Consider the following 51,336-nt stretch of genomic DNA (forward strand, 5'->3'; position numbering starts at 1 on the left):
GCGGATGGCCTTGATGGTGCGACCGTGACGTCCAATCACCTTGGCGACATCGCCCTCGGCGACGGTCACCTCAATGGTGGAGGAACTTGCACCGTCGATGACCTCGAGACTCACACCGTCAGCATCATCGACGATGTTGACGACCAGATACTCGACCAGATCGGCGATGCGATCGGAGACGAGCTCCTCGCCCTCATCGAACTCGACGGTCTCGTCATCGAAGGTCTCGGAGATCAGATCCTCGGACACCGTTACTCCTCGGTGGCCTCAGCGGCGGCAGCAGCCTCTTCCTCGGCCTTACGAGCAGCCTCCTCGGCCTCCTTGGCAAGCTGCTTCTTGGACTTCTTGGGGGCTGCAGCGGCCTTCTCACCCTCGTTGGCGGCCTTCACCAGAGCGGCGACGGCGTCGGTGAGCTGAGCGCCCTTGGACTGCCAGTCGGCGATCTTCTCAAGGTCGAGGGAGATGGTCTTGGGGGTGGTCATGGGGTTGTAACGGCCAACCTCCTCGATGGGGCGACCATCGCGACGGGTGCGGGAATCGGCGACGACGACGCGGTAGTACGGACGCTTCTTGGAACCATGACGAGCGAGGCGGATCTTGACAGCCATGCAAACTCCTTCTTCTGCGCAGCTTCTCGCTGCATTCCTTACCAGGACAAATACTTTCGCCCAACGACTTGACGGGAAGCATTTGAGACCGGCTTCGTGCAGATAAGTCGCAAGCAATCCAGTATCTTATCTAAGATTTGCGGGAATGCAAGGGTGGAATCTTGCTTTCACGCAGCGTACATCCCGTGTTTTGGCTATACTCATCGTATGAGCAATATCGAACATACATACGGTTCTTTTGAAAACGACGTGTCCTTTGGAAACGCGCCCCTTTGGCATGGCAACGACGAAGCCCTCGATTCTGCGGCGTTTTCTGATGTGCTCTTTGGCACGTGGAGTGGCCCCGCCATCGGGCTTTTGGACCTCGATGCGTTCTTCGCGAGCGTGGAGCAGCTCGATCATCCCGAATGGCGCGGCAAGCCGGTTATCGTGGGTGGCAGCCCCGAGAAACGCGGCGTGGTCTCCACCTGCTCGTATGAGGCACGTACGTACGGCGTCCATTCCGCCATGTCCTCGGCGCAGGCAACGCGCCTCTGCCCCGATGCCATTTGGACGCCAGGGCATTTCGCGCGTTATCGCGAGATGAGTACGCAGGTCATGGCGATTTTGGCAGACGAGACTCCCTACGTGGAACAAGTGTCCATCGACGAGGCATTTTTCGACATCTCGCCTGGACGTTTTACCCGCGAAAGCCCAATAGCCATCGCCCGTCGGATTTCTGACCGTGTGGCGGAGCTGGGAATCACCTGCTCAATTGGCCTGGGCCGTAATAAGACAGTGGCAAAAATCGCCAGCGAGCGCGAAAAGCCACGCGGTCTCACCGTGGTGCTTCCCGGCACCGAGGAAGGCTTCTTGGCACCACTGCCCGTCCGAGCCATGAGCGGCATCGGCAAGGCTGCGGAAAGTGCCCTTCATAAAGTGAGCATCCGTACACTCGGGCAGCTCGCTGGAGCCTCGAATACGCTTCTCTCCCCCATCTTCGGCGTCAATGCCGAGCTGGTGCGTCTACGCGCTGCTGGACGGGAAGTGAGCGAAGTCTCCGCTATCGATGCGCCCGAGGACGTGAAGTCGGTGAGCAACGAGCGGACGTTCTCTCGGGACCTCACGGATGTAACAGACGTGAAGGCGGCGATCCACCTGCTCTCCGAATCCGTAGGGCGAAGGTTGCGCCGTAAGAACCTCGCGGGCCGAACCGTCACACTCAAGCTCAAGTACTCCTTCGGCGAGGGGCGGACGATTCAGCGCAAGCTCACCCATGCGACCGACGACGAGAACGTGTTCGGAGCCGTTGCCTGCGAACTGCTTGAGAGTATCTGGAGCGTGGGCACGCACGTGCGCCTAGCCGGTGTAGGCGTGAGTGACTTCGGCATCGACGGTGCCGGTATCCAGACCGATTTGTTTTGCGAGGTTGACGAGCGGGGCGCCATGGCGAGCGACAAGCGCGATCTGGCTGTGACGCTCGACGCTGTGCGTGAGAAATTCGGTACCGATGCTGTCAGCTTCGGCCGCGCCACCCGCTTCAACGGCGACCTCGTCGACCCTGCCAAGTTCCTCAACCAAAACAAACCGACCGACTAGCCGGCATGGTGCAAGTGGGGTACGTCCCCAATTGCACCGCACGGCCGGAGGGCTCTACAGCTCGACGACGGGAGCATCGCCCCAGAGCTTTTCCAAGCGATAGTACTCGCGTGCCTCAGGCGTAAAGGAATGCACGATAACCGAGCCGTAGTCCATGAGGATCCAATTGCGCTCCTCGCGCCCCTCAATGGAGAACGGATGCTCGCCGCAAGCTTTGGCAACTTGCTCCTCGACCTCATCGACGATCGCATCGACCATACGCGTATTACTGCCGGTGGCAATCACGAAGTAATCGCACACGTCGGACAGCTCGGTAAGATCGATGATGCAGATGTCCTCGGCACCCTTGAAGGAGGCGGCGTCAGCCGCAGCGCGAGCGACCTCGATCGCGGGCACGCCAGAAGAGGAAAGCGAGGCGGAGGAGCGATCAACGGAGGCAGGACCCTCCCCATCCTCAACGGGCTTGGCGTTCAAGCCGGCGGCATACTCAAGAAGCTGGGCATCGGTCATATCAGACATTGAATACCTTTCATGTTTAAAGCGTGCCAAGGGATACGTCCCCACATGACACACGGGCGCTATCTCGAACGTTTCACTGCGTACGCATTATAGATGTCAATTGCGGTTGGGTACAGATAGCGACCTGTGGAGATAACATACACAAGCCCCTGGGCGAACGTTTGGAAGAACAGTTCTTCCAGTGGCGCTGACCCCACCATAGCGCGCAGACGCTCGGCATAATCGCCACGTCTACCCGGTTCGATCGCATCGGCAATGAACACGACCATATCGAGCGGGGTCATGTCGATCGCCCCTACCGTATGACGGGCGACCGCCTGGCACACCTCGGGAGCGATGCCTTCAAAGATATGCGGCAGCTCGTGGGCGGCGACGGGCCCATGCAACAGGCCGACCGCGCGCGTGGGAGATCCGGTCACCTTGACGCCGTATTGGGCGGCCCGGGCAAGCAGCTCATGATCATCCAGCACCTTGTCCCAATCATGCGTAAGCCCGGCAAATGCGGCATGGTATTCGTCCACTTCGTAGGCACGAGCGAGGTCCACGGCCGTACGGGCAACGCCGAGCGAATGCTGATAACGCCGAGGCTTTTCCTTCATTCGAACCTCGAGTATGTTGCGAACGCGCTCGAGCTCGGCGGTCTGATCATGCACCATGGCCATTGCCGCTCCCCTCCTGTACGTACAGATCGTTCTTGCGAATATACCCCATCACGGACTCACTCGTCAGATAGCGGACGCTCTTTCCCGAGGCCACGAGCTCGCGAATGTTCGAGGAGCTGATGGCGAGCGCGGGAATCTCGATGTAACGAACGTCGAAATCGATGCCCGAGGCGGCGATGCGCGACTTAGCGGTCTCGATGTCGTACCCCGGGCGGGTCGCAGCGATCAAAGTCGCGAGTGAGGCGAGACGGTCGGCATCGTGCCATGCCAGAATGTCGATGATGGCGTCGGCTCCGGTAATAAAATACAGCTCGACGTTATCTGGATAGTGCCGGCGAAGCTCACTCAAGGTGTCGACGGTGTACGTGACGCCCGGACGGTCGATCTCGAAGCGGCTCGCGTAGAACGCGGCGTTGGCCGCCGTCGCCAGGACCGTCATGGCGTAACGGTCCTCGGGGTCACTCACACGCTTGTCCTGCTTGAACGCCGGCGAACCAGCAGGCATAAACAGGACAAGGTCCAAGTCAAGCGCCTCGCGAGCCTGCTCGGCGGTCACCAGGTGCCCGTAGTGTATGGGGTCGAACGTGCCGCCCATGATGCCGAGGCGATAGATTCGTTTGGAATCTGAGCCAAGCGAGGGCAGCAAGCGGCTGGGAGTCTCCATCCTACTCAGCATCCTCGGTATCGCCGCCGAGAGGCGCATCATCAAGATCCACAACCTCGACAAGGCCTTCGAGGTCGTTGAACTCATCCTCGGCATCGTCATCCTCAATGCCCTCGAAGTCAAAGGCGTAACCCAGGATGCGTACCTCGTCGCCGTTCTTGCATCCCGCCTTGATAAGCGCATCGTCCACACCCATACGCGCCATACGGTGCTGGAGATAGATGATGGCCTCCTCGTTCTCCCAATCGGTCTGCACAACCATGCGCTCAACGTTGGTGCCGGTGACGCGCCAGGCACCCAGCTCCTCCTGCTCAACGTGGAACCGCTTGTCGCGGGCCTTACGAGCACGCTCCCACTTCTCATCATCAAACGCAGGAGCAGCTGCCTGCTCCTCGGCGAGGGCGCGACGCAGCTCACTCACGCGCTCACCGCAAGCGAGCATGAGCGTTTGAAGGCCAGCGCCGGTGAGGGCGGAGACCGCGAAGAACTCGTGCCCGTCGGCGAGCGCTGCCTGCTTGAGGGCCTGGACGCGATCTTGCATACCGCTCGCATCGCACTTATTGGCCACGACGATCTGCGGGCGATCCGCAAGCTCAGAGGCGTACCGGCGCAGCTCATCGTTGATAATGCGATAGTCCTCGAGCGGGTCGCGTCCCTCGTAGCTGCCCGTGATGTCGACCACATGCAAGATGAGCGCCGTACGTTCAACATGACGAAGGAACTGGTGACCCAGACCCTTGCCCTCGGCAGCGCCCTCGATGAGACCGGGGACGTCGGCAACCACGTAGGAATACTCGCCCGCGCGGACCATGCCGAGGTTCGGCACGAGCGTGGTGAACGGATAGTCGGCGATCTTAGGGCGGGCGGCGCTCATGCGGGCGATGAGGGAGGACTTACCAACACTCGGGAAACCCACGAGTGCGGCATCGGCCATGAGCTTCATCTCAAGTTCGATCCAGTGCTCGATGGCAGGCTCGCCCTTCTGGGCGAACGCGGGGGCACGGCGCGTGGAGGTGACGAAATGCGGGTTACCCAAGCCACCCGTGCCACCCGGGGCCACGATGACGCGCTCTCTATCATGCGTGAGGTCGGCTATCTCATAGCTCGCTTCCATCGTGCTGGGATCGAGCTCACGGATAACCGTACCCATGGGGACCTTCAGCACGAGGTCGCGACCATCGGCACCGTCCTTTTTGGAGCCCTTGCCGTGCGTGCCCGCCTCGGCGCGGAAGTGGTGCTTGAACCGATAATCGATAAGCGAGGAAAGCTGGGCATCGGCCTGGATGACGACGTCTCCGCCGTGACCGCCGTCGCCGCCGTCCGGGCCGCCCTTGGGCACAAACGCCTCGCGGCGGAACGACATGCAGCCCGCGCCGCCGTCGCCGCCCTTGACGTTGATGCGGCAAATGTCGGTGAACTGGGACATGATGCCCCTTCCTTGTAAGATCAATCGAATATAGCCACGCGCGTGCCAATGGGGACATACCCCTTTGGCACGCAGCGCATCAATGCATTCCATAGTAAAAGACTGCGCCACAAAGGCGTGCGTCCCCAATGGCAGAACTCGCGGGTACACATAAAAACAAGGCTCCCGCACCAAGCGAGAGCCTTGCTCAAGATGCAAATGCAAAAAGGGTGAATTACGCCTCGACGGCAGGGTACACGTTCACGCGATGCTTAAGACCCTTGGTGAACTTAACCTTGCCCTCGACAAGCGCGAAGAGGGTGTCGTCCTTACCACGGCCGACGTTCTCGCCGGGGTGGATGTGGGTGCCGTTCTGGCGGACGAGAACCTCGCCGGCCTTCACGGTCTGACCGTCAAAACGCTTGGTGCCCAGACGCTGGCCGCGGGAGTCGCGACCATTGCGGGAGGAACCGAGACCTTTTTTGTGTGCCATGTCAGGTACCTGCTCTCTAACTACTTACAAATGGTGCGTCTACTCGGCGACGGGAGCCTCGGGCTCCTCGACCTTGGTGGTCTTCTTGGCGGCACGGGAGGTGGCCTGGACCTTGGTGATCTTCAGCTTGGTGAGCTGCTGACGATGGCCCTTGAGACGGTGATAGCGCTTACGCTTGTGGAACTTGTAGACGAGCTGCTTCTCGCCCTTGAACTGCTCCAGGATCTCAGCAGTGACCTTAGCCTTGGCGAGCTTGGCAGGATCCGTGACGATCTTCTTGCCGTCGTTGAGGAAGATAACCTCGAGCTCGACCTTGGAACCGGTCTCGCCCTCGATCTTCTCGACGGTGATGACGTCATCGGTGGCGACTTTATACTGCTTGCCGCCAGTAGAAACGATTGCGTACATATTCTTGCCCTTCATGCATCAGTTGTGCAACAGTCGGATATGGTATCAGGTGGTTTGTGGCACGTCAACGGATTAATACAACGTTTTCCCTGCATATTCACAGGTTCGACAAAGCCTCCGCTGCACTACGCGCCGTAAGGCTCCCCTGTGGTGCCTCAAGCTCATGGCCTAGCGGGTGGACCTCACTCGCGTCGTCTATGCGGATACGCTGTGAGCAGCGCTCGACATTATACGACGAAATAGTCACGAGCTTCTGAATACCGGTGGAGACGATCTCCTCGTCGACGCCCGGCTCAAGCCCACGTAGCGCTTGATCGAGGGCGGCCACGATAATCTCGGGGCGAAGCGAGCCCTCGTTGTCGCAGCGTGTGTTGAGTTCGAGCCAGATGCGACCATCGGGCATAACGCGGTGGCTGCAGCCCTTGAGCAGATGGCGAACGTCCAGGGATTTGGTCTTCTTGCCTCGACGATACGGGATCTCGGCGCTTTGGTCATACCACCCAGAGAGGACCTGCGAGACCGCCTCGTCCGTCACGGAAAACCCGGGGTTGACGAAAACCTCAAGTAGGTAGTGGACTTCGTTGATCTCCGCTGTGAGCGCCGGGCGACGAAGCTCCACGTACGCCGCGCCAAGGGGACGCAGGTCGACGGGGGCAGCGCCCTGCAGGAGCTTCAGCGCGAACTCGGCGGGAACAAGCTCCGTCAGATACACGTCGAAATACTCGGCCGTGGAGGACGTGCCCACGGGCAGCGCGGAGGTGTAGGCGATGCGCATATGCGGCGAAAAGCCCTGGGTAACCGCATAGGGAAGCTTGGCGCGGCGCACGATCTGCTCGACGGTGTGGATCAACTCGAGATGCCCCAGATACTTGAGGCGCCCCAACTTGGGATAGGCCACGCGGAGGCGGAAAAGCGTGGGCTCGGATGCGTTCGTCATGCGCGCTCACCAACCAAGACGTTATCGGCTTTCAGGGTCGGGCACACACCGCAGCCCGTGCAGGACTCGCGCGTGCAGTCGGGCGTGGTGACGCCCTCGAGGGAGCGGCGATATTCGCGCAGGAGGAACCCGCGGGACACGCCGGGGCTCACATGCTCCCAGGGAAGGTGCCAATCGAGCTCGAAAGACTCTTTGGCGAGCGCCCTCAAGTCCATGCCGAGTTCGGCAGCCGCCTCCTCCCAGCGCTCGAGCTCGAACTGTTCGGTCCACGCGTCGAAGCGCTGGCCGCGCCTCCAGGCGCCTTCGATGAGGGGGGCGATATCACGCCCGCCGCGGCTCATGACCGCCTCGACGAGCGAGGTAGCGGCGTCATGGCAGTGGATGCGCACGGCACGGTTCTTGACCGAGTGGAACAACAATTGCTGGCGGCGCTTCACCTCTGCGTCGTCGAGCTGCGGGCACCACTGGAACGGGGTGTGGGCCTTGGGGATGAACACCGACACCGAGATGGAGACGGAGATGCCGCCACGCTGCTCCTTGGGGACGACCTCGCGCGCGATCTCGAGCGTGTGGTCGGCGAGCTCGGCGATGGCGACGATATCCTCGTCGGTCTCCCCCGGCAGCCCCATCATGAAGTACAGCTTGATGCGACGCCAGCCGGCCTCGAAGGCCGCGCGGGTGGCGCGCTCGAGGTCCTCCTCGGTCACGTTCTTGTTGATGATGTCGCGCATGCGCTGACTGCCCGCCTCCGGAGCGAAGGTGAGACCGCCCTTCTTCTCCCCCGCCACGGCGGCGGCCATGTCGACACCGAAGGAGTCGAGGCGCTGCGACGGCACGGAGATGGAGATGCCGGTATCGCCTAGTCGCCTGTTTAGGCGGTTCAAGATCTCGGCGCACTTGGAATGGTCGGTAGTGGAGAGGGAGTTGAGGGAGACCTCGTCGTAACCCATATGGGCGAGCCCGCCCGTCACGGCGGAGACCACCTGGTCGGCGGAGCGCTCGCGCACCGGGCGGTACGTCATGCCGGCCTGGCAGAAGCGGCACCCGCGGGCGCAGCCGCGCAGCACCTCGACGCACAGGCGGTCCTGGACGATCTGCATGTAGGGGACGACGGCCTGGGGCACGGGGTTGGTGGCGCCGAAGTCCTTGACCACGCGCTTGTAGACCACGGGCTGCACGTCCTCGCCCTCTCGCGGGACCGTGTAGCCGTGAGGCGAGCAGGGCTCGTCGTGGCGCACCTCGTAGAGGGAGGGGACGTAGACGCCGCCGATCTTCGAGAGCTCGCGGAGCATCTCGTGACGGGAGGCACCAGCGTCGCGCAGCTCGCGATGACGCTGACAGAACTCGACGATCTGCTCCTCGCCCTCGCCGATCATCATGCAGTCGAAAAACGGCGCGAGGGGCTCGGGGTTGTAAACGGACGGTCCGCCGCAGATGACGATGGGGTCGTCCTCGCCGCGGTCAGCCGCATGCAGCGGAATGCCGGCGAGGTCGAGGCCCTCGAGGTAGTTGGTGCAGGCCATCTCGTGCGGGACGTGGAAGCCCACCACGTCGAAGGATGCGATGGGCGCCGCGCCCTCAAGTGAGAGCAACGGGATGCCGGCGGCCCGCATCTCATCGGCCATGTCGACCCAAGGGATGTAACCGCGCTCGCAGGAAAGGCCCTCTGCCTCGTTGAGGTTACGGTACAGGATGGCAATGCCCTGGTTGGGCAGACCAACTTCATAGACATCCGGGTAGATGAGCGCACAGCGGTGCTCGGCCTCAGGCTTATACAGAGCACCCCATTCGTGGTTGATGTAGCGCGTGGGCTTCTCGACGCGTGCCAAAAGCGGCTCGAGCTCCGAGAAGCGGTTTTCGTAGGCAACGCGCACGGCGATGTCTCCTAACAGGTCGAAACGGATACACGGGTTCCGGTGTGTATCGGGCGTGGGTGCCATTTGGGCACGCCCGACCACATCTCCGGTCGCAGGGGCTTACGCCCGCACGGGGTCCTGGCGGGCGACGACAAGGCCCTTCATACGCCCCACGGCTCCAGATACGGCGTCGTTCAAGCGCGAATAGTCCACATCGCGCTCGTACAGGATGCAAAGCGCACGGCCGATGCCGTAGGTACCCAGGCCGCCCACCATCGCCTTGACCAAAAAGCTCGCATGCCCTGCCTGTCTGACCAGCACGCGTGTGCCGGCACGCATCGCCAAAGCCGCCATCAGGATACCGGCGGCTTCATACGCCCGCTCAAATCGCATCGGCTTACCGAAAATCGCGGCAAGTTGCAGCATCATGCCCATCTGCGCGACCGTCATGACGGGAAAATCGGCCCCGGGCATGAAGAACAAGGCGCCCGTGGCAAGGTTGCCGAGCGAAGCGGACGCGATAACGCGATTCGCCGCCGCGATACGCATGAACGGGAAGTTCGCGGCGAACGCACTCTGCTTCTCGGTACGCTCGAGGATCCAACGCGCGAGCGTATCGAGCAGATACGTCTTATCGGTGGCGGCGATCAGGCCGAGCATGCGTGTGTCATGGCGAATGAACGGAACTTCGACGCTTGATTCCGAAAGCACCACGACCGGCGCACCACAGACCACAAGCTCCTGCACATGCTCCTGAAGACGCACGCTGCCGCACGAAAGAACAATCGACACGTCGGTGTCATCTTTGGCCGACGCAGGCGCCTCACCCAGGCGCTCCACGCGCACGAGCGCGGAGGTGGTCTGTGGAACAAACGCCTCCCGGATCGCGTCAATCAGGAACGGAGTCGCGGTTGCATCAACGAACACCGCGACGCGCACAGAAACATCTGCCTCTCCGCGAACGGAGGCACCGAGCTTGACCGTATTCAAGATCGAATCGATGGGAATACCCATAGAAACCTACTTTCTTTCAGCGGCAAAAGTCCGAAGCTAACGGGCCTTGCCGCGTGAGCGCCAGATGGACTGGACGATGCCGAACGCGGCGCACTGCATCAGCATGGACGATGAGCCGAAGCTGATGAAGGGCAAGGGAATGCCGGTGATGGGCATGAGCCCAATGCACATCCCCACCTCCTCCAAGAGCTGAAACGTCCACATGCCCACGATGCCGATGCAGGCAAGTTGCAAGAACAATGAATCCGACTGATGGGCGATGCGAATGGTGCCGAAGATGAGCAAGGCGAAGAACGCAAGCAGGACGAGCGCCCCCGCGAAGCCGAACACCTCGGAGAGCAGGGCGAAGATGAAATCGGTATGCGCCTCGGGCAAAAAACCCGCGCCGGATTGCGAGGCGTTGCCGATGCCCTTGCCAAAGAAGCCCCCCGAACCCACGGCGATCATCGATTGCAAGAGGTTATACCCAGACTGGCTCGTATCGGATTCCGGATTGATGAACACCAGCAGGCGATTCATCTGATACTGCTTGAGCAGCACGTCCTTGCCGAGCATGCTATCGAGAACCGAGTCGAGCGCGAGCAAAAGCGAAACGGCTCCGACCAATAGAGCAATCGTGCAAAGCCCCCACTCTTTCTTCGGTCCACTCATCATGATGATGCACGCCCCGGAGAAGAACACGACCAAACCACTGCCCAAGTCGCCGGCGACGACGGCGGCCCCAAAGGGTATGGCGAGCATGCCGCAGAGCTTAGCGTACTCGCGCACGCTGTCGATACGCCCGTTGTACTGCGCACCGAGGGACGCCATGAAAAAGATCGTGATGATCTTGGCGAGCTCGACCGGCTGGAAGGTCAACCCAATGAGCGGAATCTTGATCCAACCCGTCATGCCTTTGGCGTTGTACGACAAGCCGGGGATATAGGGGCTGAACAGCACGATGAGGTCGACCACGAGCAAGATGGTGGTCATGCCCGCCAGGCCGGAAAAGTCCGAACGCCAGCAGAGGAACGCGAGGATGGCACCCAAGCCGATGCCCACCAATTGGCGCGTAAACGACGCTTCGGCGATGGTGAGCGATGCGGTCCAAATCACGAGTGAGCCATACGCCAGCAGGCAAAGCCATGCAACCAGTACGGGGACATTGACCTTTTGACGAAAGCCGCCCCTATCGGAGCTCATGTGCTTATTAACACGCGAAAGGGAATCGAGGGCCAAAAGAATCACCTACCTCGTGCTGTCGCCGGCCGTGTAGGCGGCGTCGTCGGGGGAATCGTACAGGGCTCCCAAGACTGTGCGAACGGCCGGCATGGCACACGTCGAGCCAAATCCACCACGCTCAAGCATCGCGCACACCACGTACTTGGGATCGTCGAAGGGGGCATACGCGATGAACCAGCCGTATGGATCCTCGCCGTCCTTCTCGCCCGTGCCGGACTTGCCGGCGACCTGGACGGGAAGGTTGGTGAAGTGGGCGGCGGTCACCGCGGATTCCTCATAAATCATCGAATGGACGCCGCGGTACGCCACATCCAGCGCCCCGGCCGTCGAGATCTCGGCCGTCAGCCGCTTCTTTGGCTCATACGTGTACGCATCGCCCTCGCCGTCGCGCGCGACGGCGGAGAGCAGGACATGGGGGGTCCACTCCACGCCACCCATGGCGAGACCACAGTACGCGGTGGCCATCTGCAGCGGAGTGACGAGGATATCGCCCTGGCCAATGGCGATGTTGGTCATATCACCGGCGTTCCATGCACGCTGGTCGGCACTCCAATCCTTGCGGTACTCCTCTTTCCAAGCAGAATCGGGCACACGCCCCTCGGCTTCGGAGGGGAGGTCGATACCCGTCTTGGCACCAAGACCCCAGCGGCGGTACATTTCCTGCAGGCCCTCTGGATTTTTCTCACTGTAGAAGAAGTTCTTGCCCAGATCGTAAAAGACCACGTCACACGAATCGCGGATTCCCGTCTCAAGGTTGCGCGTGCCATGGCCTGTCTCGAGCCAGCACTTCTTGCCCCATGCCTCGCCCAAGCCGGTCCACCAGCCGGTGCAATTGGAAGACATGTCGGCCGTGTACACGCCGTACTCCATGCCCGCAAGCGAGGTAAAGGGCTTGATGGTGGAGGCTGACATATACAAACCGCCAATTACACGGTTGAGCAGCGGATGATCGCCCTCGTCGTCATTCAGCTCATTCCATGTATCTGATGACACGCCACCGACGAACACCGAGGGATCGAAGGTAGGGGCACTCGCGAGCCCCAAGATCTCGCCGTTCGTGCAATCCATGCACACGCACGCCCCACACGTGGGCTCATAGCCGGTCTGCTCGGCGACTTCCATACCGAGCTTGAGGCCCTCCTCACACGCACGCTGGATCTTAAGATCGATGGTGAGCTTGATGTCGCTGCCTGCCTTTGCCGGCACGGCGCCCGCCTGCCCGGTAACGTTGCCATCGGCATCGACCTTGACCGTCTGTTCGCCGCGAATGCCCTGCAGCAGGCTCTCGTAATAATACTCAACACCCGCCTGCCCCACGATGTCGCCCGACTGGTAATCGATGGAGCCGGCTCGCACCTCATCCGAAAGGTTCTCCTGCGCATCGAGCTGCTCTTGCGTGACTGTTCCGGTGTAGCCCACCACGTGACATGCGAGCGTACCGTTGGGATACGAACGCTCGGTGCGCTCCGCCACGCTCACACCGGGAAACTGATCGATGTGCTCAACGACGTAGGCAATAGTGGAACGACGAACGTCGCTCGCGATGGTGTGGGGGCTCTGGGCACCCTCGGTGTTGTCCTGGATGTTGCGGAGTACGGCCATATAGGGCATGCCCAGCACGTTGGCAAGATGACGAACGACCACCGTGTTCTCGGCAAGATCGCGATACGCCACAAGCGCAAGCGAAGCGCGATTGTCCACAATGGCCTCACCGTTGCGATCGAGGATGCGTCCGCGCGGAGCGGGCGTGGTAACCGTGCGCGTCTGATTTTGCTCCGCGAGCTTGTCATAATGGTCGGCGGAGACCATCTGCATGCTCCACAGCTTGGCGATGATAGCGGCGAAAACCGCACCGACACCCGCGGTGAGCAGTTTGAAGCGTCCATTCGACTTCGTGCCGGACGTACTGCCCTCACCCTCGGTGGCGCGCGGTCGGGTACCGTTGGCGGTATCAAAGGTGAACTTACCGGAATAGCCCTTGAGGAAGAGCAGCGATCCAATGATGGCGACGACGAGGATAACGCCGGCGATGATAACGATGAGCTGCGCGTCCATACTCATCTACCTCAAGCTCTTATAGCGCTTGCCGGCGTACGACAGGCCGCGTGCACCACGTCCGCCTTTGCCGTGGCCGCCGGACGACCGGCCCCCGAGCATAAGGAAGGGCACGCACGCGAGGAGATCAAGCACGCTGGAGACCATACCCTCCACGCCAATGGAGAGGAGTAGATTGGTCTCGACGCCCATGAGGAACAGGCCGAGCGCGTACACGACGTTCACCACGACGACGGCCAGGACGACGGCGCGGATCGTCTCCATGCCAAAGCCCGAAGACAAACCGCGCGACATGAGAGCAACAGCGTATCCCGTGATTGCCAAGAGCAGCGCCATGAAACCGATGGGAGACGAGGTTGTCAGGTCATAGAAGAGACCGGAAAAGAAACCTATGTACACAAGCGAACGGGAATCTCCCGAAATCGCCAGTGAGACCGTGAGCGCGAGCATGAAATTGAACCGTCCCCCAAACAGGGAGACCTGCGGGGCGATGGCGAGGTGAAGCACGGCGCAGGCGGCGATCGTGGCGATGAGGGCCGAGCGCGTGCGACCCGAGTTGTTGAGTTCGAGTGCCATATCCCTCCCCTATTCCGTCGTATTCGAAGATTCGGATTCGGAATCTCCAGAGTCCTGGCCATCGGAGGAGTCCGAGCCGCCTTGGGGTGAAGCGTTCGCAGTGGCGACGTCGTCCTCCGACGCGATCTGGTCCTCGCCAACCGACGTGATGACCAAGACCTCCTCGTTGTTTTCCGCCGAAGAAAGCGCACGTACCACGATGGTGTAGTACACCGCATTGGCATCGCGATCGATGGACGCAACGGTGCCGAGAGGCAGCCCTTTGGGGAACGTGCCGCCAATGCCCGACGTGATGATGATGTCACCGGTGGACACCTCGGCGTCGGCGACCACATACTGCAGCCGAAGCGTACCATCGGCCTGGCCCTGCAACATACCCTGGGCACGAGAGCTTTGGATCATGGCAGAGATCCCCGACTGCTCATCGGTAATGAGCCGGACTGTGGAGGTGTTTGCGGAGACCTCGATGATCTGACCGATCACCCCGCCGGAGCTGCAGACGGGCATTCCCACTTCAAAGCCTGAGTTAGAACCTTTGTCGATCACGACCGCATTGCTCCATGCGTCGCCGGTGGACCCGATGATACGAGCCGCCGTAGACTCAAGGCTGTACGTGGACTGGAGGCCGACGAGCTTTTCCAGACGCTCTGCCGTCTCTTGAGCCTCGGAAAGTTCAGCGATTCTTGCAGTGAGCTCCTCATTTTGCTTCTTGAGTTCAGAGAGCGTGTCGGAGGAAGCAGTCGCGTTTTGCGTGATATTGCCAAGGGCGTTGAAGGGAGAGGCGATGGCGCTGCCGAGCATGCGCACGGGAGAAGTGACCGTCATCGCGGCGCCACGAAGCGCATGGATGGGGCCCTCGCTGCCCTCACGCAGGTAAAACGTAAGCAAGAGGAGCGAGATGACGCATAAAACAATCAACGGGCGACCACCCGTTGATTGTCGTGAGCTATGTACATTTGAGGAGTACTTGGGTTTATGTGCCACAAGCCACCCTTTCCTTGCAACTAGGCGTTGCTTTGAACAAAACCGCCATCAAATGCGTTGGCCTCGAGGACGCGGGCACAGCCGTTCACGACGTTGTCGAGGGCTGTGGGGCTCACGTTAACCGCGACGCCGGTCTCGTCACGCAGACGCACGTCGAGACCGCGGAGCATGGCACCGCCACCCGTGAGCAGGATGCCGTAGTACATAAGGTCCGAGGCGAGATCAGGCGGCGTGGCGTCAAGCGCGTCCTTAACGGCCTTAGTCATCTCGTCGAGCGGCTTGTTGAGCGCGCGGCGGATCTCTTCGCTCTCAATACGGACCGTCTTGGGAAGACCGCTGATGACATCGCGGCCATTGACCTCGACATCGAGCTCGTCTTTAAGCGGGACGGCGGAACCGACCTTGATCTTGATGTCCTCTGCGGTACGCTCGCCGATAGCGAGATTATAGGCGTCGCGGACGTGTTGCAAGATAGCCTGGTCGAACTCGTCACCGGCGATGCGGATAGATTGGGAGACAACGATGCCGCCCATGGCGATGACGGCGACCTCGGTGGTACCACCGCCGATATCGATGACCATGGAACCCGTAGGCTCCTCGACGGGCAAATCGGCGCCGATGGCGGCAGCCATAGGCTCTTCGATAAGATACGCCTGACGGGCACCGGCCTGGATGGTCGCCTCAAAGACAGCGCGCTTCTCGACAGAGGTGACGCCCGAGGGGACGCACACGACCACGCGGGGGCGCGGAGTCCAGGGGTAGCGCTTTTCACTCGCCTTGTCGATGAAGTAGCGCAGCATGGCCTCGGTCACATCGAAGTCGGCAATGACACCATCCTTGAGCGGACGGACTGCCACGATGTTACCGGGGGTACGACCGAGCATGCGCTTCGCCTCGATACCGACGGCGAGAATACGCTCATCGTTCTTATCGATGGCAACCACGGAAGGCTCGCGGATGACGATGCCCTTGCCACGCACCGAGACGAGCGTGTTGGCCGTACCGAGGTCGATCGCCAGATCCCCGTCGTACTGACCGAAAAACATGTCCATCAAAGAAAACAAGTCTGCTCCTACGTCAAACCCTTGCGTGCACGTATGGCAAAAGTGTACCGTGCGTCCCCATCCGCCACGAGACGTGCATGAGGAACGCACGGCTTACACACTTCTAGTCGGTGGAGGTCTCCGTGTTGAAGTCGGTGGAGACGCTCGAAACGGCCCAGCCCAGGCCCTCACGAACGAATCCGACCTCGTACGTCATATCCCCGCCGTTCTTGAGTGCGACCTTGACCGTGGCGGTGGCCTCACTCATGCCAGCGTCCATGCCCTCGATGGTGGGCGTGGCATCCAGCGGAATGGAAGCGGTGATGATGGACTTCTGGCTCTCGTCAAGTCCGGAGGCAAGATACTCGCTGGCATCGGATCCGTCGGTCGCGGCCTGGAACAGGCCGGTCAGCACATCTTGTTGCGAGGGGAAACCGAAACCGCGCGTGTACGCGAAAGCAGCGCCGCCGCCAGCGATAAGGAGAACGACGAGCAATGCGATGAAGACCTTGAGGCCCGTGTGACGGCGCTTGCGGCGCACCTTGGTCTCGACGCGGTCCTGCTGGACCATCTCCTGCTCGGAGAGCGTGAAGAAACCGGTATCGGATGGATCGGGCATGAAGCTGCCGGACTGGCCGAGCGGGTCGAGCGGGTCGATGTCGGTGCTGTACGCATTCGTGGTCGCGACCATGGCAGAAGAGGCGGATAGCGTGTCACGAGCGCGCTCGTAGGCATCTGCCTGCTCGGGCGTGAGCTGATAGATGCCGTCGACGGTGGCGGTGCCAAAAGCATCCACAGCGTCGCTGAAGCGGTTGGCGGCCACATACGCCTGACCGAGACCGGCGCTGATGGCACGGGTGTCGTCACGTGGACCGGCGAAATCAAGGGCGGTACGATACGACTCGATGGCGTCTTCCGGACGCTGAAGCGCGACGAAGCAGTCCCCAAGGTTCGCAAGGGCACCGGCGGGAGCGGGGTTGGCTCCGTCAATGGCGGCCTGACGATAGGCAACGCCCGCCTCGGTGAGGTTGCCGAGCTTCTTCAGGGCGTCACCGAGTCCGAGATACGCCTTGTAAGGTGTGGCGTAGCTGGCATCTTGCGTCGCGGCGGAGAAGGCAGACACGGCGGAGCGAATATCGCCCGAGGCGACGAGCGCCTTGCCCTGGTTGGTAAGCAGAGCGCCCCGCTTGCCGTAGGCACCGTCCTGCAGGGCCGCGCCGTACGCCTCGACAGCTTCGGCATAACGGCCAAGGCGCATGAGCGAGTTGCCGCGCAGGTGATCTGCCTCGCCTGCGAGCTCAGAGGGGTCTTTTGCGGCGGCGAACAACTGCGCAGCGGAGGCGAAATCCCCCGTACGATATGCGTTGCGCGCCTGTTCAAGAGCTTGGATGTTCACGAATGCTCCTCTTTGACGAGCGGATGGTGTCGGACGGCCCGAATGCGGGCAATTGGACGCTATGCCCCGTGGACGATATCGACCTTCACGATCTCATCGCCTGCGCGAAGTGCGCCGATAACGTCCTTGCCTTCGACGGTGGCACCGAAAACCGTGTACCCGGAATCGAGGTTGTGCTGCGGACCAAGGCAGAAATAGAACTGGGAACCAGCGGAGTTGGGATCCATGGATCGAGCCATGGCGAGCGCGCCGTCTTCATGGCTGTTGCGCGGATTGGTGGAGAACTCCTCCTGGATGCACCAGCCGGGACCGCCCGTGCCAGGCTGGCCATCGGGACCAGCTTGACCGGCGGCAACCTGCTCACAGGTCATGTCACGCGTGTTGGGACAGCCGCCCTGGATCACGAAGCCCGGAACGTAGCGGTGAAACTTGAGACCATCATAGAATCCCATGGTGGCGAGCTCGCAAAAATTGGCCACATGAATAGGGGCTCCATCACTGTCGAGCTTTACGCGGATGGTACCCTTGCCAGTCTCGATCACGGCGACCTCATCGCCTGCGATCTGATACTCGGGGGTACGGGTCTTCCTATGGAACATGGGTGTCCTCCCCTGTCATCGTTGCATACAGGGAATATCATACCACGCACCGCACCTGACGAGCTGGGTGCTTTATTTCTCTACCGGCTTCCAGGCGTTCACGTTTTCCTCGAACTGCACGACGTCGACCGCCTTGCCGTTAACTTTCTCGACACCGCGCAGCGGAGCCAAGATCTCATCCTGGTGGTCGGCGGGACGCTCGCCATCGGGTAGTGCCAGATTGATATCCCAAGAACGGCACAGGACGTCCACGCGGTTATACGTCCAGGTTGCGAGCTGCTTGAGATGATCGACGTCCTCACTATACGCGGTGTCCTCGGCCAGCTCGAGCCCATCGAGCTCATCAAGGATCGCCTGAATGGAGTCGCGCAAATCATATGCACCCTGCGCCGCAGTCTGCCTCGTGGCAAGATCCTTTGCGAGGTATTGCCCGTTATACGTGTCGACAACGGGCCCGATCTCATCTTGGAACGCGATGATCTGGGCATATATGGCACTCAGCCGCTGAAAGGCCTCTGCCTCCGAGACCGTGGAATCGCTGACCTGCTCCTGACCGTCCTCGTCGCCCTCATCCGACTCCTGGGCATCCGCAGCTTCTGCGTCCTCGTCCTGGGATACCTGACGGCTCGGGAACATGTCGCTCGCGGCGCGGTCGAAGGACTCATAGAACCCAGGCATGACGCCCATGGGATCGGTCGCGACGAACCACGCGCCACCGGCGACGAGCACGAGCATGGCCACGAGAGCGATCCAGCGCCCACGCCGAGGTCTGCCATACGGGTCGTCCCCCTCCACAGCCTCCACCTCATCGAGCGGTAAAGCCTTGCGCACGGCGGCACGAGGTGCCGACGCACCAGAGGCGGCCTGCGCGCCCGCGATGTCATCGAGACTCATCACGCTCGTCGCCTCAGAGTCGAACGGCTGCGCGAGCACATCGGGAATGCCCGCACCCGTAGGAGCTGGAACGGCCTCCGCGATCATCTCGGACGTCACACGCGGAAAACTCGCGGTTTTACCCGCGGCGAGGTCGGAGGCGGCTGAATTCTGCGAGAGGATGCCCGGTGCCGGTCGCCCGCATTTAGGGCATGTGCGGTCCTGAGGATTCAACCGGGCGCCACAGCCCTCGCAAAAAATGAACTCGGAGACGGAAGAGGAAGCGGGTACCGAAAGGTCGGCGCCGCACGCAGGGCACATGTTCGACCCGTCCTTGACGGTGGCGTTGCAGATGGGGCAGATCACTGGTCCTTCTTCCGGGTGGTCTTGGGCATCTTCACGCGGATGCCGCCGTTTGCCTGTTCTACACGATACCGCTTTTTCCGGACAGAAGGACTGCCACCGGACACCCTCACGCGGTCACGACGAGCAGGGCTCCCCGTATGCCGCGCTCGAGATGCGGGCTCGACGCCCTCCTCGGCATGTTCCTCGGCACGGACGAGCTCACGCATCGCCGCGCGCTTCTGCGCCCGAGACCGCACCTCCGCCGCAACGCGACGCAGCGAGCTCCCCGTCGAGCTCACGTGCCTGGATCGGGATGCGCCCCCACGCCGTACGCTCACGCGCACACCGCGACCAAAACCAGTCGCGAGCCGCGTGGTGCGCTCTGGCGAGCGCTCCATGAGATCGGCCAGACGGTAGAAGATACCGCAGCCAAGGATGGAGAAGACCACGGTGAGAACGGCGCTCCACACCGTGAGCCGCGCGATGGAGAAAAAGTTGGGAAACACGACCACGCCCACGGCGATCCCGGCGGAGACGAACGTGAACAATAGACGGCGCAGCAGAGTGAACGGCACCGATATGCGCCAGATAAGGCAAAGACCCACCGAGCAGGTGGTGATGACGCACATGGTGGAGAGCAAACCCTGTTCAAAGCCGAACGTTCGGGAAGACAAGATGCAAAGCAACGAGGTGACGAGTACACCCACAGCCGCGGGAAGGGCCTTCTTGAGCACATTGACGAGGAAGCTTCCGCGCACGCGCGACCGATTGGGCTCGAGCGCAAGCACGAAGCTGGGGAACCCGATGCAGAAGAAGTTGATGAGCGTCATGGTGATGGGCTGGAACGGATACGGCGGAGCGATGACGCACATGGCCGCAAGACCCATGGAGAAGAGCGTCTTCGTAAGGAAGAGCGCCGCGGAGCGCTGCAGGTTATTAATGGAGCGACGCCCTTCCGCAACCACGGCGGGCATGGCAGCGAAGTCGTTGTCAACGAGCACGATCTCGGCGACGTTGCGAGCAGCGTCGGATCCAGCGGCCATCGCCACCGAGCAATCGGCCTCCTTGAGGGCCAGCACGTCGTTCACGCCATCGCCCGTCATGGCGACGGTGTGACCACGCCGCTGCAGGGCGACCACGAGCTCGCGCTTTTGCTGCGGGGTCACGCGGCCGAAGACGTGATAGCGGTCGACGGCGGCATCGAGCTTGGCGGACGTGTCGAGCGTCGTTGCATCCACAAACGCCTCGGCGCCAGGGATGCCGACCACGCGTGCAATGGACGAAACGGTGCGCGGATCGTCGCCGGAGATGACATTCAAGGTCACGCCCTGCTCGCAGAAGTACCGTATGGTCTCGGCTGCGGAGGAACGGATCTCATCGCGAATGGTGACGAAGCCCAAAGAACGGGCCTCTCCGATCATGTCGCCTTCGTCGGTGAAGCCGTCCACGCGCGCCACCACAAGCACGCGACAGCTCGAGGCAAGCCGGCTGACGGCAGGCTCAAAACGCGAAAAGTCCCCGGACGCCAAAACGAACTGAGCAGCGCCCATCACGTACGAAAGCTCCTGGTCCCCCACCACCAACGTGGCTCCACTCCACTTTTTGGCAGAGGAGAACGCCACAGTGCGAACGGCCCGCGGCACCGCGGTCTCATCGGCGTAGCGCGCAAGGATCGCCGTGCAGGTCTCGTTCGCATCTGCCGAGGTCGCACGAGCGATACCGGACAGCGCGCAATCGAGGGCGGCGATACGCTCGGCATCGGGCGACGCCCCTGCCGGGAGCTTGGCGCCATCTTCGCGCGAGCAGGCGACGACCGATCCATCGGACTCGGCGAGGTACGTACCCTCGACCTCCATTCGGCCGGAAGTGATGGTACCCGTCTTGTCCAGGCAAAGCACGTCCACGCGCGCCAGCGTCTCGATGCAGTAGAGCTGTTGGGCAAGCACCTTGCGCCTGGCCAGTCGAATGGTGGCAATGGCGAGGACAGACGAGGTGAGCAGCACGAGCCCCTGCGGAATCATGCCGAGCAAGGCGCCGACCGTGGAGAGGATCGCCGCCGAGATGGCGCTCCAGGACTCACCAGACGTAAGCCAGCCCATAATGGTCGAGAAGGAATTCGGGTCAAGGGCGCACCAGGCACGATATGCACTATTCGCACTCGCACAGAACAACGCGATGCCAATTGGGACCATGAACACACTCGCGAACCGAACGATGGCGTTGAGCGCGTTCATGATCTCGGAGTTGACCTTCTTCACGTACTTCGCCTCATTGTTGATGCGCGCCACGTAGTTGTCGGCACCGACGTGGATCACACGCGCCACCACCAGGCCCGCATCGATGAAGCTTCCACTCATGAGCTCGTCACCCGAGCGTTTATGGATGGGATTGCTCTCACCGGTGAGAAGGCTCTCGTTGACGTGACACTCCCCCTCGACCACTACGGCGTCGGCGGGAATCTGGTCGCCGCGCCCGAGGCGAATGACGTCGTCGAGAACAATCTGGTCCAAGTCGAGTTCGACGAGTGCACCGTCACGCAGGGCCGTGGCTTTTTTTGAGGCAAGCAACGTGAGCTTGTCGACCATGCGCTTGGATCGGAGCGCCTGCACCACGCCGATTCCCGTGTTAAGGAAGACGATGCCCAAAAACGTCAGGTTCTTCCACGCGCCCGTGATGATGACGAGTGCCGCCAGGATGACGTTGATGAGGTTGAACAGGGTGCAGATGTTCTCGATGAGAAGCTCTTTGACGGATTTGGTCTTGAGCTCCGTGTTGACGTTCACCTTTCCCGCTGCGATGCGCTCCTCGACTTCGGACGCGGTGAGCCCGCGCTCGCCAAAGGGGTTTTGGGCGTCCATGGTGTTCATACGCTCCCATCGCTTCGTTCGTCGCGGAGGCGACTCATATGACGAAGGCCACGAGCGCCTAGCGCTCGCGACCCCCGGGATTCGAACCCACACGGGTTCGAGGAAAATTAGAATGGTGCGCCATATAGGGTTCGAACCTACGGCCTTCTGCTCCGGAGGCAGACGCTCTAATCCACTGAGCTAATGGCGCGCAACGGCAAGCATTATACCCAAGGCAGCACATGGCGGTGCCCGGAATAGAGAATCTTTAAGATTCGCCGCCCTTCACCGCCCTTCGTCACGCGCATGAGCCCCAAGGCCGCCGAGGTTAGCGGACAGCACGAGATTTGTCGCCCATGTAACCATTTGGTTCACCGCGCACGCCCTCGAATCGCACGCGGTCAAGTCAGGTACACTCAAATGTAAACTTCCATATACTCTGCCGGCACCTCCGGCTGCTTGAAACCGAAAGGACCAGCACGTGATTGCAATCCTGCGCAAAAACGCCTCGGAAGACGCCGTAACCCGTATCGTCTCCTGGATCGAGGGCAAGGGTCTCACGGCGCACGTAAGCCGCGGCCAAAACGAGACCATCATCGGGCTCGTGGGCGACACCACCAAGATCGACCCGTTTCTGCTCGAGTCCATGGACGTCGTTCAACGCGTTCAACGCGTGTCGGAACCCTTCAAAAAGGCAAACCGCAAATTTCACCCTACCGACACGGTCGTGAACTGCGGTGGTGCCATGGTCGGCGGAGGCAACTTCCAGGTCATCGCCGGTCCGTGCTCCGTCGAAGGGCCGAACCTCATTCGTATCGCCCGCCGTTGCAAGGCCGCAGGTGCCACCATGCTCCGCGGCGGCGCGTATAAGCCCCGCACCTCCCCGTACGCGTACCAGGGCATGGGAGAGCACGGACTTGATCTTTTGCTCGAGGCCAAGGCGGAAACGGGCATGCCCATCGTGACCGAGGTCATGGACGTGCGCGACGTCGAGCTGTTCGTCGATCGCGGTATCGATGTCATGCAGATCGGCGCCCGCAACGCGCAGAACTTCAGCCTGCTCAAGGAAGTAGGTCGAACCACTACGCCCGTCTTGCTTAAACGCGGTATTGCCGGCACTATTGACGAATTGCTCATGGCGGCCGAGTACATCATGAGCGAGGGCAATGACAATGTCATGCTTTGCGAACGCGGAATTCGCACGTTCGAGACACGGACGCGCAACACCTTCGACCTTAACGCCGTGCCCGCGCTGCACGAACTCACGCATCTGCCCGTGGTGGCAGATCCCAGCCACGCCACCGGCTACACCCGCTACGTGGAGCCCATGGCGCTCGCTGCGACCGCGGCGGGAGCGGACGCGCTCGAAATCGAGGTGCACGATGATCCTGCCAATGCATGGTCAGACGGAGCGCAGGCCCTCACCCCCGATCAATTCGACCGTGCCATGGAGCGCATCCACGCCGTGCGCTCAGTCGTGGCCGACATGGCTCGCGAGGAGGCGTAGGCTCCCCATGAACCAAACCGAACTGAACGTTGACGAAGACGTACGTGACACCGTCGCGAATCCGACCATAGGCATTGTGGGCCTCGGCCTCATCGGCGGCAGCTTCGCCCGAGCCTATGCTGCGGCGGGCTGGCCCGTCCGCGCATGGGACGTGGACGCCGACACGCTCGCCATCGCGCGTATCGATGTCCTCGCCGGATTCCTCCGCACCCACGACGACCTAGCGGCGTGCGACTTGATCATCCTCGCGGCATACCCCGACGCCTGCCTGGATTGGCTGCGCAGCCACGCTGAGGAGCTCGGCGAACTTGCACGCTGTGGCAAGGCCCCTATGGTTATCGACGCCGCTGGTGTAAAGGGCCATGTATGCTCCGAGGCGTTCGACATCGCCGCCAAGCACGGTTTTTCGTTTTGTGGCGCGCATCCCATGGCGGGAACCGAGTTCTCCGGATTCGCCTATGCGCATGCCGACCTGTTCAACGGTGCGCCCGTGGTGCTCACACCACCCGAGCTGAGCGACATCGATCGGCTCGACATGCTCGACCGCATCCACGACCTGCTCGCTCCCTGCGGATTCGGGAGGTTCTCCGTAACCACGCCGGCCGCGCACGACCGGGTGATCGCCTTCACGAGCCAGCTCGCCCATGTGGTGAGCAACGCCTACGTCAAGAGCCCCACGGCGCAGGAGCACCACGGGTTCTCGGCCGGCAGCTACCGGGATCTCACGCGCGTGGCGCACCTCAATCCGCATATGTGGTCCGAGCTCATGATTGAGGATGCCGATAGCCTCGCGTATGAGATCGCGACGCTCCAGCGTAACCTCGAAGACGTGCGTCGCGCGCTCGTCGATCGCGACCGATATGCACTCGAGGCCCTGCTCGCCGATGGTGACCGCATCAAACGCGCGCTCGACGACGAAGGGGAGCGGATGTAACCCGCCCCGCTTCCGGCTTTCATCCACCGGCCCCAAGCCCCTGAGGGCCCGGGCCCCGGCACGTAAGGAGAACAACATGGCGATTCCCGCCTACACGCTCGATATCGACACTCCTCAACCCTACCAAGTGCATGTGGGTACCTTCCTGCTCGAGCAAGTTGGGCAGATCACGCGCTCCGTGGTGGAGGCCGCCGAGCGCGCACTCGTCATCACCGACTCCAACGTGGGCCCCCTCTACGCCGCTCCCGTGATCGACGGCCTCGAGGCGGCGGGATTCGCCACCTCTCTCGAGACCTTCGAGGCAGGCGAAGAGCACAAGCGCATGGAGACGCTGTCGACGCTGCTCGAACGGGCGGCTGAGGAACAGCTCTCACGGCGTGACGTCATCATCGCCCTCGGCGGCGGCGTTGTGGGCGACATGGCGGGCTTCGCCGCAGCTACCTACATGCGCGGTATCGCGTTCGTGCAGGTACCCACTACGTTGCTCGCCATGGTCGACTCGTCCGTGGGCGGCAAGACCGCCATTGACCTTGCACACGGCAAGAACCTCGCCGGCGCGTTCTGGCAGCCGCGCGCCGTCATCGCCGACGTGGGATGCCTGGGCACGCTCTGCGATGGCCAGTTTGCCGACGGATGCGGCGAGGTGATCAAGCACGCCATGATCGCCGATGCCGAGCTCTTCGAGGAGCTTGAACTCACCCCGCTCACGCCCGCATTGCTCAAACAAGACTTGTCGCGCGTGGCCTGGCTCATCGCCCGCAACATCGACATCAAGCGTGCCGTAGTCGTGGAAGATGAGCGCGAGAGCGGTTTGCGCAAACTGCTGAACTTTGGTCATAGCATCGGCCACGGTGTCGAGGCCGCCGAGCAGTACCGCATGGGCCACGGAACCTGCGTGGGCATCGGCATGGTCGCCATCGCCAGCGCAAGTGTGACCGCGGAGATTTGCCCCGAAGACGTCCCCGAGCGCCTGGCTTCCCTCCTGGTACGCCATGGGCTCTCACTTGCGTTCGACGCTAGCGCCGACGAGGTGTATGCGGAGGCACTCCACGACAAGAAGCGCGCCGGCTCCTCGATTGACCTTGTGGTGCCACGCGGCGTCGGTGCCGCGTCCCTGGCGCCCACGCCCCTCGATGAGTTCCGCCGCATCCTCGAGGTGGGGCTCGCCTGCACGCATGCGCTCAAGAAACAGCTCGATGAAGAGCCTCCCGCCCGGGAACGGGAGACGGAGCTCAACACCGCGAACGCCGATCACATCGACGCCCGCTCATACGACCCGCAATCTCAAAACTAAGGAGGATGGATGCTCGCCCGAATCAACCCCAAACCGCTCTCCGGCACCGTCCCCGCCATCGCCTCGAAGTCGATGGCGCACCGGATCATCATCGCCGCCGCCCTCGCCAACGGCGTCACGCGCGTTGCCTGCGACACCACGTGCGCGGACATCGACGCGACCATTCGGTGCCTCACCGCGCTCGGCGCCCGCATCACCCTCATCGAGGGAGGCTACGAGATCCACCCCATGCCCAAGAGCCTCGAACACGGGCTGTTGCGCGCACTCGCCGGCGGCACGCTCGATTGCGGCGAATCCGGCTCCACCCTGCGCTTCATGTTGCCCGTGGCCTGCGCGCTGGGAGCCGACGCCACGTTCGTGGGCGCAGGACGCCTGGGACAGCGCCCGTTGGCTCCGCTCTCCGACGAGCTCATGGCGGCAGGCTGCACCCTTGAAGGCATGGGGGGCTTCCCCCTACGCGAGACGGGTCGCATGCGCCCGGGTCGCTTCGAGTTACCCGGCAACGTGAGCTCCCAGTACATCTCGGGTCTGCTGCTCGCCGCACCCCTTCTTGACGGTGACACCCAGGTCGCCGTAACCGGTACGCTCGAGAGCCGTCCCTACGTCGACCTCACCATCGATGTCCTCTCTTCCTTTGGCGTCAACGTGAGCATCGAAGAGGGCGCCACGCCCGGCGGCCTTCCCCTCACGGTATTCAGCGTGGCACGCCAGGGCTACCGTACGCCCGGCGTCATCGCGGTCGAGGGAGATTGGTCGAACGCCGCATTCTGGCTGTGCGCGGGCGCGCTTGGCAAGCATTCCGTCACGGTGCGCGGCGTCTCGTCCAACTCCATCCAGGGCGATCGCGCCATTAACGCCGCCCTCATGCTCTTTGGGGCAAAGGGCCAGCGCAACGCGCGGACGGCGACCATCCGTCCGGACCGTCTGCGCGGCATCGAGCTCGACGCGCACGACATTCCCGACCTCGTCCCTGTTCTCTCGGCGGTAGCCGCCTGCGCCGAGGGCACCACGCGCCTCACCGGCTGCGCCCGCCTGGTACTCAAAGAGTCCAATCGCCTCGTCACCACCGCTGAGGAGCTCTGCAAGCTGGGCGCGGACGTTCGCGTAGAGGGAGATGGCCTGGTCATCGAGGGCAGGGAGCGCCTCGCGGGCGGACGCGTGAACAGTCATAACGACCATCGCATCGCCATGATGGCCGCCATCGCCGCCGTGCGCTGCGACGGCCCCGTCGAAATTGAGGACGCCGAGGCCGTGAACAAGAGCTATCCCGCGTTCTTCGACCACTACCGCCTGCTCGGCGGCGACGTCGAGCTCTTCGACGAGTAACGTTTGGTGCAATTGGAGACGTACCCCAATTGCACCAAAACGCGCTATTTCTAGGAGGTGCCCATGGCTTCCGTCTACGGCAACATATTGAAGCTGTCCATCTTCGGGCAATCCCACTCCCCCGCCATCGGCTGCGCACTCGACGGCATACCAGCTGGTATCGAGGTTGACTTTGAGCGACTGCAGGAGTTCCTGAACAGGCGCGCCCCTGGTCGCGATGAGACCTCGACCATGCGTCGCGAGTCGGACGCACCCGAATTCATCGCCGGCATCACGAACGGCTTTACGAACGGGGCACCCATCGCGGCGATCATCCGCAATGGCAACACGCGCAGCCAGGACTACGACGAGCTACGCCGCAAGCCCCGCCCTGGCCATGCCGATTGGCCCGCCCAGGTCAAATACGGCGGGTTCCAGGACGTCGCTGGCGGAGGCCACTTCTCGGGGCGCCTGACCGCGCCGCTGTGCATCGCTGGCGGGATCGCACTGCAAGCGCTCGAGGCACGCGGGGTGCGCATAGCCGCGCACATCGCGAGCCTGGGGCCCGAGGCGATTCAGGACACTCCGCTCGATCCTATGAAGCCCAACGAGGTACAGCTCGCCGCCATCCTCGCCAATCCCCTTCCCTGCGTAAGCGCGGCCGCCGCGACAAACATGCGCGCCTGCATCATGGAGGCGAAAAACGACCTCGACAGCGTGGGCGGCGTGATCGAATGTGTGGCGTACGGCGTTCCCGCGGGGCTCGGTGACCCCATGCTCGACGGCGTGGAGAACCGCATCGCGCGTATCGTGTTTGGCATCCCCGCCGTCAAGGGGGTCGAGTTCGGCGTCGGCTTTGGAGCCGCCGAACTACGCGGCAGCGAGAACAACGATGCGTATCGGGTGGAGGACGGGCGCGTTTGCCCGCAGTCCAATAGCGCGGGGGGCATCCTCGGCGGCATCACCACCGGCCTGCCCGTGGTGTGGCGCATGGCCCTCAAGCCCACGCCGTCCATCGGGCGACACCAACCCAGCGTCGACCTCGACCGTATGGAGAATGCCGACCTTGTGGTGCGCGGGCGCCACGATCCTTGCATCGTCCCGCGCGCCGTCCCGGTGGCTGAGGCCGCCTGCGCCCTTGCCCTGTTCGACGCGCTCCTCGAGGCCGAAGGCACGTCTGCATTCACACACCAAGCACCTCGAGCTGAATAACGCTGGTGTTACATACCATTGGGCGTGCCACCTGCAACGCGCCCTTTGGCACGCCCAATGACACCCCGCAACCCCCGATTGCCAAAGGAAACACATGGATCTCGCCGAAGTTCGCACACAGATAGACGCCATCGACGCGCAAATGCTCGACCTGTTCTGCCAGCGCATGGCTCTCGCCCGCGATGTCGCGCAAAGCAAGATCCAGACGGGCAAGGCCGTCTTCGACCCCGCGCGCGAGCGCGCCAAACTCGCCCATATAGCCGCACAGGCGCCCGAAGGCCTCGAAAACCAGGCCGTCGCCCTATTCTCCCTGCTCATGAGCATGAACAAGGCCGCACAGTTGAACATCATGCATGCCTCGCGACCAGACGCGGTCTCAAAACGAGTCCGCGCATCCTTCCTGCCGCTCGAGAGCGCATTTCCCTCTCGCGTCTCCGTGTGCTGTCAAGGGGTCGAAGGGGCCTACAGCCAAATCGCCGCCAGCAGGCTGTTCTCGATTCCCGACATCAGCTTCTCCCCCACCTTCGACGGAGTGTTTCGCGCCGTTGTCTCGGGTGCATGCGAATTCGGCGTGCTGCCCATCGAGAACTCCACAGCGGGCTCCGTCAACGCCGTGTACGATTTGCTTGGCTCCTACGGATGTTCGATCGTGCGGGCGCTGCGGCTGAAAATCGACCACAACCTGCTCGCCCTCCCCGGCGTTGAGCGCGATGAGATCAAAGAGGTCATCTCCCACAATCAGGCACTTAACCAATGCGCTGGCTACCTCGAGAACCTCGGTGTGCGGACCACCGTATGCGAGAACACCGCCCGCGCTGCCGAGTTCGTCGCCTCTTCGGGCAGGCGCGACCTTGCCGCACTTTCGTCGTTGCCATGCGCCGAGCTGTACGGCCTGAACGCCATTGAGCGCAACGTCCAAGACTCCGATGCCAACTACACCAGGTTCGTCGTCATCGCGCGGGAGCCCGCCGTGTACCCAGGTGCCAACAAGACGTCCATCCAGCTCACGCTCAAAAGCGAACCTGGCGCCCTGTATCGCGTGCTGGAACGCATCTACGCCCTGAATATCGACCTCGTGAAACTTGAGAGCCGCCCCGTCCCCGGAAGTGACTTCGAGTTCACGTTCTACTTCGACCTCGCATGCCCCGCTACGAGCCCTGAATTCAGTGCACTGCTCGACGGCCTCGACGACGTCTGTAGCAGTTTCCACTATTTCGGCAGTTATCTCGAAGTACTCTGATCCCGCCGCGTGCCAAGGGGGGTGTCCCCGTTTGACACGCTCGACTCATAATCAACCACGTGCGTCCACGAAGGAGCAGCCATGAATGTCATCAAACGACCGTACGGCGTTTTGGGCCGCGTACTCGGACACAGCTACACCCCTGTCATATACCGCGAGCTCGCTGGACTTGACTACCGTAAATTCGAGCGCGAGCCCGATCAGCTGGAAGTGTTCGTACGCTCCGATGTGTGGGAGGGCTTCAACGTCACCATTCCCTACAAGAAAGAGCTCGTCTCCTATATGGATGAGCTTTCGGACATTGCGCGGCGCATGGGTAACATCAATACGGTAACGCGCCTCGCGGACGGGCGTCTTCGCGGCGACAACACCGATTACTACGGATTCAAGGTGCTCGTAGAGTCCCTCGGCCTCGATCTGGCTGGCAAAAAAGCCGTGGTGTTCGGCGGATCGGGCGGAGCCGGCTCCACCGCGATGATGGTCCTTGCCGACTTGAAGATGAACCCCGTGTCCATCGATCGCACGGGCGAGAACAGTTATGCGAATCTGGACCTCCATTCCGATGCCGCCCTCGCCGTCAACTGCACGCCCGTGGGCATGTTCCCCACATGCCCCGCCGCGCCCTGCTCCCTCGACGTGTTTCCAAAGCTTGAGGGTCTCGTCGACATCGTGTACAACCCCGCACGCACGGCCCTCATGATGGAGGCCGAACGCAGGGGAATCCCGTACGCCGGAGGACTTCTCATGCTGGTTGCCCAGGCAGCGCAGGCAGTCGAGCGCTACACGGGCGAGGTCATCGACATGGAGAGGACAGTCGACGTGACGCGCCGACTCTCCGCTACCGAGCAGAACATCTCCCTCATTGGCATGCCGGGATGCGGCAAGACACGCGTAGGCGAGCATCTCGCGAAGCTGCTCAAGCGCGAGCACGTCGACATCGACCAAGCCCTCGCCAATGAGCTCGGCATGAGCTGTGCTGAATTTATCGAGCGCAAGGGAGAAACAGCCTTCCGCATCCGTGAGACCGAGGTACTTGCTCGCATTGCCGGGCAGTCCGGACTCGTCATCTCCTGTGGCGGTGGCATTGTCACGCGTGATGAGAACTACCCTCTGCTTCATCAGAACAGCCTTATTGTCATGCTTGACCGTCCGCTCGAAGAACTTGCGACCAAGGGACGTCCCCTCACCGCCAAACACGGCATCGAGGAGCTCGCCCAGCAGCGCATGCCCATATACCGCGCATGGGCCGATCTCACCGTTAGTTCTACCGACTGCGCCGCAAACACCGCCGCTGCACTCATGTCCGCCCTCCCACGGATGCTCTAGCATGCGGCATGAACGCTGCTTCGCCGTACCATTGGGGTCATGCCCCTTTTGGCACGCATCCGCAAGCAGCGTGTGCCAAAAGGGCACGTCCCCAATGGCACGTTCCGCCATCCGTCCAAGAAGGGAATGTACCCATGAAGGCACTCGTGATCAATGGACCGAACCTCAACATGCTCGGCATCCGCGAACCTGGCATCTATGGGTCGGACAACCACGAAACGCTCGTGCAGATATGCCAGGACGCGGCCGATGAGCTTGGTTTTAACGGAATCGAAGTATTCCAGTCCAACCATGAGGGGGCAATCGTTGACCGTATCCAAGAGGCATACGGAAGCATCGACGGCATCGTCATCAATCCCGCTGCATACACGCACACGAGCGTAGCGATCCTCGACGCCCTCAAAGCAGTCGCCATCCCCTCGGTTGAGGTTCACATCTCCGCCGTTGAGGAGCGTGAGGACTTTCGGCAAGTATCCTATGCCGGAATGGCGTGCTTCGCGCGCGTCACAGGTGAAGGCCTTTCCGGCTATGCGCACGCTCTTGAGATCCTGGCCAGTCATCTGAAGGAAAAACAGGCCAGTATCTAAGCCCCGAATTCATTTTGGGACCAAGGAGAGATGTTGCTTCGATTGTTTCACTTACAAAAATCGACAATGTGTACCATTTCGACACGGTTCAGAGAGAGAAGGCCGGATAGATCCATTCAAGTCGTACGACTTTCCCATCGACGGAGTCAAAACGACCCTTCAATTTGCGGTTTTCTCTAACAGATGTTCATTATTTTCTTCCAACTTTGGAGCAATCAAGAACAAAAAGCGAACCATGGAACCCCGCAAGGTACACATAGTCGATTTTTGTAAGCACAGGCGTGACGAATCGCAAATTTTGATCCGTTCTTGTTGAGGCATTGCGCGAAACCTGAAGAGAGTCCCTGCTTATTCAGTTACGGCCGTCTACATACTGAACCACACCACACACAATATGGGCCCGGGGGTTTATCCCCGGGCCCATAGTCGCACTATGCAAATTCGACGAAATCGAACGAGTCGCTACTCAGCCTCGTGGTGACGACGCGGGGCACGGCCACCGTTGTCACCGGGACGACGCGGACGGTCGCCACGCTCGCGACGGGCGGGACGGTCGAATCCACGAGCACCGGTGTCGCGGGCACCGCGGCCCGGACGGTCACCGCGCTCGCGGCGCTCGGCGCGGCCTTCGCCCTCACCGCGGCCGGATCCAGCCGGGGCCTCGGGCTTCTCAAGGCGATCCAGGGAGATCTTGCCGCGGTCGTCGATCTCGATAACCTTGACCTTGACCTCGTCTCCGACGTTCAGGACGTCCTCGACCTTCTCAACACGGCCCTGGGCAACCCGGGAGATGTGCAGCAAGCCATCCTTACCGGGCAGCAGGTTCACGAAGGCGCCGAAAGGCTGGATGGAGACAACGCGACCCGTGTACTCCTCGCCCACCTCGGGAACCTTGACGATGAGCTCGATGCGCTCGATGGCAGCGGCAACAGACTCGCCAACGCCACCGACGTACACGGTACCATCCTCGTGGATGTCGATAGAAGCGCCGGTCTCATCCTGAATGCCGCGGATGGTCTCGCCACCCTTGCCGATGACGTCGCGGATGTTGTCGGTGGGGATCGTGATGGTCTGGATCTTAGGCGCAGAAGAACGGGTATCCTCGCGCGGGCAGGGCACAACCTCGAGCATCTTGTCGAGGATGTAGGCGCGGCCCTCTTTGGCCTGCTCGAGGGCGGTACGCAGGATATCGAACGTCAGGCCGGTGGCCTTATTGTCCATCTGCAGCGCGGTGATGCCCTTCTCAGTGCCGGTGACCTTGAAGTCCATGTCGCCCAGGAAGTCCTCGAGGCCCTGGATATCGGACAGGACGACGGTCTTGCCCTCCTCCTGGATGAGGCCCATGGCAATACCGGAGACGGGGCGCTTGATCGGCACGCCGCCGTCCATGAGGGCCAGGCAGCTGCCGCAGGTGGAAGCCATCGAAGAGGAGCCGTTGGACTCCATGACCTCGGACACCACGCGGATGGCGTAGGGGAACTCGTTCTCATCGGGCAGGACCGGGATCAGGGCTCGCTCGGCCAGGTTGCCGTGGCCGATCTCGCGGCGCTTAGGCGTGCCCATGCGGCCGGTCTCGCCGGTGCAGTAGGGCGGGAAGTTGTAGTGGTGCATGTAGCGCTTGCCATCGACGGGCTCGATGGTGTCGAGGCGCTGACCCTCGTTGAGCATGCCGAGCGAGAGTACGGAGAGCACCTGGGTCTGGCCGCGCTGGAACAGGCCGGAACCGTGAACCAGGGGCAGATAGTCGCCCTTGACCATGATGGGGCGGATCTCGGCGGCGGTGCGGCCGTCGACGCGCTCACCGGTCTCGACGACCATGCGGCGCATGGCGGTCTTCTCGAGTTTCTTGAGGTTCACCGGAATCTCGCGCTCCCAAGCGACCTGCTCCTCCTCGGTGAACTCGGCCTTGATGGCCTCCTTGAGCTCGGCGACCTTATCCTGACGGGCGAGCTTGTCGGCATCGCGCAGGGCGGCGGCCATCTCGTCGTAGTGGGCGAAGATGCGGTCGTGGACCTCCTCGACCGGCTGGTCCAGCGGGTACTCGCGCTTCACAATCGCCCCGTTAACCTGCTCCCACTCGGCCACGAACTCGAGCTGGGCGTCGCAGAAGGCGCCGATGGCCTCCTGGCCAAACTGCATGGCGGCGAGCATGTCCTCCTCGGAGACCTCCTCGGCCCCGGCCTCGACCATGGAGATGAAGTCGCGGGTGCCCGCGAGCTCGAGGTCGAGGTCGGAGTTCTCGCGCTCCTCATAAGTGGGGTTGACGATGAACTCGCCGGTCTCCTTGTCGCGGCCGATGCGCACGCAAGCCAGCGGGCCCTCGAACGACACACCGCCGAGCGTCATGGCAAGCGAGGCGCCCATGACGCAGATCACGTCGACGGGGTTCTTCTGGTCGGCCACGAGGGAGGTGGCGACGACCTGGACCTCGTTGCGGAAGCCGTCCGGGAAGGACGGGCGGATCGGGCGGTCGATCATGCGGGCGGTGAGGGTGGCCTTCTCGGAGGGACGTCCCTCGCGCTTGAGGTAGCCGCCCGGGATGCGACCGGCTGCGTACATCTTCTCGTTGAAGTCGACGGTCAACGGGAAGAAGTCGTAGTTCTTGCGCTCCTTGGAGACGACGACCGTGGTGAGCACGGTGGAGTCGCCCTGCTTGACCAGCGCGGCGCCGGTGGCCTGCTTGGCGAGCTCGCCGGCCTCAAGCACGTACGTCTTGCCGAACAGGTCGAAGGTCTTGCTTACGAGTGTCATTCTTACTCCTATCCCCACGCGCCCCTTGCGCGCGGGCTTCTCAGGGTCGGCGGGACCCTCCCGCCGACCGGTTGCGGGGCGGGCGCAGTAGGCCCTCTCCCCTTTTGGACGGCGCATCGGCGCCGGCCCGGACCCCTATCGCCGGGATAGTAGCCCAACATGAAAAGGGGCGCCCAGCGGACGCCCCTGCATGCACGACTTACTGGATGTTGTCGCGGATACCAAGCTCGGCGATGAGCTCACGGTACTCGTTGATGTCGTTCTTCTTGATGTAGGAGAGAAGACGACGACGCTTACCGACGAGCATGAGCAGGCCGCGGCGGGTGTGGAAGTCCTTCTGGTGGGACTTCATGTGCTCGGTCAGCTCCTTGATGCGCTCGGACAGGATGGCGACCTGAACCTTGGAGTTGCCGGTGTCCTGGGCGTTCTTGCCGAACTTGGCGGTGAGCTCCGCCTTGCGCTCCTTGGAAATCGTCATGATTTCACCTTTCTTGTAACGGCCGCGGGATGCGCTCCCCATGGCCTCGATTCGCCCTCAACTGGGAAGCCGCCGGTGGAGCGGATATCCAAGTGGAGGGTACCAACAGGTCGGTATGTTACCACAGACCAGCAGCACAACGCCGCAATCGCACAACTTGCCCATGTTATGGACGGGTTAAGCGTCAAACCGCTCCAACAATGCGTCCAAGAAGGCATTGCCGTCGACATATCCTCCGGAATCGAACTCGGCCTCCGAACGACCCAGGCGGTTCATGAGGCGCTCATGGGGAGCCTCACGTTCGACATCAGAGCGGGAATTAGACGGAAGGCACTGCATCACATCGCAGATGGCGTCCCAGCGGCGCTGGGTAAGCTCGGAGTCGAAATGCGGGCTCAGGCCGAAGGGCTCGCGCAGGAGTGCCTCCAGGTATCCCCTATCCCCCAGGGCCGTGCGGGACGCGGGCAACTCGAGCTCGAAGGCCAGGCAGACGGCGCCCACGAGGCCGTCGAGCGACCCGGGGCGCTCATCGCGCGCAAGGCACCGGCGCTCGCCGAACGCTCCGAACGCCGTGTCGGAGATCTCCCCGCGCGAGAACTCGGCGGGATCGATACCCAACACCGCCCCGCAGCTCGATTGGTTGAACACACGCAGGATATCCACCTTGTCGGCGTCCCGCGTGATGGTGCAAAAGAGGCGCTCGCGAGCGCCCAGGTCCGATGGGAGCCTAAAGTCGCTGTGCAGGGCGACGGCGCGCTCGATGATGTGCGCCCATTCCGGATCGCGAGTGAAGCTTCCCATCTCGTCCTTGAGCACCTGGATCCCAAGCGCCGCATGGCTGCATGAGTCCGCGTCGCTGAACGTCCCCCATTGGCACAGCTGCTCGAACCGACCGATGTCGTGCAGCAGGCCGCACAACCATGCGAGGTCGACGTCGGCCGGGGGCAGGCCCTCCCCTCGCGCGATCTCGGCGCACAGCTTGGCAACCTCATAGGTGTGCTCGACCTTGAGCGCGATACGTTCATCCGAAACGTCGTAACGAGCGACATAAGTATTGAATGCATCTAAGCACGATTCACGCATAACATCCCCAAAACAAATAGCCGCCGGTAACGACGATGTGGTCGAGCGCGCCCAGGCCGCCGTTGACCATCGTGCCCTCGAATCGCCGAATAGCGTCCATTGCAATCTCCACTACCGCCAAATCCTTTTCTTGGTCGAATCAGATTCCAGGACGGAGGCCGCGCTTTTTCAAAGCGCTCTTGCACCACTATTCGCTACGCGATCCGTTTCGTTAGCTCGCCAGCATCTTCTAGGTATCTCCAAGCGGTCTGCAGCCACAGTATCGACAGGAGACCTACGCAAACGCCTTTCGATCGAGCTGCTTTTTAAACGACTGAGTGAAATTCCGGCGATTGCCGAAAAACCGCTCATGGGTCCTCGATTGCCTGCCAGCATCATAGTCCTCGGAAACGCGCAGAACCGTGCATACGTAGTCCGCCACTTGGAGAAGCCTGCGGGCATTAGGATCGGCGTGCCGATAGTCCGCGACGTTCTTAGCGAGCACAAAATCCAACGCATCATGCAGCGCCGCGCTCACAGCGCCCTGACCATTGTCGTAATACACGGCGATGGCATCGAAGGCCTGGAAATACGACAGGCTATCGAAGATGAGCAGAGCGAGGTCCCGCCTCAACCTCGCCTCGAGCTCGTTTCTGTTATGGACGGTCGCGCCGTCGTACCGCAGCGCGAAAAACGAGATCGGAAGCTCTCGAACAAAGCGGGATAATTGGGTCAGCAGGCGCTTCCTATCACCAGGTGAGACATTGGCATACCCCTCGTTGCCGTGAAGGAGGTCCTTGCCGTGAAAAGGTACGTCGGGCAGGCCCGCCTCCGACAAGCGAGCCCTGTATCGAGCAATGGCGTCCTCGATGTCGGCGCTATGGTCGTGAAGGACGACGGCGACGAGGTAGCGCCCCTCAGATAGGTCCTGGTTGCCGGTCTCGTCGATGTGCAGATTTAAACGTTCGGCCATGGACCCCCTGTGTAAAGAAAATGGCGAGGTACGAACCTCGCCAATCTGACACCTACGGAACTAACGCTCCTTCGGTGGCTTTATGGTCTCACATCCAAGGTCGCATAGCAAGACCGCCTCAGATACGAATCGGCATAAAGACGTTGCCTGTTCTCCCACTCTGCACTGCAACCCTGCATCTTTCGAATCTTAAAACTGACCGACTTTATTGGCCTAATTATCCGCATCTCCATGGAGCCGTCGGATCACGTCGGAAAAGTTGGCGTAAGCGAGGTCGATAAAGGGACGGCCGCCGTGGAGTCGCGGGCTAACTGCGCCTCGGCGAGGAAGCCCGATCCTGCGCACCTCCACTTGCCATGCCTTTATCCGCAGGGCTGTCGCAATCAATATGGCAACGATCAGCGTACCATTCGTCTGAGACAATTACCTTATGGAGCATTTGAAGGTGGAGTTCGACATAGTGGCAGAATGCTTTGCCGCACCCCACAAGAGACGCATTGTTCCTCTCGATGGGAACCGCTCCAAAATTAAACTCGACTTCACATCCCTCCCCAGGCACACCCATACCCGGCAGGATATCAGTTGAGAAGTGGACGAATCCAGATGTTGCCTTGTACACGTCTTCCACCTCTGGATCGAACTCACTTAGCAAGTATTGAAGTCTTCCGTCGGTCATATTTTTACCAGAGCGATCTTTAAGTCTGTTCACGGGCACTCCACGAAACACCTGCTTGAGAAAATCCACTTGGTCTTTCGCGACGAATAGCGCTAGCGTCCGAAGGCAAACGCCAACCTGTGCCCTGAGGAGTTGTGCGACGCAAACGAAATTCCTCGTCTTAAGCATTGGGATGAACCCGTCTATCAGTCTCATCACATACTCAGAACTGGAAGCAAGGTATAGATCCCATTGGGTAAAAACGCAGCCCATGAATGGGATCACCGCATCTCTCTCTTCGACTCTCAAACTCCTCAGAGCTATTTCTATATTCTCAGCTTCCTGTTTGAACTGTTCACTGTTCAAGACATTCCTCCAAACACGAATTCCCTCAAATCCGGTATAGGCGAGGATTCGAAAGCCGAGATCTCGTCCAACAAATATGCGCATCCAGTCGATGTGTCCGCGCTCGAAACCAATCCGACTGTTTCAGAATGATGGCACAAGTAAAAACGATGAAGATTCGGCAACATCCCAGAATTAATATCAACCATGAGAGAGCTGTTTGAAGGGCAACAATAGCAGTGGGCACCTTACAACAACGCCACGCCAGCGAGGGAGCGACCCCGCTACGGAAAAGTCACCCTCGCTCTGCTTGGATCGAGTAAAACGATACCGCCTGCGACAACGTTGCATTACTTTCCCAAAACGACCCATAATGAAGCACACCAACGGCAACAATTCCAAATGCGAAATATACCGCTGAGTTACCTTTTTAACACCCCTTTAACAACCCAATGCCACATAACCCGCAAATGGCACCTCCACCGTCTGAGCGGCAGGAACGCCACTTATCGACTCGTTAAGACTGACCGGTACGCGATGTAAGCAATGGGGTTATGAACGTTATTGAGCGGCACAGGAAGTACGGGCGGTCAACTCGATGGACGCGGGCGGTCGCAACGCTTCCTGTTATTCGGATGGGCCCAACGAGCCCCGCCGATCATCGCCGAACATGTCGTCGACTGGAAGGAGGCCCGTTGTTTTTAGCGTACGACTTGCATTGTGCAACACCCCTCCTCTCCCTCGAAAGGACATGCCATGCTGTGGAAACGAACTTGCCTCCGTGCCGTAAGCTCGGAGGCAATCATTGCTGTTTCTATCGTAACCTTTGCATCAGGAGATGCCAACACCGTCATCAACGACGTGCTCGTTCCCGTCATTGCTTACACCGCAGCAGCCCTGCTGCTTGCAAAATGCGGGGCTAAGATTGTCAGACATTTCGTCGACATTTTCGATGGCCTGACCGATCTTATCCGCGCTGCAGTGAGGACGCTGAGGACCTGGAGGCACCGCATGGATACTGCGTGTCCAGAGCCCGATGAGGCCCCCTCCCTCAATATGAGCCCCCGCCATGACAAGACCGACCCTACCGAGAGGCCCAAGCCCAAGCCTTCGTCAGTGCGAAGCATGAGGAAAAGACCCCACCCTCATCGCAAGAACAGGAAGCGCCCCCGCAGCAGTAAGAAGCAAACGCGCTAGGCTTCCAGTGCGCAACACGCTCAAATAGCGCAACGCATCCCGCTGAGGCCGGTTCCGCAAGCCGCAGAGCGGAACCGGCCTCGAGCCCATAGATCACAAGCGGAAAATAGGATATCTTGTGCTCTTTCTGCTCGATTCTCAGTGACCACGATGCTCAAAAAGCAGCGACCATTCGGACCAGTTCTCAGTGAACATCAACAACACCGATACGAAACCGGCGAATCGACCTGCACCGATGACGCGAGACACCCGGCTAGGCTGCATACCCCCCATGAACGGAGTGTGCTTGAGAGTCATCTTGGCAAGCGATACCGGGGCGACCGCCGCGCAGTAGTCAAGAACGAATATGCTAGCAAATGCTCCGATCGCCAAGACAACCGAGATCCAAAACTTAGTCTTGTGCGTGAGCTTGCTTCAATCCCCTCCTCCAAATGCGAAATATTATTGACCGGAGAGTCTCCCGTCCACCATGCGAAGCTTGACGATGGGTACCAAAAGCAAGAATAAACGTTAGCGCTCCAAGCCGCCGCGCTCGTCGGCGGCCGCCCAGAACTCGCCGGCGAAGCGGGGGTCGGACGCGGCCATGAAGGCGTTGGTGGCGATCCAGCCGGAGGGGGTGCCGGTGTCGTAGCCGGACAGAGGGTCGATGACGACGGCGTACATGGCCTCGCGGTCCAGGCTGCACGCCATGGCGTCGGTCAGCTGGATCTCGCCGCCCTTGCCGGGCTGCTGGTTGGCGAGGAGCTCCATCACGAGCGGGGAGAGCAGGTAGCGGCCCACGATGTAGAGGTTCGAGGGCGCCGCCTCGGGGCTCGGCTTCTCCACCAGGCCGCCGATGCGCCACACGGAGCCGGGCTCGGTCTCCCCCGCTCCCTCACAGCCCTCGAGCGTGCCCACGAAGCCGCCGGCGATGACGCCGTAGCGGTCCACCTGCTCGGGCGCGCAGCCGGACTCACCTCCCCTACTGCCCCTGCGCTTTGTACCTCGCCTCGGTGGCCTCCTTGGCCGGGCGCCACCAGGCCTCGTTGTCTCGGTACCAGGCGATCGTCTGCGCCAGGCCGGCGGCAAAGTCGGTGTGGGAGGGCTCCCAGCCCAGCTCGCGGCGGAGCTTCGTCGAGTCGATGGCGTAGCGCCGGTCGTGGCCGGGGCGGTCCCGCACCCAGTCGAAGTCGTCGGCGTCCCGGCCGAAGGCCTTGAGGATCTCGCGGAGCACCGTGAGGTTGTCGCGCTCGCCGTCGGCGCCGATCAGGTAGGTCTCGCCCACGCGGCCCTTCGTCAGGATGGTCCACACGGCCGAGCTGTGGTCCTCTGTGTGGATCCAGTCGCGGACGTTGCGGCCGTCTCCGTAGAGCCTGGGGCGCACGCCGTCGATGAGGTTGGTCACCTGGCGCGGGATGAACTTCTCCACGTGCTGGTAGGGCCCGTAGTTGTTGGAGCAGTTGGAGATGGTGGCGCGCAGGCCGAACGTCCTCACCCAGGCGCGCACGAGCATGTCGGAGGCTGCCTTGGTGGAGCTGTACGGGCTTGAAGGCCTGTACGGGGTCTCCTCGGTGAAGCGCGCGGGGTCGTCCAGCGCCAGGTCGCCGTAGACCTCGTCGGTGGAGACGTGGTGGTAGCGGACGCCGTGCCTGCGGCACGCCTCGATGAGGGTGTAGGTGCCCTCGACGTTGGTGCGCAAAAACGGGCTTGGGTCGGCGATGGAGTTGTCGTTGTGGGACTCGGCGGCGTAGTGCACCACGGCGTCGGTCTCCGACACGAGACGGTCGACCAGCGCGGCGTCGCAGATGTCGCCCACGACGAGCTCAACGCGGCTCGAGGGCAGGCCCGCGATGTTCTCGGGGTTGCCGGCGTAGGTGAGCTTGTCCAGCACGGTCACGCGCACGCCGGGGTGCTCGCGGACGACGTGGTGGACAAAGTTGCTCCCGATGAAGCCGCACCCGCCGGTGACGACGATGTTCTCGGGCTCGAAGGTGTTGGCCATGGGATCCTCCCGGTCCGCGCTCGTACTATCGATATGATTATCACCCCGGTCCGCAGCATAATCACAGGACGCCCCGTATCTTCGTGACCCGCAGGCAGGCTGGCGCATGCAAAATCATCCCTCATATCGACATGAAGGGGCTCGGCGCCGTCTCATAAGACAGCCAATCCCGTCCCGGGGCAAACGTCCTAATGCGCATCGATTCTCTGCTGCATTTTGGAAAGCATCTCGGGAAATCCCAGATCATCCAGCAAGTGGGCCCCCGCAGCGTTTACCTCTAAATAATTCCTTACAAAATCCGTTACATCGCGCGAGAAGCCATAGAACTCTTCTTCCGTAAGAAAGCGTTCGAGCATCCGGATCATCTTGCTACAGGTCCAGCCGCACCATGTCGTCGAAGTCCACGTCCGAGCGGCCGCCCACCTGCCAGGGGCCGGTGAGGCCCGGCTTCACGGCCAGGCGCTGCATGGCCCACTCGTCGTACTGCGCGACCTCGCGCGGCAGCGGCGGGCGCGGGCCCACCACGGACATCCCTTTTGTCAAGACGAAAAAACAGGATTACCTGCAGAAATGCTCCGACTGGATAGTTGAATTATCTGCCTTCTGGAGTTTTGACCTCCAGGCTTTTACAGCTCATGCCGACCGTCATTGGCGATGAACCGGCTCCGAAAAGCTGCCTCTGACTCGGATAGCAAATCGTCCCATTGGGGCATTTCCCAATGGGACGATTCTTTGCAAACAGCTTGCAGCTACACAAACCCTAACCAGATCAAGCCAAATGGTGCCGCTCAACCAGGGGGTCCTAGCGCTTCGTCATAAATTACTTCACCTCGGAAAGGATGCCGGCCGTCACCTTTCCAACAGGAAGCTCCAGCCAATTGTCCTTCGCCCTGGAAAGCTGGTGGACGCAACGCCTGTCCGAGAAGACCTTTTCAAGACGAGCGCACACGTCAGCCCAACCCTCTTCGTGCATCGATCCGGCGCCGAAGCGCAGCAGAGCCCGCATCTTCTCGGCAACCATCTGCTCTTCGCTGTTTGGAACGCCCTTGACCGACTCTTTGAAACGTTGGAAGCCCGTATGGCCACCCGCATGCCTGCTCTGTAGAAATATATTGCTGGTCCGCATTTCCGCGGAGCAGGCAGATATTCAGCCGAAAAGGAAGCAACGCAAAAGAAAGCCAACGCGCAGCCAAGCCCCTATCCCGGCAATGCCACAAACGCTGTCAAAAGCTTTACGAATGCGTTAAGGTTTTAACATGGCACTCTTCAACGACATATACGACATCGCAGCCGACGGGTACGGGATAATCACCGCCGCGCAGGCTCCTGCGGCGCGGCCACGGCGTGTACAAGCTCGCGCGCTAGGCGCCCACGTCCTACAACGCCTACGCCGAAGCCGTGGCGCTCGGGGGCGGCGGGACCTACCTGCATGGCGAGCCCGTGTTCGCCATGCACGGCCTGGCGCTGGTCGACCCGCGCGCAATCGAGGTCGCGACGCCGAAGCGGGCGCGCCCAAGGGCGAGCGCACCACGTCCTACGAGGACATCCCCTCCCAGCGCGTGGCCGACGCCATAAAGTCCTGCGGCGGATCGGAGATGCCCGCCCGGCTCCTCGAGACCACCAAGCAGGCGTGCGGCGAGGGCCTGGTCACCGCCGGTGAGTACGAAGGATTGGAAAGGGAGCTGGCATGACGCGGCCTATAACGCCCAACAGCAGAAGGAACCTGGACCTCGCCATAGACAGGCTCTGCGCGAAAACTGGCGACGAGCCAGGCCGTGCGAACGGTGACGTTTGATCCTGATGGGCTGGAGACATAAAGCACCGCCCGCAAACCAGCAAGATTGCCGAAGGGTGCAGATACAAGGCCGGCGAATTAAACCTCTGAGGACGGGCGACGAAGGGCACAGATACCCTCACCAGCGCACCCGCCGCCCGATAACGACCAAGTATGTTTCAGGTGACCGCGAACCGACCGTAGCCAACCGCAAGCTGACCGCCCCCAACCGGTAGCCATGCGAGAAACGAGGACAATTCATGGAGTCAAAATACGAGGAGATGGCCCGGCGGATGAGGGCCGACGGCGTAAGCGAGGAGATGATAGCCAGGTTCGTCGCGGAGGAGGTAGAGGAAGACGAGTTCCGCCGCAGCAAGGGCGTCACCGAGATCGAGGCGTTGCGGGAATGGAAGAAGATCCCCGAGCATATCCGCAAGCTGCTGCTCGCCAACGCGTTCTGCCATAACTGCGGCACGACGGAGTTCGCGCCCGGCTACACGCTGCGCATGCGTCACGAGCGCGTGCTCGTTGAGGGTTGCTGCACGGAATGCGAAGCCGAAGTAGCAAGGCTTTGCGATTAGCCGTTCACGAAGTCCTGCTGGGAATAGGTAGCTGCTGGATGATCAGCGCCCCCGGGAACCGGGATGCCCCCAACCGTTGGGCCAATCCCTCTAACGAGAAAGTCCGTCATTATCACAACTTGCCAATCCCTCCTACCTGAACAGCTCGTCGTGACCACCAGTGCGCTCGAAGAAGGCGACCTCGTCGTTGGCCGACCATATCACCAGCCAATCGCCGGCGTTCGCCACGTGGCACTCGTTCCTCCCGGCCCAACTACCGCTCAGGCGGTGCATGTTGTGGCGGCGTTTGAGAGTCTCCAGCGACTCGGGGGTGTTCTCCAGCACCAGGTCGATGAGCTTCTGCAGCTCAGCTAAATCCCAATTGCGCCGCTTCGCCTTCTTTTTGAGGTCGCGAGAGAATGCAGCGGAGAAATCTGCCGTGAGCCTGCCCATTAGGCCATCGCTGCCGCGATGAGATCGGCTGCGTTGTCAAAGCGGCCTTTCTCGCCAGAGGACAGAAAGGCGTCGCCCTCGCGGATAGCCTCTAGGCTCTCGATGCTGGGCTCGTCGGGAGCGAAGGTCAGGGGGATGCGGCGCGTGTTCACCATCTGCTTGTAAAACGCGCGCGTGACCGATGAGAGATCAAGGCCGTAGTAATCGGCCACCTCGGAAGCACCGCGCTTCAAGTCGTCGTCAACGCGTATGGTCAAAGTAGAGCTAGACATGATACTCCTATCGACGTATGTGCAGATATATTATACTGCACATACGTTAGCTCCTCAAGCAAGGCTGACCAGTCCATTAGTTGCAAAACCACGCCTATAGGCAGGAGGCGCCGACGCCGTCCATTCCCTCCTCGCCGAGGGGCCGAGGGTTAGTCGAGCCTAATCGGCCTCTCGGGCCTCTTCCTCCCCAAACAGTACGGGCAGTAGCCCGGCTTGGCCCTCACCCTGTCGCGGACGGCCATCTGTGTATTTGGTCAAGTAAAAGTTTCCGAAAGGGACTGCGGTGGTGATCCTGGACCAAAACGGGACAGGAAGGAAGCCGCATGTTCAGCACCGAACAGCGAAGGATCTCAATCGAGACCTTCATCAGATTCGATCATAGCCATGCAGACGCGATTGCGGAGCCGGGGTACCCGACGAGGCATTCGCTCAGGGCCTGGCACAAGGACTATCTGGGGCATGGGGAGGTCAGGCCCCCGAAGCGGCGGCGGGAGCCCAAGTTCACCTTGGAGATGAGGCAGGCCGCCGTGGACTATTACCTCGCGCACGGAAAGAGCCTCGCCAGGATCATGCGCAGGATGGGCTATCCCGCCAGCGGGGAGTGCCTCTGCGACCGGATCGACGAGCTTGCCCCCGGGCAGGGGAGATACAGGGGGCCGAGCCCGAAGGCGGGTCCTGTCCCGCTCGCGGAGAAGATACAGGCGGTGGCCGAGCCCGGGTCCCGCGGCGGAACCGCTGCGGAGGTCGCCGAGAAGCACGGCGTGTCGAGGACGGCGCCCCACGCCTGGCGAAGGGAGATGATGGGCGATAATGTCGGGGACACCGAAGAGAAAGGCGTCCCCGTGAGCAAGGAATACGACGGCCTGCCAGACGACATCGAGGTCCTGCAGGACATGTTGCGAGAGGCGAGCAGCTCAGGCGGGTGCAGCTCGGGCTCGACGTGCGCCAGGCGACCCTCGAGATGGTAAAAAAAGACCAGGGCGCCGACCCAGAGCCGCTGACGAACGAGGAGAAGGCGGCGATGGTGGAGGCGCTGAGGGCTGAATACAAGCTCTGCGAGATCCTGCCCGTGGCGGGCATGGCCAAGAGCAGCTACGAATACGCCAGGAACGCCCAGGCCGGAGGCGAGGCCGAAGAGCGCGCCGCAGCGCGGAAGGCGGTCATCGAGGCGTCCGGGGCCAGCGGCGGCACATACGGCTACAGGCGCGTGCACGCCCAGGTCAACGCCGATGCGGGGGACGGCGCGGCGATCGGCGGGCGGACCGTGCGCAGCATCATGGAGGAGGAGAACCTGGTCGCGAGGGCCGCCAGGAAGAAGCGCCGGTACAGCTCCTACGAGGGCGAGATCTCGGAGGCGCCCGAGAACCTGCTGCGCGACGAGCGGGGCAAGCATCACTTCCGCTCGAACAAGCCGAACGAGCTCTGGATAACCGACGCGGCCGAGTTCCGCATCCCCGCCGGCAAGGCGTGCCTGTCGCCCATCGTGGACTGCTTCGACGGCATGCCGCCGAGCTGGCCGGTATCGACCTCGCCCGACGCCGAGATGGCCAACTCGTCGCCGCTCGGCGCGTGCAAGCGGCTCGGCGGGGGAGACCATCCCAAGATCCACTCGGACCGCGGCCGCCATTGCCGCCGGCCGGGATGGATAGGGATATGCGATGAGAACGGCCTGGTCAGATCGATGCCGGGGAAGGGATGCAGCCCCGGCAGCGCGAGGTGCGAGGGCTTCTTCGGGAGGCTGAAGATAGAGTTCTTCCACGGCTGCGACTGGGCCGGGGTTACACTCGAGGAGTTCATGGACATGCTCGACGCCCACCTCAGATGGTACGGGGATGTCAGGATAAAGGGCGACCTGGATTACAGGAGCCCCATGCAGTACCGCAGGGATTTGGGCCTAGCAGCATAGGATGAATTCGGTCCAAGATTCCCACCGCAGTCCCTTTTCGTAAATCAGACGTTACCAAATACACATCTGGTAGACGTGGCCGCACTCGCCGCGCCACCATACGGGCTTGCGGCTTACGGCCTGCACGCCGGTGGGCTTCAAGCGCTTGTTCATGCGCGGGTGCCACATCGCCGCTATGACGGGATGCTGGCGGCCAGGTCGTTGTAGCCGGCGAGCACCTTGCGCCCCGAGCAGTACGGGCAGCCCGGGTCCGCCTTGCCCTTGCGCCTCGGTTCGCTATGAGGCCGGACCACTCGTGGCCCTCCTTGCACTTCCTCCAGACGCGCTTGTTGGAGCTGGCGATCACGTCGGTCGGCTTTAGGTCGCCGTTGCGCTCGAAATCCCATTCAGCTACGAGCTCGGGATACGCGGTGGCCAGGTCGTTGTAGCCGCGCAGCAGCTTGCGGTCCTTGCAGTACGGGCAGCTGTCGTCGACACGCGTGGAGCGCATGCTCGCCTTCTCGCGCCATAGCGAAAACCTCTCGGAGCTTTCTCGACCGAAACGGGAAAACTCCGAGAGGCTTATCGTTCTACACGCTTGTTTTGACGTTCACTGAACAAGCGCAAGGCGAAAGCTCGGTCAACCCAGAGCTTCCGATTCTGCAGCCGCATCAGGCATCGGCTTTCGCACAGCCAGAGCAGAAGTTCCAGTCGACGGTTCCGCGAAGCTCACTGTCACGGTAATTGCCCTCGTCATCGGAAACGGGCGAGTCGAACACCCTGTCAGCCACAAAGGAGCCATCGAAATCAATCGGAATCTTGACGCACTTAACGCGGGATTCCTTGCCCGCCAGGTCGAGCCTGCTAATCGTAGCGACGAGCCGCACCTCGTTCTCGTAGGACCAAGACCGGTGCTTCGCTATCTGCCCTATGCCGTTAAAGGCCCGGCCGCTCATAACATGACGGCCCCCTTCTAGCGACGACCTGCCAACGGTGACGTTGCCGTCAGCATGATTCTGGAAGTAAAGGATGTCAACAAGGCGGAGCCTCAGCCTGTCAGCCGGCAGCTCCATGAGGCATTGAAACCTCCCGTCTGTACCGAACCAGCCGCATTCGTACGATTCGCGGCCCATCGCCCCCTGCAACGTTCGGCGATCGAAGTTGATCATCGCCCCATTGCCATCCATGCCCCCATAGAGCATCCACATCGCGACACTTTCGGTGGAGGAAGCCGAGAAGCACGCCCCAAAACGCTTGGTCGACATGAAGAAGGGGTTGAAATGCTCGCGGTCGTATTTATCGTTCCAGCTCGCGCCGTCGGTCAGGTACAGCGCGCTGTCCCTCAAGATGCCAGCTATGCGGGCGCGGGTCGCGTAATGCTTGTACTCTCGATGCATTCCGCCCCTGTCGGCCAGAAACGCAAGCACATCCTTATACCCCTCCAAGTGCTCCTGCGACTGCGAGTGACATAAGACGTCATCTCTGAGAACTTGCTTCTCATAGGCAGTTAGAACGCTCGCTAGAGTCCACTTTGTCTCTTTGGTGCTGACCCGTTCTCCCATCAAACACCTCCGCTGTTATGCGTTTCGTGGCTATCCTTGCTTGCGCCACACCATCTTATCCACCACGCCAGTATAGCTCTGAATGATCTCACGACCTTAGTGCTCACGGTTTCATCTGCGTAATCGGGCACGGGCGCCTCGGGATAGCTGCCCTCGGCGTCTAGGGCCACAGCAGTATGCACAGCTTGCAGAAGGCCTCTCTCGAAAATGCCCGACAGCGTGAAACACGCCTTGTCACAGTTCGCGCGCCTGCCTCTGGCCGCTCTTCTATGCGGAGTCGTTTCTATCAGTAGCCGCCCACCAGCCCGTGATGCCGGGCCTGCAGGCCAGCACCTCGTCGCAGGCGTCGCCATGCTCGTACGTTTCCTCCAACGTCACGGGACGAGGCCCTATTACTGACAACCCTTTTGTCAAGACAAAAAACAAGATTACCTGCAGAAATGCTCCGACTAGATAGCTGAACTACCTGTTTTCTAGAGCTTGAACCTCCAGACCTTTGCAGCTCATGCCGACCGCCATTGGCGATGAACCAGCTCCGAAAAACTGCCTCCAGATCGGATAAAGAATCGTCCCATTGGGACAGATTCCCAATGGGACGATTCTTCGCATCAACGTCGACGCATACACAAACCCAGCGATGTAGCGAAACGGCAAATCTGAACAAATCGCGAGGCTTTAAAGCATCAACGAGCAACACCGGCTTAGCTCGCAGCTAAGGACGAATGCCTCGACCGCCGCTATAATTCAAATGGATAATGGAATGGCATAGCGCATTGGAGACGTATGGCAAAGAAGAAGCAGAAGAAGCAGCCACAGGTACAAACGCCGGAACTTTTCACCGTCTACTACATGAATCAAGACAAGGTTTTCGAGATGCGCATGCTCCTTGACAACCGGCTTCGAACAGGGCACACGGGAGAGAAAACGGGCACGACATCGAGCGAAGCAAACATCAACGCCGAAGCCGACGCAAAAGTCCCGTTTCTCACAGAGCTACAGGGCCGCATCGAAGGAAAGATCGGCCACGAGAAACAGACCAGAATGGTCGATACGCTGGAATACATCCACACAAAAAGCCGTATGCTCTCCGACATCATCGCCCGTTGCAACATCTTTGAGGGGAACTCGGCCAACGAAGGCGACCTCGTTTACATCGACGACGTCAATCTGGAGCTCCTCAACGAAGACGAGGTACGCGCACTCGTCGCGATCATGACGGGGACGCTCGACGGCTTCACAGTTCCCGAGTCAGGCGGGCTCGATATCGGGCACATGTTTCAATCGATAGTAAAGGCGGGGGCATCGTTCAAGCTGAGAGGCGAAGCCGGACATGGCTGCGGCGGCCCCATCCTCCTGAAAATACCCATCGACAGCGGCAGCCTCTTCGAAAGCGGATACTCAATCGACGACCTGCTCATAGGCAAGGTCGGCGTCGTGGGAATCTGCAAGGGCAAGGTAAAAACGGACGACCTGCGCAGCTCATTCGACTACTTCCAGGCCAAAGACAAGCAGCAGCCAAGCGAAGACGACGACTTCATCGAGTGCGCGGAAGACGCGGGCACGGAACCCGAAGACCCGCGAGACGAAGGCGATGGAGAGCCCACCTACATCGACGTGCTCTCGATTATCCAGGCCGTAAAAGCAAAACCAGAAGCGTAGCCCATGCTCAAACTGACGACTTACAGACGCAACCAATTCCCCAATCTCAAGGCGAAGCTTGAGGAAGACGGTTACACCTACGCGTCGGCAATGGAGCTGGGCAGCACGCAGAAGCTCGCCTCGCTGTGCAGCGAAGGCCCCGTCGCTGTCGACGTCTCGCCGCTGCTGCCGCTCCTCAATCCCACCAGCTGCCTCAACGACACCGCATCCGTCACTGAAGTTCTAATGCACCAGCTTCCCGACGACGCGCTGTTCGTGGCCGATGAGAACGCGGCAGCGGGTCATGAATACGACATGCGCACGTTGTTCGACGAAATCGAGAAATCAGAAATCGAAGGAGAGCCCACCGAGGAAGCAATGCGGGCCGAACGCGGAGCAAAGCTCCTCATAGACCTGAGCAGCGAGAAGACCGACAAGCTCCTTGACGACTTCGACAGCAACCTCATCGGCCAGGGTCCGTTCAAAAAGGAGCTTCGCAAGCAGGTCGGAGTCTTCAGGCTGTTCAACTCCATCGGCGAGCAGCCGATACTGTCCATGTTCCTGCTCGGCCCGTCCGGCGTCGGCAAGACCGAGACGGCCCGCATCCTCAGCGACCTGCTCGCCCCTGGCCAGCCCCTCCCGAAGATCAACTTCGGCAACTACAGCAGCAAAGACTCCCTCAACTCGCTCATCGGAAGCCCGCGCGGCTACATCGGCAGCGAAGAGGGCGAGCTCTCCTTGAAAATCGAGGCCAGCGAATCCGGCGTCATCCTCATAGACGAGTTCGAGAAGGCCAACCCAGCGGTTTGGAACTTCTTCCTCGACCTGCTTGAGAACGGGCATTTCACCGACTCACAGGGCACGATGCACGACCTCGACGGCTATATCATCGTATTCACGTCCAACGCTCCAAAAGAAGAGGTGCGGGAGAAGTTCCCACCCGAGCTCCTCTCCCGCTTCAGCCTCAAGACAAGGTTGACCCCTCTGAGCACAGAGGACAAGCACGCATTCGTGCGACGCTATATCGAAAACGTCGCGACGAAGTACCAACGCACTCGCAACACGCTTCCCCGTCCCGACGATGTAGTAAACGTAGCATTGGAGGGGATCGACGTTTCGAAAGAAGGGAATATCCGAGTACTCAAGAATGAGGCCCGCAAATGGTTTGCCGACTACATAAATGAATGCGCCGATCTTTAAGCGCCATGCCGCGCTGTTTCCGCGATTCCAGGTCACGGATAACAGCAAGTACAACGAAAGCACCACTACTCTGCCAGCGTATTCCTGTCGCCGCATTCAGCAGAGGCGCCGGCGTGCTCGGCATCGCCCCTCCTGCACCTAAATCGAACGTCTCCATGCGCCCGCAACCCACGCATCCATTGAAAACGACGCGGACCCCCATAGCTGCCACGCATATAGCCGCCCAGTCCAATATTCGCAAGATCACGCCTATAGGCAGGAGGCACCGACCCGCCTCTCCCATTCCTTCCTCGCCGAGGGGCTGAGGGCTAGTCGAGCCTTATCGGCCTCTCGGGCCTCTTCCTCCCCGAACAGTACGGGCAGTAGCCCGGCTTGGCCCTCACCCTGTCGCGGACGGCCATCTGGTAGACGTGGCCGCACTCGCCGCGCCACCATACGGGCTTGCGGCTTACGGCCTGCACTGTTGATGTGCAATAAGAAGTGGTCCGGTAGTGTCCCGAAAGTTGGTGTAGACGCCTAGAATCACAACCGTATTCTAGCCCAACATCTAGGCCGCCCTCCTTCCGATCGGGTTGTCGGCGAGCACGACGTCGATGATGCGCCGCGCGTGCTCCTCGGCGGTGCCCTCGTATGCCCGGGAGGGCGCCGCGGGCGCGGCCGAGGCCAGCGCCTGGGCTATCGACTCCTCGGAGAACCACCTCCTCGCCTCCCAGTCCTCGTCCATCTCCGAGAAGACGGCCCCCAGCATCCTGATGAGCGGGCGCCTCGACGGGAAGACCTGGACCACGCGCGAGCGCCTCTTGAGCTCGCGGTTAGCCCTCTCCTGCACGTTGTTGGTCCGCAGCCGCCTGTGATGGGCGTACGGGAGGTCCAGGTACGCAAGCGCGTCGGCCTCGGCGTCCTCCAGGAGCCGTGAGGCCCTGGGGGCAGATGCCCGATATCTCCTCGCACGCCAGGTGGTAGAGCTCGCGCACGAGGCCGGGATCGCGCTCCGCGAAGACCGCGTGCGGGATCGCCGGCACGGCTGATGTGGCTATACTAAATTGGACAGTCGGATGAGAGT

Annotated in this window: 51 protein-coding genes, 1 tRNA gene and 2 pseudogenes (1 of these 54 cut by a window edge); 15 read left to right on the forward strand and 39 right to left on the reverse strand. The window is 61.3% G+C overall.

Going from position 1 to position 51,336, the window contains the following annotated elements; translation table 11 throughout:
* Both DWV48_RS05855 and rpsP read right to left on the reverse strand, forming a co-directional pair.
* Positions 1–249 carry the 5' portion of a KH domain-containing protein gene (locus tag DWV48_RS05855; RefSeq protein WP_199588907.1) on the reverse strand. 63 nt of this gene lie to the left of the window's left edge, so the window shows 249 of its 312 coding nt (coding positions 1–249); it begins with the start codon at positions 247–249; the stop codon falls past the left edge of the window.
* A 2-nt stretch (positions 250–251) separates the two neighbouring features.
* Positions 252–608 (reverse strand): 30S ribosomal protein S16, encoded by a 357-nt coding sequence (gene rpsP / locus DWV48_RS05860; RefSeq protein ID WP_006721173.1) that lies wholly within the window; start codon positions 606–608, stop codon positions 252–254.
* Between the two features lie 249 nt (positions 609–857).
* On the opposite strand from rpsP, the gene dinB reads away from it, so the two are divergent.
* Positions 858–2,186, forward strand: a complete 1,329-nt coding sequence (gene dinB, locus DWV48_RS05865; RefSeq protein WP_233546191.1) for a DNA polymerase IV — start codon at positions 858–860, stop codon at positions 2,184–2,186.
* 54 nt (positions 2,187–2,240) lie between these two features.
* On the opposite strand, the gene rsfS is transcribed toward dinB, so the two are convergent.
* The 19 genes from rsfS to DWV48_RS05960 all read right to left on the reverse strand — a co-directional run bounded on the left by rsfS (position 2,241) and on the right by DWV48_RS05960 (position 22,293).
* Entirely contained in the window at positions 2,241–2,705 is a 465-nt protein-coding gene (rsfS, locus tag DWV48_RS05870) for a ribosome silencing factor (RefSeq protein WP_118653895.1), read from the reverse strand.
* A 59-nt stretch (positions 2,706–2,764) separates the two neighbouring features.
* Complete coding sequence (gene yqeK, locus DWV48_RS05875; protein ID WP_118653896.1) at positions 2,765–3,367, reverse strand: bis(5'-nucleosyl)-tetraphosphatase (symmetrical) YqeK; 603 nt, start codon at positions 3,365–3,367, stop codon at positions 2,765–2,767.
* On the reverse strand, positions 3,351–4,031 hold the full coding sequence (gene nadD / locus DWV48_RS05880) for a nicotinate-nucleotide adenylyltransferase (protein WP_118653897.1): 681 nt from the start codon (positions 4,029–4,031) through the stop codon (positions 3,351–3,353). The genes yqeK and nadD overlap by 17 nt, the downstream gene beginning before the upstream one ends.
* 1 nt (position 4,032) lies before the next feature.
* A complete protein-coding gene (gene obgE, locus DWV48_RS05885) occupies positions 4,033–5,457 on the reverse strand; it encodes a GTPase ObgE (RefSeq protein WP_118653898.1) in 1,425 nt (474 codons plus the stop codon).
* A 214-nt stretch (positions 5,458–5,671) separates the two neighbouring features.
* Positions 5,672–5,929 carry a 50S ribosomal protein L27 gene (rpmA, locus tag DWV48_RS05890; RefSeq protein WP_006721167.1) on the reverse strand — a complete coding sequence of 86 codons (258 nt, stop codon included), beginning with the start codon at positions 5,927–5,929 and terminating at the stop codon, positions 5,672–5,674.
* Positions 5,930–5,968: 39 nt separating this feature from the next.
* Entirely contained in the window at positions 5,969–6,337 is a 369-nt protein-coding gene (rplU, locus tag DWV48_RS05895; RefSeq protein ID WP_118653899.1) for a 50S ribosomal protein L21, read from the reverse strand.
* A 97-nt stretch (positions 6,338–6,434) separates the two neighbouring features.
* Positions 6,435–7,274 (reverse strand): TIGR03936 family radical SAM-associated protein, encoded by an 840-nt coding sequence (locus DWV48_RS05900; RefSeq protein WP_118653900.1) that lies wholly within the window; start codon positions 7,272–7,274, stop codon positions 6,435–6,437.
* Positions 7,271–9,148: a TIGR03960 family B12-binding radical SAM protein gene (locus tag DWV48_RS05905; protein WP_118653901.1), complete on the reverse strand. Its 1,878-nt coding sequence runs from the start codon at positions 9,146–9,148 to the stop codon at positions 7,271–7,273. The genes DWV48_RS05900 and DWV48_RS05905 overlap by 4 nt, the downstream gene beginning before the upstream one ends.
* A 102-nt stretch (positions 9,149–9,250) precedes the next feature.
* The gene (locus DWV48_RS05910) at positions 9,251–10,144 is read right to left on the reverse strand and encodes a hypothetical protein (protein WP_199588908.1); all 894 of its coding nucleotides are present in this window, start codon (positions 10,142–10,144) and stop codon (positions 9,251–9,253) included.
* A 36-nt stretch (positions 10,145–10,180) separates the two neighbouring features.
* Entirely contained in the window at positions 10,181–11,326 is a 1,146-nt protein-coding gene (locus DWV48_RS05915) for an FtsW/RodA/SpoVE family cell cycle protein (RefSeq protein ID WP_118653941.1), read from the reverse strand.
* Between the two features lie 45 nt (positions 11,327–11,371).
* Complete coding sequence (gene mrdA / locus DWV48_RS05920; RefSeq protein ID WP_118653942.1) at positions 11,372–13,420, reverse strand: penicillin-binding protein 2; 2,049 nt, start codon at positions 13,418–13,420, stop codon at positions 11,372–11,374.
* Between the two features lie 6 nt (positions 13,421–13,426).
* Positions 13,427–13,996, reverse strand: coding sequence for a rod shape-determining protein MreD (mreD, locus tag DWV48_RS05925; protein WP_118653902.1), 570 nt, complete (start codon positions 13,994–13,996; stop codon positions 13,427–13,429).
* 9 nt (positions 13,997–14,005) lie between these two features.
* The gene (gene mreC, locus DWV48_RS05930; RefSeq protein WP_255413661.1) at positions 14,006–14,980 is read right to left on the reverse strand and encodes a rod shape-determining protein MreC; all 975 of its coding nucleotides are present in this window, start codon (positions 14,978–14,980) and stop codon (positions 14,006–14,008) included.
* A 20-nt stretch (positions 14,981–15,000) separates the two neighbouring features.
* Complete coding sequence (locus tag DWV48_RS05935) at positions 15,001–16,032, reverse strand: rod shape-determining protein (RefSeq protein WP_006721158.1); 1,032 nt, start codon at positions 16,030–16,032, stop codon at positions 15,001–15,003.
* A 115-nt stretch (positions 16,033–16,147) separates the two neighbouring features.
* On the reverse strand, positions 16,148–17,419 hold the full coding sequence (locus DWV48_RS05940; RefSeq protein WP_118653904.1) for a tetratricopeptide repeat protein: 1,272 nt from the start codon (positions 17,417–17,419) through the stop codon (positions 16,148–16,150).
* Positions 17,420–17,478: 59 nt separating this feature from the next.
* Positions 17,479–18,018, reverse strand: coding sequence for a peptidylprolyl isomerase (locus tag DWV48_RS05945; RefSeq protein WP_118653905.1), 540 nt, complete (start codon positions 18,016–18,018; stop codon positions 17,479–17,481).
* Between the two features lie 72 nt (positions 18,019–18,090).
* The gene (locus DWV48_RS05950) at positions 18,091–19,257 is read right to left on the reverse strand and encodes a zinc ribbon domain-containing protein (RefSeq protein WP_118653906.1); all 1,167 of its coding nucleotides are present in this window, start codon (positions 19,255–19,257) and stop codon (positions 18,091–18,093) included.
* Complete coding sequence (locus DWV48_RS05955) at positions 19,254–22,094, reverse strand: HAD-IC family P-type ATPase (RefSeq protein ID WP_118653943.1); 2,841 nt, start codon at positions 22,092–22,094, stop codon at positions 19,254–19,256. Before DWV48_RS05955 ends, DWV48_RS05950 begins: the two co-directional genes overlap by 4 nt.
* Before the next feature lie 122 nt (positions 22,095–22,216).
* A tRNA-Arg gene (locus DWV48_RS05960) sits at positions 22,217–22,293 on the reverse strand.
* A gap of 270 nt (positions 22,294–22,563) precedes the next feature.
* Between DWV48_RS05960 and aroF the strand changes: the two genes are divergently transcribed.
* The 8 genes from aroF (at position 22,564) to aroQ (ending at position 31,487) form a co-directional block, all read left to right on the forward strand.
* The gene (aroF, locus tag DWV48_RS05965) at positions 22,564–23,589 is read left to right on the forward strand and encodes a 3-deoxy-7-phosphoheptulonate synthase (RefSeq protein WP_118653907.1); all 1,026 of its coding nucleotides are present in this window, start codon (positions 22,564–22,566) and stop codon (positions 23,587–23,589) included.
* A 7-nt stretch (positions 23,590–23,596) separates the two neighbouring features.
* On the forward strand, positions 23,597–24,523 hold the full coding sequence (locus DWV48_RS05970; RefSeq protein WP_118653908.1) for a prephenate dehydrogenase/arogenate dehydrogenase family protein: 927 nt from the start codon (positions 23,597–23,599) through the stop codon (positions 24,521–24,523).
* A gap of 76 nt (positions 24,524–24,599) precedes the next feature.
* Positions 24,600–25,817: a 3-dehydroquinate synthase gene (aroB, locus tag DWV48_RS05975; RefSeq protein WP_199588909.1), complete on the forward strand. Its 1,218-nt coding sequence runs from the start codon at positions 24,600–24,602 to the stop codon at positions 25,815–25,817.
* A gap of 9 nt (positions 25,818–25,826) precedes the next feature.
* Positions 25,827–27,143, forward strand: a complete 1,317-nt coding sequence (aroA, locus tag DWV48_RS05980) for a 3-phosphoshikimate 1-carboxyvinyltransferase (protein WP_118653909.1) — start codon at positions 25,827–25,829, stop codon at positions 27,141–27,143.
* A 63-nt stretch (positions 27,144–27,206) separates the two neighbouring features.
* On the forward strand, positions 27,207–28,334 hold the full coding sequence (gene aroC, locus DWV48_RS05985) for a chorismate synthase (protein ID WP_118653910.1): 1,128 nt from the start codon (positions 27,207–27,209) through the stop codon (positions 28,332–28,334).
* A 94-nt stretch (positions 28,335–28,428) separates the two neighbouring features.
* Positions 28,429–29,574, forward strand: coding sequence for a bifunctional chorismate mutase/prephenate dehydratase (locus tag DWV48_RS05990; protein WP_118653911.1), 1,146 nt, complete (start codon positions 28,429–28,431; stop codon positions 29,572–29,574).
* Positions 29,575–29,655: 81 nt separating this feature from the next.
* Complete coding sequence (locus tag DWV48_RS05995; RefSeq protein ID WP_118653912.1) at positions 29,656–30,900, forward strand: shikimate kinase; 1,245 nt, start codon at positions 29,656–29,658, stop codon at positions 30,898–30,900.
* A gap of 134 nt (positions 30,901–31,034) precedes the next feature.
* The gene (aroQ, locus tag DWV48_RS06000) at positions 31,035–31,487 is read left to right on the forward strand and encodes a type II 3-dehydroquinate dehydratase (RefSeq protein ID WP_118653913.1); all 453 of its coding nucleotides are present in this window, start codon (positions 31,035–31,037) and stop codon (positions 31,485–31,487) included.
* A gap of 462 nt (positions 31,488–31,949) precedes the next feature.
* On the opposite strand, the gene DWV48_RS06005 is transcribed toward aroQ, so the two are convergent.
* From DWV48_RS06005 to DWV48_RS06050, 10 genes and pseudogenes are all read right to left on the reverse strand, one after another.
* On the reverse strand, positions 31,950–34,238 hold the full coding sequence (locus DWV48_RS06005) for a polyribonucleotide nucleotidyltransferase (protein WP_118653914.1): 2,289 nt from the start codon (positions 34,236–34,238) through the stop codon (positions 31,950–31,952).
* Positions 34,239–34,437: 199 nt separating this feature from the next.
* Complete coding sequence (rpsO, locus tag DWV48_RS06010) at positions 34,438–34,716, reverse strand: 30S ribosomal protein S15 (RefSeq protein ID WP_118653915.1); 279 nt, start codon at positions 34,714–34,716, stop codon at positions 34,438–34,440.
* A gap of 177 nt (positions 34,717–34,893) precedes the next feature.
* Positions 34,894–35,799: an HD domain-containing protein gene (locus DWV48_RS06015; RefSeq protein WP_118653916.1), complete on the reverse strand. Its 906-nt coding sequence runs from the start codon at positions 35,797–35,799 to the stop codon at positions 34,894–34,896.
* A gap of 274 nt (positions 35,800–36,073) precedes the next feature.
* On the reverse strand, positions 36,074–36,751 hold the full coding sequence (locus DWV48_RS06020) for a DUF3800 domain-containing protein (protein WP_118653917.1): 678 nt from the start codon (positions 36,749–36,751) through the stop codon (positions 36,074–36,076).
* A gap of 307 nt (positions 36,752–37,058) precedes the next feature.
* Positions 37,059–37,772 (reverse strand): hypothetical protein, encoded by a 714-nt coding sequence (locus DWV48_RS06025; RefSeq protein ID WP_118653918.1) that lies wholly within the window; start codon positions 37,770–37,772, stop codon positions 37,059–37,061.
* Positions 37,773–39,458: 1,686 nt separating this feature from the next.
* Positions 39,459–39,893: pseudogene (locus DWV48_RS06035) on the reverse strand (sugar phosphate nucleotidyltransferase); the annotation flags it as partial.
* A gap of 16 nt (positions 39,894–39,909) precedes the next feature.
* Positions 39,910–40,929, reverse strand: a complete 1,020-nt coding sequence (rfbB, locus tag DWV48_RS06040; RefSeq protein WP_118653920.1) for a dTDP-glucose 4,6-dehydratase — start codon at positions 40,927–40,929, stop codon at positions 39,910–39,912.
* 188 nt (positions 40,930–41,117) lie between these two features.
* Positions 41,118–41,294 (reverse strand): hypothetical protein, encoded by a 177-nt coding sequence (locus DWV48_RS09195; RefSeq protein WP_233546194.1) that lies wholly within the window; start codon positions 41,292–41,294, stop codon positions 41,118–41,120.
* A gap of 4 nt (positions 41,295–41,298) precedes the next feature.
* Positions 41,299–41,472, reverse strand: a complete 174-nt coding sequence (locus DWV48_RS06045; protein WP_304650849.1) for a sugar transferase — start codon at positions 41,470–41,472, stop codon at positions 41,299–41,301.
* A 277-nt stretch (positions 41,473–41,749) separates the two neighbouring features.
* Entirely contained in the window at positions 41,750–41,950 is a 201-nt protein-coding gene (locus tag DWV48_RS06050) for a hypothetical protein (protein WP_118653922.1), read from the reverse strand.
* Positions 41,951–42,185: 235 nt separating this feature from the next.
* Between DWV48_RS06050 and DWV48_RS06055 the strand changes: the two genes are divergently transcribed.
* Entirely contained in the window at positions 42,186–42,620 is a 435-nt protein-coding gene (locus tag DWV48_RS06055; protein ID WP_118653923.1) for a hypothetical protein, read from the forward strand.
* 343 nt (positions 42,621–42,963) lie between these two features.
* Positions 42,964–43,284 (forward strand): hypothetical protein, encoded by a 321-nt coding sequence (locus tag DWV48_RS06060; RefSeq protein WP_147352848.1) that lies wholly within the window; start codon positions 42,964–42,966, stop codon positions 43,282–43,284.
* A gap of 132 nt (positions 43,285–43,416) precedes the next feature.
* Here DWV48_RS06060 and DWV48_RS06065 read toward each other — a convergent pair whose 3' ends face one another.
* Both DWV48_RS06065 and DWV48_RS06070 read right to left on the reverse strand, forming a co-directional pair.
* Positions 43,417–43,716, reverse strand: a complete 300-nt coding sequence (locus DWV48_RS06065; RefSeq protein ID WP_117679038.1) for a type II toxin-antitoxin system YafQ family toxin — start codon at positions 43,714–43,716, stop codon at positions 43,417–43,419.
* On the reverse strand, positions 43,716–43,988 hold the full coding sequence (locus tag DWV48_RS06070) for a type II toxin-antitoxin system RelB/DinJ family antitoxin (RefSeq protein WP_118653925.1): 273 nt from the start codon (positions 43,986–43,988) through the stop codon (positions 43,716–43,718). The genes DWV48_RS06065 and DWV48_RS06070 overlap by 1 nt, the downstream gene beginning before the upstream one ends.
* Before the next feature lie 323 nt (positions 43,989–44,311).
* On the opposite strand from DWV48_RS06070, the gene DWV48_RS06075 reads away from it, so the two are divergent.
* Together DWV48_RS06075 and DWV48_RS06080 are read left to right on the forward strand one after the other, a co-directional pair.
* Positions 44,312–44,956: a transposase gene (locus DWV48_RS06075; protein ID WP_118653926.1), complete on the forward strand. Its 645-nt coding sequence runs from the start codon at positions 44,312–44,314 to the stop codon at positions 44,954–44,956.
* Entirely contained in the window at positions 44,950–45,894 is a 945-nt protein-coding gene (locus tag DWV48_RS06080; protein WP_233546195.1) for an IS3 family transposase, read from the forward strand. The genes DWV48_RS06075 and DWV48_RS06080 overlap by 7 nt, the downstream gene beginning before the upstream one ends.
* A gap of 51 nt (positions 45,895–45,945) precedes the next feature.
* Here the strand turns inward: DWV48_RS06080 and DWV48_RS06085 are convergent, their stop codons facing one another.
* The 4 genes and pseudogenes from DWV48_RS06085 to DWV48_RS09405 form a co-directional block, all read right to left on the reverse strand.
* Positions 45,946–46,047 carry a zinc-ribbon domain-containing protein gene (locus tag DWV48_RS06085; protein ID WP_158574835.1) on the reverse strand — a complete coding sequence of 34 codons (102 nt, stop codon included), beginning with the start codon at positions 46,045–46,047 and terminating at the stop codon, positions 45,946–45,948.
* A gap of 172 nt (positions 46,048–46,219) precedes the next feature.
* A pseudogene (locus DWV48_RS09520) lies at positions 46,220–46,384 on the reverse strand (zinc-ribbon domain-containing protein); the annotation flags it as partial.
* Positions 46,385–46,544: 160 nt separating this feature from the next.
* Positions 46,545–47,435: a DUF2971 domain-containing protein gene (locus tag DWV48_RS06095; protein ID WP_118653929.1), complete on the reverse strand. Its 891-nt coding sequence runs from the start codon at positions 47,433–47,435 to the stop codon at positions 46,545–46,547.
* 267 nt (positions 47,436–47,702) lie between these two features.
* Positions 47,703–47,861 (reverse strand): sugar transferase, encoded by a 159-nt coding sequence (locus DWV48_RS09405; RefSeq protein ID WP_369834838.1) that lies wholly within the window; start codon positions 47,859–47,861, stop codon positions 47,703–47,705.
* 357 nt (positions 47,862–48,218) lie between these two features.
* Between DWV48_RS09405 and DWV48_RS06110 the strand changes: the two genes are divergently transcribed.
* Entirely contained in the window at positions 48,219–49,094 is an 876-nt protein-coding gene (locus DWV48_RS06110; RefSeq protein WP_118653931.1) for a hypothetical protein, read from the forward strand.
* A gap of 3 nt (positions 49,095–49,097) precedes the next feature.
* Positions 49,098–50,273, forward strand: a complete 1,176-nt coding sequence (locus DWV48_RS06115) for an AAA family ATPase (RefSeq protein ID WP_118653932.1) — start codon at positions 49,098–49,100, stop codon at positions 50,271–50,273.
* 308 nt (positions 50,274–50,581) lie between these two features.
* Here the strand turns inward: DWV48_RS06115 and DWV48_RS09525 are convergent, their stop codons facing one another.
* Together DWV48_RS09525 and DWV48_RS06125 are read right to left on the reverse strand one after the other, a co-directional pair.
* Positions 50,582–50,734, reverse strand: a complete 153-nt coding sequence (locus DWV48_RS09525; protein WP_158574836.1) for a zinc-ribbon domain-containing protein — start codon at positions 50,732–50,734, stop codon at positions 50,582–50,584.
* A gap of 86 nt (positions 50,735–50,820) precedes the next feature.
* Positions 50,821–51,258 carry a transposase gene (locus tag DWV48_RS06125; protein ID WP_118653934.1) on the reverse strand — a complete coding sequence of 146 codons (438 nt, stop codon included), beginning with the start codon at positions 51,256–51,258 and terminating at the stop codon, positions 50,821–50,823.
* Between the last annotated feature and the right edge of the window lie 78 nt (positions 51,259–51,336).

It is taken from the genome of Collinsella sp. AF08-23, from assembly GCF_003479805.1.
Classification (GTDB): domain Bacteria; phylum Actinomycetota; class Coriobacteriia; order Coriobacteriales; family Coriobacteriaceae; genus Collinsella.

What these genes read in the sequence shown, in the direction of transcription:
- rpsP (WP_006721173.1), bottom strand. Translation starts at nt 608, where the DNA reads ATGGCTGTCAAGATCCGCCTCGCTCGTCATGGTTCCAAGAAGCGTCCG.
- rsfS (WP_118653895.1), bottom strand. Translation starts at nt 2,705, where the DNA reads ATGTCTGATATGACCGATGCCCAGCTTCTTGAGTATGCCGCCGGCTTG.
- yqeK (WP_118653896.1), bottom strand. Translation starts at nt 3,367, where the DNA reads ATGGCCATGGTGCATGATCAGACCGCCGAGCTCGAGCGCGTTCGCAAC.
- nadD (WP_118653897.1), bottom strand. Translation starts at nt 4,031, where the DNA reads ATGGAGACTCCCAGCCGCTTGCTGCCCTCGCTTGGCTCAGATTCCAAA.
- obgE (WP_118653898.1), bottom strand. Translation starts at nt 5,457, where the DNA reads ATGTCCCAGTTCACCGACATTTGCCGCATCAACGTCAAGGGCGGCGAC.
- rpmA (WP_006721167.1), bottom strand. Translation starts at nt 5,929, where the DNA reads ATGGCACACAAAAAAGGTCTCGGTTCCTCCCGCAATGGTCGCGACTCC.
- rplU (WP_118653899.1), bottom strand. Translation starts at nt 6,337, where the DNA reads ATGTACGCAATCGTTTCTACTGGCGGCAAGCAGTATAAAGTCGCCACC.
- DWV48_RS05900 (WP_118653900.1), bottom strand. Translation starts at nt 7,274, where the DNA reads ATGACGAACGCATCCGAGCCCACGCTTTTCCGCCTCCGCGTGGCCTAT.
- DWV48_RS05910 (WP_199588908.1), bottom strand. Translation starts at nt 10,144, where the DNA reads ATGGGTATTCCCATCGATTCGATCTTGAATACGGTCAAGCTCGGTGCC.
- DWV48_RS05915 (WP_118653941.1), bottom strand. Translation starts at nt 11,326, where the DNA reads ATGAGCTCCGATAGGGGCGGCTTTCGTCAAAAGGTCAATGTCCCCGTA.
- mrdA (WP_118653942.1), bottom strand. Translation starts at nt 13,420, where the DNA reads ATGGACGCGCAGCTCATCGTTATCATCGCCGGCGTTATCCTCGTCGTC.
- mreD (WP_118653902.1), bottom strand. Translation starts at nt 13,996, where the DNA reads ATGGCACTCGAACTCAACAACTCGGGTCGCACGCGCTCGGCCCTCATC.
- DWV48_RS05935 (WP_006721158.1), bottom strand. Translation starts at nt 16,032, where the DNA reads ATGGACATGTTTTTCGGTCAGTACGACGGGGATCTGGCGATCGACCTC.
- DWV48_RS05945 (WP_118653905.1), bottom strand. Translation starts at nt 18,018, where the DNA reads ATGTTCCATAGGAAGACCCGTACCCCCGAGTATCAGATCGCAGGCGAT.
- DWV48_RS05955 (WP_118653943.1), bottom strand. Translation starts at nt 22,094, where the DNA reads ATGGACGCCCAAAACCCCTTTGGCGAGCGCGGGCTCACCGCGTCCGAA.
- DWV48_RS05970 (WP_118653908.1), top strand. Translation starts at nt 23,597, where the DNA reads ATGAACCAAACCGAACTGAACGTTGACGAAGACGTACGTGACACCGTC.
- aroB (WP_199588909.1), top strand. Translation starts at nt 24,600, where the DNA reads ATGGCGATTCCCGCCTACACGCTCGATATCGACACTCCTCAACCCTAC.
- aroA (WP_118653909.1), top strand. Translation starts at nt 25,827, where the DNA reads ATGCTCGCCCGAATCAACCCCAAACCGCTCTCCGGCACCGTCCCCGCC.
- aroC (WP_118653910.1), top strand. Translation starts at nt 27,207, where the DNA reads ATGGCTTCCGTCTACGGCAACATATTGAAGCTGTCCATCTTCGGGCAA.
- DWV48_RS05990 (WP_118653911.1), top strand. Translation starts at nt 28,429, where the DNA reads ATGGATCTCGCCGAAGTTCGCACACAGATAGACGCCATCGACGCGCAA.
- DWV48_RS05995 (WP_118653912.1), top strand. Translation starts at nt 29,656, where the DNA reads ATGAATGTCATCAAACGACCGTACGGCGTTTTGGGCCGCGTACTCGGA.
- aroQ (WP_118653913.1), top strand. Translation starts at nt 31,035, where the DNA reads ATGAAGGCACTCGTGATCAATGGACCGAACCTCAACATGCTCGGCATC.
- DWV48_RS06005 (WP_118653914.1), bottom strand. Translation starts at nt 34,238, where the DNA reads ATGACACTCGTAAGCAAGACCTTCGACCTGTTCGGCAAGACGTACGTG.
- rpsO (WP_118653915.1), bottom strand. Translation starts at nt 34,716, where the DNA reads ATGACGATTTCCAAGGAGCGCAAGGCGGAGCTCACCGCCAAGTTCGGC.
- DWV48_RS06015 (WP_118653916.1), bottom strand. Translation starts at nt 35,799, where the DNA reads ATGCGTGAATCGTGCTTAGATGCATTCAATACTTATGTCGCTCGTTAC.
- DWV48_RS06020 (WP_118653917.1), bottom strand. Translation starts at nt 36,751, where the DNA reads ATGGCCGAACGTTTAAATCTGCACATCGACGAGACCGGCAACCAGGAC.
- rfbB (WP_118653920.1), bottom strand. Translation starts at nt 40,929, where the DNA reads ATGGCCAACACCTTCGAGCCCGAGAACATCGTCGTCACCGGCGGGTGC.
- DWV48_RS09195 (WP_233546194.1), bottom strand. Translation starts at nt 41,294, where the DNA reads ATGATCCGGATGCTCGAACGCTTTCTTACGGAAGAAGAGTTCTATGGC.
- DWV48_RS06050 (WP_118653922.1), bottom strand. Translation starts at nt 41,950, where the DNA reads ATGGTTGCCGAGAAGATGCGGGCTCTGCTGCGCTTCGGCGCCGGATCG.
- DWV48_RS06055 (WP_118653923.1), top strand. Translation starts at nt 42,186, where the DNA reads ATGGCACTCTTCAACGACATATACGACATCGCAGCCGACGGGTACGGG.
- DWV48_RS06060 (WP_147352848.1), top strand. Translation starts at nt 42,964, where the DNA reads ATGGAGTCAAAATACGAGGAGATGGCCCGGCGGATGAGGGCCGACGGC.
- DWV48_RS06065 (WP_117679038.1), bottom strand. Translation starts at nt 43,716, where the DNA reads ATGGGCAGGCTCACGGCAGATTTCTCCGCTGCATTCTCTCGCGACCTC.
- DWV48_RS06070 (WP_118653925.1), bottom strand. Translation starts at nt 43,988, where the DNA reads ATGTCTAGCTCTACTTTGACCATACGCGTTGACGACGACTTGAAGCGC.
- DWV48_RS06075 (WP_118653926.1), top strand. Translation starts at nt 44,312, where the DNA reads ATGTTCAGCACCGAACAGCGAAGGATCTCAATCGAGACCTTCATCAGA.
- DWV48_RS06080 (WP_233546195.1), top strand. Translation starts at nt 44,950, where the DNA reads ATGGTAAAAAAAGACCAGGGCGCCGACCCAGAGCCGCTGACGAACGAG.
- DWV48_RS06085 (WP_158574835.1), bottom strand. Translation starts at nt 46,047, where the DNA reads ATGAACAAGCGCTTGAAGCCCACCGGCGTGCAGGCCGTAAGCCGCAAG.
- DWV48_RS06095 (WP_118653929.1), bottom strand. Translation starts at nt 47,435, where the DNA reads ATGGGAGAACGGGTCAGCACCAAAGAGACAAAGTGGACTCTAGCGAGC.
- DWV48_RS06110 (WP_118653931.1), top strand. Translation starts at nt 48,219, where the DNA reads ATGGCAAAGAAGAAGCAGAAGAAGCAGCCACAGGTACAAACGCCGGAA.
- DWV48_RS06115 (WP_118653932.1), top strand. Translation starts at nt 49,098, where the DNA reads ATGCTCAAACTGACGACTTACAGACGCAACCAATTCCCCAATCTCAAG.